The organism is Variovorax sp. CCNWLW235 (genome assembly GCF_037204085.1).
In the GTDB taxonomy this organism is placed as follows: Bacteria; Pseudomonadota; Gammaproteobacteria; order Burkholderiales; family Burkholderiaceae_C; genus Variovorax.
The window spans coordinates 333443-388376 of the sequence record NZ_JBBCBW010000001.1; the positions used below are offsets into that span (position 1 = coordinate 333443).

Below are 54934 nucleotides of genomic sequence, written 5' to 3' on the forward strand. Positions count from 1 at the left end.
TCCCCTTGCCATACGTGGCAGACCATTTGCGCAGCAGCTCGCCTTCGTCGTGCTGGACCGCCTGAATATCGACTTGCGCGCGCAGCTTGCGCACCACTGCCTTGCCAGTGGGCAGCAGGCACACGCGGCGCGCATGCAGGCCGCGCAAGTCTTGCGCGGCGATGGTGATGCGCTGCTTCTCGAGGTAGCGCAGCACGAAGTCGGCGTTGCGCCCGCCGATGTTGAGCATGGTCATGTTGGCCAGCACCGCGGCGCCGCCGAAGACCTTGGCCCGCAGGCGTTCGCGCCTTGCGCCCGCGCGCAGCAGCTCGGCAATGAGCACGTCCATGGCGTAGGCGCCATAGCGCATCGATTCGACCTGGTCCCGTGCATCGGCCTCGGCGTCGTCCGGGAGCATGAAGTGGTTCATGCCCGCAACGCCCGCTTCCACGTCGGTGACGCAGGCCGCCACGCAGGAACCCAGCACGGTGGTCAGCAGGATGCCGGCATCCGTCACGTAGTACTCCGCCGGCAGCAGCTTGACTGCCGTGCAATCGAAGTCGCGGTCGAAGTAGTGGTGCGTGGCCACCGAGCCCGGCACGGCCGGCGGCCTGGAACCCCGCTCCTGAAGCAGGCCCGGATTCATGCGCGCGCCTTGCTCAGCGTGTACACCGTCTGCCCGATCGTCTTGAACGTCTGGTTCACCAGCGACGCGTTTTCGGAGTGCCCCGCAAACAGGAGGCCGTTGGGCTTGAGCAGCGGCACGAAGCGGTCCAGCAGCTTCTTCTGCGTGGGCTTGTCGAAATAGATCATCACGTTGCGGCAGAAGATCGCGTCCACGGGCTCCTTCACCGGCCACCCCGCGTCCAGCAGGTTGAGCCGCGAGAACTTGACCATGGCGGTCACTTCGGGACGCACCCTCACCTTGCCCGCGTTGGAGCCCGTGCCCTTGTTGAAGAAACGCCGCAGGCGCTCCGGGGACAGCCGGTTCACCTGCTCCATGGTGAACACCGCGGCCGAGGCCCTGGCCAGCACCGAGGTGTCGATGTCGGTGGCAATCACGCGGGCGGTGCTCGCGCGCTCGCCGAGCGCTTCCATCAGCGTGATGGCGATCGAATAGGGTTCTTCGCCGGTGGATGCGGCCGCGCACCACACCGTGACGGGCTGCGTCGCCTTGCGTGCCAGGTCCGCCAGCACCGGAAAGTGGTGCGCCTCGCGAAAGAACGACGTCAGGTTGGTCGTCAGAGAATTGATGAACAGCTGCCACTCGTCGCCGTCGCGGCTGTCTTCCAGCATGTTCAGGTAGGTGGCGAACTGGGGCAGCCCCAGGTCCCGCAGGCGGCGCGAAAGCCGGCTGTACACCATCTGCCGCTTGTGCTCGCCCAGGGCGATGCCGGCGCGGCGATGAATGAGCGTGCGAATCCGCGAGAAGTCGCTGTCGGTAAAAAGAAATTCGGACGTCATGCTCAATGTCTCAATGGCCGTCAATGGGCACCGCGTCCTGCGACCAGGCCAGCGCGGAAAGGTGTGCGGCGTTGACCTGCGCGGCGCTCAGCAGCAGCGCTTCCGCCAGGCGCGGCGCATCGCCGGTGTCCAGCTCGCAGGCCTCGGCCAGCGAGAGGAACGGGCCGTACACGCCGCCGCGCGTCAGGATGGCCTGCTGCACCGAATCGGAAAGCTGCACCTTGCTGAGCACCTCTTGCATCGGAATGCCAAGCAACTGGTCGATGAGCGAGAACATTCCCACCACGAAGAGGTTGTCCGACTCGCCGCGCGGCAGCATGATTTCGCCCATCAGCTCGACGAACCGGCCGCGCATGATGGCCTTCTTCATCATGAAGGGCGGGCTGCCCGTCGGGTTGCTGGTTGCCAGCAGCATCGACAGCCAGCGGAACAGCGGCGAATAGCCGAGCATGGTCACCGCATGGTGCAGCGAATGGATCTCGACGCCCGCGCCCACGGCAGGCGAATTCATGTGGCGCAGCAGCCTGTAGGTGAGCGCCGCATCGCGCTTGAGGGCGGCTTCGATCTCGCGCAGGTCTTCGTTGCGCTGGATCATCTGCAGCAGCCGCATGATCAGGATCGATTCGGGCTCCAGCGCGTGGCTGCCGGTTTTCACCACGGGCGGCGGCAGACCGCAGCTCGGATCGGCAAACACGTCGATACGGCGCGCGGCGCAAGCCTCGAAGTCTTTCCACGAAGCCATGCGCGTCGCAATCGGCTGGATGGGCATGTGGTCGGGCTGCTCGCCGCGGCGGGCGGCAGCAACGAGCATCGGGTCTCCGTCGGCCACGTCGAAATGGGTCACCATGCCAAGAAGTTCGTGGTCTTCAGGCAGCGCGGTGGCGCCGCGCAGCATGAAGCTGAACCCCTGCTCGCGCAGGAACATCAGCACCGGCCGCAAGTCGTGGTTCGCAAGATCGGCAAGCTCCACGCAGAACACCGTGTATTCGGGCGGCAGCGATTGCAGCGCACCCAGCGCCAGCGATTCCGCATTCACATCGAAGAACAGTTCGCTGCGCCCCAGCTGCCACGGGGTGTCCGGTGGATTGAGATGCTCGGTCACGCAGGCCACCAGGGCCTTGAACTGCGTGATCGCGTCGGGCGCTTCTTCGGGCCTGGCGGCCGGGCGCCATCCGAGCTTGTAGCCTGCAACCCGCTTCTGTGCATCCAGCAGCAGGGTGTAGGCCACGTAGCCGTCTGCATTGCGCAAGGCCATCAAGTCTTTCGACTGTCCGGGTGCCGGTGTTTCTTCGGCGGCGGAGCGCCGGAAAAAATCAAAACGCATTGCATCGTCTCCGTATGGTTATCGTTTGTCAGGCGGCAACCGGGTCGATCCGCGCCGCATTCGCCAGGGCGGTGGTGCGCGTTGCGTGCGCGCGCTGGATGCGCGGCATGGCGTCCACGTCGATGATGAAAGCCACGCTGCCGTCGCCCAGGATCGTTGCGGCCGAAATGCCCGGCACCTTGCGGTAGTTGGTCTCCAGGTTCTTCACCACCACCTGGTGCTGGCCAAGCAGTTCGTCGACCAGGAGCGCAAAGCGCGCCTCGCCGGCCTGCACGATCACCAGGATGCCCTGCGTCGGATCGGTCTGCGCGCCCGACACGTCGAACACACTGTGCAGCTCGATGAGCGGCAGGTATTCGCCGCGCACCTTGATCACATGGCCGTCGCTGGTAATCGAATGCAGGTGCTCGGGCCGCGGCTGCAGCGACTCGATCACGTAGCTGAGCGGCAGGATGTACGCCTCGGTGCCCACCTTGACGGACATGCCGTTCAAGATGGCCAGCGTGAGCGGCAGCACGATGCGGGTGGTGGTACCCCAGCCTTCGCGCGAGCTGATCTCGACGTGCCCGCCCATCTCCTGGATGTTGCGCTTGACCACGTCCATGCCCACGCCGCGGCCCGAGATGTCGGTCACCTGCTCGGCCGTTGAGAAGCCGGGTGCGAAGATCAGCTGCCACACCTCGTCGTCGGGCATCGTCTCGGAAACGGGCAGCCCTTGCTGCATGGCCTTGGCCAGGATCTTTTCGCGGTTGAGGCCAGCGCCGTCGTCGCTCACCTCGATCACGATGTTGCCGCCGTGGTGCTGGGCCGACAGCAGCAGCTGCCCTTCGGCCTCCTTGCCCTTGGCAATGCGCTGCGACGGCGTTTCGATGCCGTGGTCCAGGCTGTTGCGCACCAGGTGCGTGAGCGGATCGATGATGCGTTCGATCAGGCCCTTGTCGAGTTCGGTTTCCTTGCCGAAGGTGTCCAGGCGCACTTCCTTGCCGAGCTTGGCGCTCACGTCGCGAATCACGCGCGGGAAGCGGCTGAACACATAGTCCATCGGCATCATGCGGATCGACATGACCGACTCCTGCAGGTCGCGGGCGTTGCGCTCCAGGTGGCCCAGGCCGCTCAGGAAACGCTCGCACTCCACCGGGTCGAGCATGGTGGCGGCCTGCGTCAGCATCGATTGCGTGATGACGAGCTCGCCGACCAGGTTGATGAGCTGGTCGACCTTCTCCACGTCCACGCGGATCGAACTCGAGTCTTTTGCGGCCGTTGCCGCGCCGGCGGCGGAAGGCTTGGCGGCTGCGCTGGTGGATGCCGCGGCGGGCCGGGCAACTGCGGGGGCAGCCGGCGCAGCAGCGGGTGCAGCCACGGCAGCGGGCTCATTTGCCGCACTCGCCGAGCCGGCGGCTTCCGGCGTGATCTCGATCTGCGATTCGTCGATGACGAAGCAGCAAACGGCAATGATGTCGTCCGGCGAGCAGGTGGTCTCGAGCACCACCGTGAGCTGGTCGTTGCTGCGCGTGCGCGACAGCAGCTTGCCGAGGTTTCCGAGCTCGTCGGCCAGCAGGTCGCATTCACTGTCGGAAAGGCGCGAGAACTTGATGCGCAGCGCGTCGTGCCCCGATGCGGCCGCAGCGGCAACCACAGGGGCAGCAGCCACCACCGGCGCGGGTGCGGGCGCCGGGGCCGGTGCGGCGGTTGCGCCGCCCTCGGTCTCGAGCGCGAGCTGCCGCAGCACACCGCAGATGTGGGCGACCATTTCAGGATCGGGTTCGTTCTCGGCCTGATAGGCAATCAGTTGTTCTTGCAAGGCGTCCTTCGTTTCCAGAAATGCATCGATCATCGAGCGGCTCAGGTTCAGCTGGCCGTGGCGCGCGCGGTCGAGCAGGGTTTCAAGCAGGTGCGTCGTATCGGTCAGCGCAACAAAGCCGAACGTGGCCGCGCCGCCCTTGATGGAGTGCGCGGCACGGAAGATGGCGTTGAGCTGCTCGCTGTCGGGCGCATCGGCGTCCAGCTCGAGAAGCAATTGCTCCATCTGCGCCAGAAGCTCGACGGCTTCGACAAAAAATGCCTGGGTGAACTGACTGAGATCCATCGTTGCTCCGAACCGGCTTGCTGTAGGGCCGGCATCAATTTCTATGGGTGCTCTGCGGAAGCGCCGCCGCCGGCGCTCCCCCTGGCCGTTACCTTGACGCTCTGGGCGGGGAGCAGCGGCGAAGGCGACGACAGTGACTTGGCGGGCCAGCTCGCGGCGTTGCCGCTGCCGCTGTTCTCGCGCTCTATCTGGTGCTGGGTGCGGTGGTTGAGCAGGATGATGCTGATGCGCCGGTTGATCGGGTTGCGCGGATTGCTCCTGTCCAGGTGCATGCTGTCGGCCAGCCCGACCACGCGCAGCACCTTGTTCTCGGCCATGCCGCCCACCACCAGTTCGCGCCGCGAGGCGTTGGCCCGGTCGGCCGACAGCTCCCAGTTGCCGTAGGAGCGGTCTCCGTTGGTGTAGACGATGGCGTCGGTATGCCCCGACAAGGTGATCTTGTTCGGCAGCTCATTGAGCGTGGGGCCGATCTCCCGCAGGATGGCGCGCATGTGCGGCACCAGCTGCGCGCTGGCCAGGTCGAACATCGGTCGGTTCTCGCTGTCGACGATCTGCAGGCGCAGCCCCTCGGTGGTGATGTCGATCAATATCTGCGAGCGGAACTGCTTGAACACCGGGCTGTTCTCGATGAGCTTGTCCAGCCGGTCCTTCATGCTGGCCAGGCGCTCGGCATCGGCGTCTTCCTCGGCGTCGGCCCGCTGGACCTCGCCGTCAGCGCGCGTGCTCGGGTCCATGCCGCCGCCCGGAATCACGCTTTCGCTGGTGCTGCTTTTCTCGCCGCCGCTGATGGCCACCTTCAGCGGCATGCGAAAGTGCTCGGCAATGCCCTCACGCTGCTTGGGCGAGGCATTCGACAGCAGCCACATCACGAGAAAGAACGCCATCATGGCCGTCATGAAGTCGGCATAGGCGATCTTCCAGCCGCCGCCGTGCCCGCCGCCTCCGTGGGCGGGAACGCGCTTGACGACGACCCTGTGTTTTTCCGTGCTCATGGCAATGTTCCACGCTGTGTATCAGCGGGCCTTGACCTCGCGCACGTGGCTGTCCAGCTCGGTAAAGCTGGGCCGCTCGGTCGAGAACAGCACCTTGCGGCCGAATTCCACCGCCAGCTGCGGTGCATACCCGTTCAGGCTTGCGAGCAGCGTGACCTTGGTGCACTGGTACATCTTCATGCTCTCGGCCACCTTCTGCTCGATGAGCGAAGCCAGCGGCGAGACAAAGCCGTAGGCCATCAGCACGCCCAGGAAGGTGCCGACCATCGCGTGCGCAATCAGCGCGCCCATCTCCGAAGGCGGCAGGTCGGCCGAGGCCAGCGCATGCACCACGCCCATCACGGCCGCAACGATGCCCAGCGCGGGCAGCGCGTCGCCCACGCGCGAAAGGCTGTGCATGGGCACTTCGGCTTCGTGCTTGATGGTCTCTATCTCGTGGTCCATCAGCGCTTCGATCTCGAATGCGTCGGTGTTGCCGCTGATGACCAGCCGCAGGTAGTCGCACAAAAACTCCATCACGGCCTCGTCGGCCAGGATGTTGGGATAGCGGGCGAAGATCTCGCTCTTGGCCGGGTCCTCCACGTCGGACTCCAGCTTCATCATTCCTTCCTTGCGCGCCTTGGCCAAGAGCTCGTAGAGCAGCGCCAGCAGGTCCAGGTAGAGCTGCCGGTTGTGCTTGGACGAGCGCAGCAGGAGCGGCAGCTCCTTGAGCGTCGACTTGATCGTCTTGCCGTTGTTGCCCGCAATGAAGGCGCCCAGCGCGGAGCCGCCGATCATCAGCAGCTCGACCGGCTGGAACAGCACCCCGAAGTGCCCGCCCATGAGCGCATAGCCGCCGAACACGGCGCCTATGACCACCAGATAACCAACCAAAAGGAGCACGCGCTTCCCCTACTGCCCTTGAGGCGTCGATTCAAAAGCCTTGCCCGCGGGGGCAAGGTCCGCTTTTTTCAATGAAGTCCACCGCCATCGAGCGCCGCTTCCACGGCCAGACCAATGCTTTCCATGCCCGGCACAGCGATTTCGCCGCCCGCCGCGCGCTTCGAACCGCGCGCCTTGCCTGCCCGCGACGGGGGCCGGCACAGCACGCAGACATATCCGCTCTTGTGGTCGTGCGCATGCGCCACGAACTGCCCCGCGCACCGGCAGCAGGTGCTCAGTTGCAGCATGTCGCTGTCGAAGAAGCGAACCATCGTGTATGCACGCGTGAAATCCAGAATTGGCTCGCTTTCCTGCGCTTCAATTTGCTGCAAATACAATTTGTAGCTTTTAATCAATACCCAAACCTTTTCTTCATCGGAATGGGTTTTCATGAATTGATACATGTTGTAAAACATTGACGAATGGATATTCGCCAACCAAGTCATATACCAATCCGTTGAAAAAGGGAGCAGCCCCTTGGGCGGAGAGACGCCCTTGATTTCCTTGTAGAGGCGGATCAGCCGCTCGCGGCTCAGGCCCACTTCCGACTCGAGGAACTGCAGGCGGGCGCCGAGGTGGATCAGCTGGATCGCCAGCTGAACTTCGCGCACTTCGCCAAGGACGCTCTTGGTGCTCATACGGCTGCGGTTTCTTTTTGGCTCTGCAGGCTTCGTGCAGACATCAGTATCGACATGTGCGCTTGTTGCAGCATCGTGTCCTTACCTTCGCCAACCACTGCCGACATCGAGGCATGCTCGTCAAGGCGAAAACTGCACAGCAGGAAGTTCGACGCCGCCAGTTTGAGGATCTGCGCCAGCGACATGCTGGCCAGCATGTCGGCCAGTTCGCGGCTCACGCCCAGGCGAAACATCGCCGCCACACGGTCCTGCTTGACCAGCTTCTGCGCAAGCAACATGTAGGCGAGATTGATGTCACCGATCTCGCGGGAGATCTCGCCGTTGGCCACGTTCATCACAATATCCGTTTCCAAAATTGCACTCCGTTCAGTCATGTCTTGAGTGAATTATTCCAACTATTTAACACTTTGTAACTTTCGATCACGGAGAAACTGTAAAGCGAGCTACAAGTACATGTAAGCTTTTGTTGCAACCACGTTACATGGTTTCCACCGATGAAATTAGTTCTCATTTATTCTTGAAAGTTAATTACAAAGCATTAACTTTTCCGGGCCCTGCAGCACCCTGGTCGGCTTCGATCCGGTGGATCCACGCCATGACCTCTGCCACCGCCAGATAGAGCTGCGGCGGGATCTGCCGATCGAGGTCCACCTGCATCAGCAGCTTGATCAGGTCCGCCGAGGCGTGCACGTACACGCCGTTCTCCCGCGCCTGCCGCAGGATCGATTCCGCCGTTACCCCGTAACCCTTGGCCACCACCACCGGCGCCTTTGCCTGGTCGGCATAGGAGAGAGCCACCGCGCTCGGGCGCGTATCGGTCGAGGCAGTCATTCCGCATGCTCCACCGGGCTCATCGCCGTGATCTGCAGGTCTTGCAAACGCAATCCGGCGGCTTCGAGGCGCGGCCCCAGTTCGCCGCTGTCGCTGCGCAAACGCGCAAGCGTGGCGCCCTCGCTCGCGGCAAGGCGCGCCTGAACCAGTTCACCCGTCAGGCTCAGCCGAAGATCGACGGCGCCCAGCTTGGGCAGCGAGAGCGAAACGGTGGTCGACCAGCTGCGCGGGCGCTCCTTGCGTTCGTCGTTGCGTTGGTCTCCAGGCGCATCGGCGGGCTGGTCGGCCTCTTCGTGGATCGACCATTCCATCGGAACATTCGGCCACGCCTGGCCGCTCCAGCGGAAAACCGAGGTGGCCAGCAGATCGAGTTGCTGATGCACCAGCGCCACGGTTTGCGGATGAATCATTTCAGCCGGCGCGGCCACCGAAGCAGCCGTGCGCGCCGAAGAGGTGGCGGCACTGTTCTCGCCGAGGCTGCGGCTGGCCATGCGCTCGTCGGCAGCCGCGCCCGCATCACTCGCGCTACCCGCAAAAACCGGAACCGCGGCCGAAGCAACTGGAACACCCTGGCTCGTGTAGACCGATGCCGGCGGCGTTTGCGCCGGTGCACCTTGGGCAACAGCAACGGGCTGCCCCTGGGCGGGCGCGCCCGGCAAAGGCTGGCTCGCCGCGGGAACGGATGCGCCCGCGGCCGCAACCGGTTGGCCAGCGGCGGGAACCGCCAAAAGCTGATCCGCGGCAACCGGCCGGCCCGGAACTGCCTGGGCGGGCTGGGGCTGCGCATGCGCCTGGGACGAAGGCTGCGCGGTGCCGCCATTGGTGGGCGTGGCTGCCTGCGTCAACCGCATTTGCGGCTCCTGCGCCAGTTGCTGCACGGTGCGAAGTCCGTTGGCAAATTCAACCAGATGCGATTCGTAGAACAGGCCGCTTGCTGCCACGGTCTGCGCCAGCGCGCCGGCGAGCACGGGCGCCGCGGGCGTCTGCGCCGAGGGCCACAGGGGCGTCGCGCCGCGCACCGGCTCGGGGTCGGCTTGAAGATCGGCCAGCACGGCGCTGATGGCACGGGCCGCCGCCGACCACTGGGTAGCCACCGAAGGCGGCGCATCGGCCGCGCGCGGTGCGCCGGCCGGCACCTTGGCCGGCAACACGGACTCGAGCAGCGAATGGGACGGCAGCCGGACATCGTTCTTGACCTGCTGGACCTCGGCCACCGCCCCGGCAGGCAGGCTGGTGCCGACCTCCGTCTGCAGCGCAGCGAGCTCCGGCCGCAGTGCGGCGAGCTTCGTTGCGAGCGGCGCATCGGCGAGTCCGATCGATCTGTTCATTGCGTTTGCCGTGCTCTCTTGCAGGTCAGTACGGCGTGCCGTATGCCTTGCCGAGTTCGCTGCGCATCTGCAACTGGGCCATCTTGGACACCAGGTCCTCGAGCTGAGGCTTGACCATGTCGCACACCTCTTCCTGGTCGGAATGGATGCAATCGATCAGGTTGCGCACCTGCTCCAGCTGCACCGCGTCCAGCGACACCTTGCCGATGGCCTTGAGGCGGTCGACCAGCGCCGCGCAGCGGGCTTCGAGCTCTGCAAGCCGTTCCCATTCCTTGGCGCGGGCGAGCGCCGCCATGAGCGACATGGTCGAGGCCAGTTCGCTGTAGCAATGGAGGACTTCGTGGCGGACCGGCATGGCCTGCGATTCCGGTGTTTCAGTTGTCGGCACTTGCACCGCCGACTTCGCGCCATGCAGACGCAATGTTTTCGAGAATTGCTTCGGCCTCGTCGAGCGCCTTCACGTCCTGGCGCAGGTTTGCGTACAAGAGCCGGCGAATCACGAAGTCGTAGAGCGCCGACAGGTTGGCCACCAGTTCGGCGCCCGCGGCGCCTGCGGCCTTGGCGTCCAGGCTGGCCTTCAGCCCGTTGTCGACGATGCTGATGGCCTTGGAAATTGCGTTGCCCCTGGCAATCGCATCGCCGCTCGCCATGTGGTGGCGAGCCATGCCGATGGTCGTGATGACGCCGTCGAACAGCATCACGATAAGCTGGTGCGGAGACGCGCTCATTGCGCGCGTTTCCATGCCGAGGCGTGCATACGCGCCGGCGCCTGTACGATGGTTATGGGGTGTGTACATCGGTTGCCTCTCAGGAACGCTTCTTTACTTGGTGCTGTTGCTCATTGCTGCGAACTGCTGCGTGAGATAGCTCATGGTGTTGTTCATCGTGGCGACCAGCACGTCCAGCTGGGTGAACTGCGCGCGATAGCGGGCAACGGTCGCGTCCACGCGCTTCTGCACGGCGTTGTATTGGTCGGTCAGGTCGTCGAGCGTGGAGCCGATGCCGTCGGTGGCGGCCTTGAGGGCGCCGCCCGTCGACGTCAGGTCGGTGACCAGGGCGCTTATCTGCTTGGCAAAGCCGGACGAGCTCGACGTTTCGCTGGTGAAGAGCGCCGCCACGGCGGGCAGGTTGTCGCTCAGCGCCTTGCCGAGCTTGGCATCGTCGATTGCGAGCGTGCCGTCCTTCTGCAGCGAGATTCCGATCTCGGACAGCACCTTCATGTCGTTCGGGCCGCCGGGCTGCGGAGTGGTGAGCGTCTGGCGCACGCGCGACAGCATGGTGCGCAGCGTCTGGTCGCCGGTGAGTGCCGCGGCCGTCTTGGTCTCGGCGTCGTAGGCGGTGAGCTTGTTCGACGTGGTCTGCAGGCTGTTGTAGGCGTTCACGAAAGCGGTGATCGCGGTCGACACGGTCGAGGTGTCCGCTGTCGTCCTGAGGTCGGTCTTGCCGATCGTCGACAAGGTCAGCGTGACGCCCTGGATGGCTTCGGACACGGTGTTGCCCGAGCTGGTGATGTCGATGCCGTTGACGTTGAGCTTGGCGTCCTGCGCGACCGCCGTCTGGCGCATGGACTGCGCGCCAGCGGGGTTGTAGCCCACCAGGTTCTGCAGCGCCGCGTCGCCCGCGACCGAAATCTGCATGCTGGAGGCCTCGCCGCTGCGCTTGGAGGCCAGCACCAGGCGGAACGGCGTGCCGCTGCCGTCGTTCACGATGCTCGCAGTGACGCCGACGTCGGCCTTGTTGATGGCGTTGCGGATGCCTTCGAGCGTGTTGTTGCTTGCATCGATCGTGATCTCCGCGGCCGGGCGGGTCACGTCCGCGTCGAAGCCGGCGCCGGTGTACTGCCCCGTGGCGGGATCGAGCGTGCCGCCATCGATGGTGCCGAACTGCAAAGTGATCTTGCCGCTGCCGATCGCGGTGGTGGCGGCGGCCTGGCCGACGGACACCAGCGATTGCGGCTGGGCGAGCTGCGTCACGTCGATGGAATAGCTGCCTGCCGCCGCAGTTTCGCCGGCGGCCGCCGAGAGAACCTTCGGATCGGACACGGCCGCCTTCACCGTCTGGAAGAAGCTCGGGCTGTTCAGCTTGTCGCTCGCCGTCTTGAGCGCGTTCAGCGCGCCCTGCACCTGCGAGAAGGCAGACAGCTTGGTGGTGTAGCTCGTTGCCTTGCTCTGGATGAGTTTCAGCGGCTGACTCTCCGCCGTCTCGAGGTTGGTCAGGAGGGCGCCGAGTTCGAGATTGGATCCGACGCCGATGCTGCTGATGGCCATGGGTTTATTCCTTTGATGGGTGGGTCGATCAGGCGTTCTGGCTCATCAGCACGCCGGGCACCTTGCCCAGCAGCTTCGCGATGCGCAGCACCTCTTCGGAGGGAATCTGGCGAATCAGTTCGCCGCTCGCGCGGTCCACCACTTTCACCACGAGCCGGTCGGTGTCGTCGTCGACCTCGAAACGCACGCCGATGGACTGGTCGGCCATCGACGCATTGATCTCGCGAACCGCGTCATCCAACGCCTCGGGTGCCGCGGGGGTGCTGTCCTGCGCCTTGCCGGCCGATCCGCCGGCCAAGGCGGCCATGCCCTCCACGCCGCCGGCGCGGCTGCTGGGCACTGGTGCGGCTCGCAGGCTCTCGGCCGCAGGCCCGACGGGGATGGACATGACTTCAACTCCTGTTGTTCGCTTTTCTCTGCGGCCTCCGGCCTGGAGGCCGCAGAGAAAAGCGCAGGCGCGAAGCCCGCAGGCTCCGCGTCTGCGCCATGCGCACCGGCCTTTCGGCCGATGCGCGGGGCGCTACCTAGCTTCTTCAGATCAACGCAGCAGCGACAGGACGCCTTGCGTGGTCTGGTTGGCCTGCGACAGCACCGAGGTACCGGCTTGCTGCAGGATCTGCGCGCGGGTCATGTTCGACACTTCCACGGCGTAGTCGGCATCTTCGATACGCGAGCGGGCGGCCGACAGGTTGTTGGTCGTGTTGCTCAGGTTCGTGATGGTCGATTCGAAACGGTTCTGCACCGCACCGAGGCTGCTGCGCAGCTCATCCACGCTGGCCAGGGCCGCGTCGATCGCCTTGAGCGGATCCGGGTTGTACTGCTCGCCCAGCGTGACGGTGCCGTCGGCAGCCACGTTGGCCTTGTAGTACACGTCGGCGTCGTTGGCTTCGCCCTTGACGACGTAGCCACCATCGCTGCCGTCTTCCAGCGTGACCTTGTGCAGGCTGGGCGACGAGCCGACCTTGTCGGCAGCGAGGCCGGACAGGTTGGCGGTAACGGCAGGCACTGCGACCGGCGGAACTTCGTAGCTGGTGATCGCGTCGGAGATGCCGGTGGCCGGCGGAGCTGCCGTGGCGAAGTCGCCGCTGTCGTACGACACTTGGCCGGTCGCAGCATCGAAGGTTGCGGCGATGACGTTCGTACCGCTGTCCTTGGACACGAAGAAGTCGCCGTTCTGGTCGACGTACATCTCGATCGAAGCGGCAGCGTCGGAGTTCACAGCCGTGACGTTGTCAACGTTGACAGTTGCGCCGGTACCGGTGGAGATCTCTTGGCCGGCGGCAGCCAGGGTGGCGGTCGGCGCAGCGCCCAACGGGGTCGAACCGTCGAATGACAGGGTGCCGGAGGCGCTGTCGTAGGTGGCAGCGTAGAAGGTCGTGCCAGCGTCGTCGGACACATACAGCGTGTCGGCGTCGGCATCGTCCACGTACACGGTGTACGAGCTCGCAGCGGCGGTGTCCACGGCCACCAGGTCGACCGACGTCGTTGCACCGGTCGAAGCGGGCTTCACGGTCGTCGTGGCTGCAGTTGCCACGGTCGACAGGTCCAGACCCTTCTTGCTGATGTCCAGGTTGCCCAGGCCGAGCGTCTTGGAGGTGATTTCCTTCAGGTCGATGTCGATGGTTTCGCCGTCGTTGGCGCCGACCTGGATCGACAGCTTGCCGTCCTTGGCCAGCACGTTCACGCCGTTGAATTGCGTCTGGGCCGACACACGGTCGATTTCGTCCATGCGCTGCTTGATTTCAGCCTGGATCGACGAGAGGTCGCTGGCCGAGTTCGTGCCGTTGGCAGCCTGCACCGACAGTTCGCGAACGCGTTGCAGGTTGTTGTTGATTTCGTTCAGCGAGCCTTCGGTCGTCTGAGCGAGCGAGATGCCGTCGTTGGCGTTGCGGGCTGCTTGCGTGAGGCCCTTGACGTTCGCGGTGAAACGGTTGGCGATGGCCTGGCCGGCAGCGTCGTCCTTGGCGCTGTTGATGCGCATGCCCGAAGACAGGCGCTCGATCGCCGAGTTCAACGAACCCTGGGACTTGTTGAGGTTGTTCTGGGCAACCAGCGAGAGGTAGTTGGTGTTGATGACTTGCGCCATTCTCGACTCCTAGTAAAAAGAAGAAAGGTTTAATGCAATGGACCGTAACGCTGGACCTGCCACTTGCGAGACCCAATCCACCGTTGCTTGTTTATCGACAGGGGGCATCAAACCTTTAGGGCGAGAACGAAAAATATTGCGCGCGCAGCCTTGACCGGGTCCGTCAAGCCTGCATGCTCATGATTTCCTGGTAGGCGCTGACCAGGCGGTTGCGCACCTGCAGGCCGGTCTGGAAAGCCACGTTGGCCTTCTGCAAATCAACCATCACGTCGTTCAGCGCAACGCCCGGCTTGCCCATTTCAAAGTCTTCGGCCTGGCCGTAGGCCTTGGTCTGCGCGGTGCTGATGTTGTCCAGCGAGCGACGGAGCTCGGCGGCAAAACCACCCGGCTCGGCCGCTTCGGCGGCGGGCTGGGCAATGCCCGTCTGGAGCGAGGTGACCCGCATCTGCTGCAAAACGGACTCGATGGCGGCAATCGACATGGAATGCTTTCTATGTGTGTGAATTTGGGGGTGGACAAGGAAGCACCGGGGCGCCTCCGCGTGTTTTCAGCGTATCAGGGGAAGCCCTTGGGACATGCCCCCAACTGACGGCAAAACCCCCAGTTGTTCGACCAATCGAATATGGCGCGCCTGCTGAGAATCAACGCCGATCCCCAAGCCCGCTGACGACACCACAGCCCACCGGCATGACTCCAGAACATCGAAGCCTCCAGCCCCTCACCATGACCCCGCGCCGCCCGGCGCTCCTGGCCGTGACCCGGGGTACTCGCATGAGCCGCCGGGCCGCTCCCAAGGCGAATACCGCAGCCCGCAGGGCGGAGGTCTTCCAATGAGTTCGGCGGCGCCCGCGGGCGCAATGCCGTCGCCCGGTTCCGCAATTGCGGACCGCCTGCGCGCACAACCGAAACTGCCCCTGATCGTCGGCGCCGCCGCGATCGTCGCCGCGGCCGCCGCGTTCCTGCTCTGGAGCCGCGGGCCCGACTACGGCGTGCTCTACACCAATGTGTCCGACCGCGACGGCGGCGCCATCATTGCGTCGCTGCAGCAGATGAACGTGCCGTACAAGTTCGCCGAGGGCGGCGGCGCGATCCTGATTGCCAGCGACAAGGTGCCCGAAGTCCGCCTGAAGCTTGCATCCCAGGGCCTGCCCAAGGGCGGCGGCGTCGGCTTCGAACTGCTGGACAACCAGAAGTTCGGCACCAGCCACTTCGCCGAGCAGGTCAACTACCAGCGCGGCCTGGAAGGCGAGCTTGCTCGCTCCATCGAATCGATCGGCTCGGTCGAATCGGCGCGCATCCACCTGGCACTGCCCAAGCCCTCGCTCTTCGTGCGCGACCAGAAGAAGCCTTCGGCCTCGGTGGTGCTCACGTTGCACCGCGGCCGCAGCATCGACGAAGGCCAGGTCAGCGCCATCGTGCACATGGTGTCGAGCAGCGTGCCCGAACTGAACGCCAAGAGCGTGACCGTGGTCGACCAGCACGGCAACCTGCTCTCGGCCGCCAACGCCGGCGCGCGCGGGCTGGACGTGAGCCAGCTGAAGTACGCGCAGGAAATCGAGCAGGGCTACATCCGCCGCATCGAAGCCATCCTGCAGCCGATTCTTGGCGCCACCAACGTGCGCGCACAGGTCGCCGCCGACATCGACTTCTCCGTGGTCGAGCGCACTGAAGAAAGCTACAAGCCGAACCAGGACCCCCGCAACGCGGCGATCCGCAGCCAGCAGTCGAGCGAATCGACACAGCAAGGCGCCACGCCGCCGGGCGGCATTCCGGGCGCGCTGTCGAACCAGCCGCCGCAAACGCCGAACGCGCCCATCACCACGCCGCCGGCGCCCAATGCCGCACCCGGTGCCACGGCCGCAACGAGTGCTGCAACCACTGCCGGCTCGGCGCCGGGCAGCGCACGCAAGGACGTGACGACCAACTACGAGCTCGACCGCTCGATCCGCCACGTGCAACAGGGCGCGGGCGGCGTCAAGCGGCTGTCGGTGGCGGTGGTGGTCAACCATCGCAGCGCGCCGGACGCGAGCGGCAAGCTCGTGCAGCGCGCGCTCACGCCGGCCGAGATCGAGCAGATCCGCAACCTGGCCAAGGAAGCGATGGGCTTCAGCCAGGAGCGCGGCGACTCGCTCAACGTGGTCAACAGCGCCTTCACCCGCGACGGCGAAGACGGCCAGGCCGGACCCGAGCTGCCCTTCTGGCGCGACCCGGCCAACCTGGGGCTTGCCAAGACGATCGGACAGTACGTGCTGCTCGCCTTCCTGGCCCTGTTCGCCTGGTTCGCCGTGCTGCGGCCGCTGCTGCGCAAGCACCTCGCGCCGCCGGCGCCCCCGGCCGCCGCCGCGCCAACCGGCTCCGGCGCCGCCTCGGAGACGGACGGCATGAGCGACGAGGACGAAGCGAACGCGTCGCGTCTCAGCGCAAAGGCACGCGAGATCGAGCGCCAGAAGGCCGACCTTGCCTACGCACACGAAACCGCTGACCAGGACCCGCGCCTGGTGGCCACGTTGATCAAGCATTGGATGAACACATGAGCGATGCCGGCACACGAAAAAGCGCGATCCTGCTGATGTCCCTGGGCGAGGACCGCGCGGCGGCCACGCTGGCCCACCTGCCCGCCACCGAAGTGCAGGCCCTGGGCGCGGCAATGGCCAAGCTGAGCCAGGTCTCCAAGGATGAACTGGCGGCCGTGCTGGCCGAGTTCCGCATGGAGACCGAGCAGCTGTCCGCACTGCACCTGGGCTCGGGCAGCTACATTCGCGCCGTGCTCCGCAAGGCGCTCGGCGACGACCGCGCAAGCAACCTGCTCGAGGACATTCTCCAGCCCGAGCAGCCGCACGGCGGCATCGAGCGGCTGAACGACCTGGAAGCCGGCGAAGTGGTGGAGCTCATCCGCGACGAACACCCGCAGATCCTTGCCACGCTGCTGATCCACCTGGACCGCAAGAAGGCCTCGGAGGTGCTCGAGAAATTGCCGGAGCGCCTGCGCCACGACGTGATTCTTCGCGTGGCCACCTTCGGCGGCGTGCAGCCCGCGGCGCTGGCCGAGCTGACCGACGTGCTGACCGAAATGCTCTCGGGCGAAGGCCTGAAGCGCAGCCGCCTGGGCGGCGTGCGCACGGCGGCGGAAATCGTCAACCTGATGAACAGCGCGCAGGAAGAAGGCGCAATTGCCCACGTGCGGGAGCACGACGAAACGCTGGCCCAGCGCATCCTCGACGAGATGTTCGTGTTCGAGAACCTGCTCGACCTGGAAGACCGCTTCATCCAGCGCCTGCTCAAGGACATCGAGTCCGATTCGCTCATCGTCGCGCTCAAGGGCTCGGCGCCCGAGCTGCGCGAGAAGTTCCTCAAGAACATGTCGCAGCGTGCCGCGGAAACGCTGCGCGAAGACATCGAGCTGCGCGGCCCGGTGCGGGTGTCGCAGGTCGAGACCGAACAGAAGGCCATCCTGCAGGTGGTGCGCCGCCTGGCCGATGCCGGCGAAGTCGTCATTTCCACGCCCGGAACCGATGACTTCGTCTGAAACCATGTTGCAAGTCCCATTCCGCATCACCGCGGGGAGTCGATGAGATGACGTTGGCCAATCAATCGTTTGCGTACCGCGCGCGGCAGAGCACGCCGCCAGCGGCTGCGAGGCCCCGCCTCTCGGCCTGGCAGCGCTGGGAAATGAGCTCGCTCGACGAAAACACGGCCGCAGCGGGCACGCCCGTCGAACCGGCTGCGGCTCCTCGCGTGGACCCCGCGGCATTGGCTCGCGAAGCCGAGCTCAAGCGCCTGCGGCTGGAGGCGCGCGCCACCGGTGAGGCCGAAGGCCGGCGCGAAGGCTGGGCCCAAGGCCATGCCGAAGGGCACGCCGCCGGCCTGGCCGCGGGCTTGGCTGGTGCCAGCGCGCACGCCGAGCAACTGCGCGCGCTCGCTGCGTCGCTGCCCGCTGCGTTGCGCAGCGCTGAACGCGAACTGGCGGATGCCGTGATGGCGCTCGCCTTCGACGTTGCCCGCCAGGTGATTCACCGCACGCTGCGCACCGAACCCGAGTGGGTGCTTGCCCTGGTGCAAGACCTGCTGCACGCCGAACCCGCCCTGCAGGGCGAGCCGCGCCTGCTGCTGCACCCGGAAGACGTGGCGCTGGTCAAGAACAGCCTCGGCAACGAGCTGCAGGCCGCCGGCTGGCAGGTGCGTGCCGACGACACACTGGCCCGCGGCGGCTGCCGCGTGCGCTCCGCAAGCGGCGAAGTGGACGCGAGCCTGGAAAACCGCTGGAAGCGCGTGACCGATGCATTCGCGCCGAGCGGCAGCGACGCGGCCGGAGGCTGAACCGATGACCGCTACAGCACAAGCCGCAGCACCTTCCACGCCTGCCGCCAACCCGCACCTCAACTCCTGGCTGGATACGCTGGCGCAAGCACGCCACGACGTCGGGCTTTGCTCGACCATTGCCACCTCTGGCCGGCTGACGCGCGCCGTGGGCCTGGTGCTGGAGGCCGTGGGCCTGCAGCTGCCGGTCGGCAGCGACTGCCTGATCGAACTGCCGCCCGGCTACCCGCAGCGCCATGCAGAGGCCGAAGTGGTCGGCTTTGCCGGCGACCGCCTGTTTCTCATGCCGCAAAGCGAAGTGGCCGGCCTGCTGCCCGGCGCCCGCGTGTTCGCGCGGCCCGGCCCGGCGCAGGCAAGCGCCAGCGGCAGCTCGGGCGATGCGCATACCAAGCGGCTGCCGGTGGGCGAAGGCATGCTCGGCCGCGTGGTCGATGCCGCCGGCCGGCCGCTCGACGGACTCGGCCCGCTCGACGTGAGCCGCCGCGTGCCGCTGAGTTCGCCGCCGATGAACCCGCTTGCACGCGCGCCCATCGATTCGGTGCTCGACGTCGGCGTGCGCGCCATCAACGCCATGCTCACCGTGGGCCGCGGCCAGCGCATGGGCCTGTTCGCCGGCTCCGGCGTGGGCAAGAGCGTGCTGCTGGGCATGATGGCGCGCTACACCAGCGCCGAGGTCATCGTGGTCGGCCTGATCGGCGAACGCGGCCGCGAGGTGAAGGACTTCATCGAGAACACGCTTGGCGAAGAAGGCCTGGCGCGTGCGGTGGTGGTCGCTGCGCCGGCCGACAACTCTCCGCTGCTGCGCCTGCAGGGCGCAGCCTATGCCACCTGCCTGGCCGAATACTTTCGCGACCAGGGCCGCGACGTGCTGCTCATCATGGATTCGCTCACCCGCTATGCCATGGCGCAGCGCGAGATCGCGCTGGCCGTCGGCGAGCCGCCGGCCACCAAGGGCTATCCGCCCTCGGTGTTCGCCAAGCTGCCGGCGCTGGTCGAACGGGCCGGCAACGGTTCACGCGACGCCAACGGGCGGGGCGGCTCGATCACGGCCTTCTACACCGTGCTGTCAGAAGGCGACGACCAGCAAGACCCGATTGCCGATTCGGCGCGCGCCATCCTGGACGGGCACGTGGTGCTGTCGCGCACGCTGGCCGAAGCGGGCCACTACCCGGCCATCGACATCGAGGCGTCCATCAGCCGCGCAATGACCGCGCTGATCGAGCCTTCGCAGTTCGACACCGTGCGCCGCTTCAAGCAGGCGCTCTCGCGCTACCAGCGCAACCGCGACCTGATCAGCGTCGGCGCGTATGCGGCCGGCCACGATCCGCAGCTCGACCAGGCCATTGCGCTGTACCCGCGCATCGAGGCCTTCCTGCAGCAATCGATGGAAGAACGCTGCGACTACAAGACCTCGATTGCCCGCATGGGCAGCCTGTTCGAACCCGCCTGAGCCACAACCACCACGGAGCCGCCATGCCGCACAAACTTCCGCTCGACACGCTCACCGACCTCGCCCGCAACAAGACCGACGATGCCGCGCGGCAGCTCGGCCTGCTGCAGAACGCGCAAGTCAGCGCCGCGCAAAAGCTGGAGCTGCTGCTGCAATACCGCCAGGACTACAGCGACCAGCTGCACGTGCTGATGCAGAACGGCCTGCCCTCGGCGCAGTGGCACAACTACCGCAACTTTCTCGGCACGCTCGATGGCGCCATCCAGCAGCAGCAAGCCATCGTCGCGCAGGCGGCCAGCCGGCTGGACATCGGCCGCAACGAATGGCAGCACCACAAGCGCCGCCTCAACTCCTTCGACGCGCTGGCCGAGCGCATGCGGCGGCAAGAGCTCGTGGTCGGCGCACGGCGCGAGCAACGCGACAGCGACGAACGCGCGGCGCGCAAGTTCTTCGACCGTGCCTCCCAACCGACACCCTGACGTTTTCCTGAAGAACCGCCATGCCCACCTTCATCGCTCCTTCCTTCGCGCCCAATGCAGCCGGCGCCTCGGCCTCTTCGACGGCCTCCGGCCCGCGCGGCCGCAACGCCGAGGAAGCCGACGGCCGCAGCTTCAATGCGGTGCTGACCCGTTCGCGCGGCGCCGGCCAGCCGCAGCAATCGCAGCAGGCGCAGGAAGATTCCGCGTCGCCCGCGCTCGAAGGCAAGGCACGGCAAAAATCCTCTCGCGCCGGCGACCGCAAGGACGACCTGCCCGTCGAGCTGCCGCTGGCATTTTTTGCACCGACCATGACCGCGCTGGCTTCATCGCCCGCGGCGGCCTCGGCGCTCCCGGGTGGGGCAACCGTGGCGGCCACCCTGCCTGAAGGCGCCCAGAGCCTGTTGACTGCCGACGCAGCCGTGGCGGCCCTGCCCACCGACGCTGCCATGGATGCGCTGCCCGACGATGCGACCGAGGCCGAAGGGGCCGAGGGCGGAAACCCGGCAACGGCCGCACTGCCGCGCGATGCCCAAGCCGTGGCATCGGAAATCGCGCAGCCGAAGAACAAGGGCCGTGCCGAAGCGGCCATCGGCCAGCCCGTTGCCGAATTGCCGGCAGTTACAGCGCTGCCAGCAGCAGGTATCGCAGCAGCCGCGGGCACCGTGCCGGACGCCGCTACGGCTCCGTCCGGCGATGCGACCGCCGCAACCGTCACCGCCATTGCTTCTGAAGCGGCGAAGGCGGCTGCCGCTTCCCCGGCCGCCGACGAAGCGCTATCGGCACCCACAGCCGCAATGCTCGCAGCCGACAAGCCCGACCTCGGCGCCGCAACGTCCAATGCAGCCGATCCGTTCACCCTGCCGCAAGGGATGACTTTCACCACCGCCGCGGTCGACCGCGCGAACCTGCCCGCCAATGCCAGCCAGGTGCCTGTACTGAACGTGGCACCGCCCGTGGGCTCCGACGAATGGGGCCCCGCCCTCGGCCACCAGATGCTGCGCATGAACGCGGCCGGCGCGCAGGTTGCCGAGCTGAACCTGAACCCGGCCGGTCTCGGCCCGCTGAAGGTCACGCTCTCGATGGGAGACAACCAGGCGCAGGCCATGTTCGTATCGGCCCATGAAAGCGTGCGCAAGGCCGTGGAGGCGGCGCTGCCGCAATTGCGCGCGAGCCTTGCGGAACAAGGCATCAGCCTGGGCCAGGCCTCGGTGGGTGCGGAGGCACATCGTTTTGCCGGCCAGGGCGGCGCCTTCGACCAGCAAGCCCAGCAGCAGCAGGGTTCGAACCGGCAGACGCAGTACCCGGCCCCCGGTCGCGCGGACGCCGCTGCCCTCGCCGGGCCGCTGCACGGCAGCCTGCCGCCCGCCGCGCCGCGCACATCCAGTGCCGGCGTAGACACCTTCGCATGAGACGAACGCGGGATCTGAGGCCTTTTCCCGCGCTTGATCAGCCCTTCGTTTGCCGGGCACCTGGCAAAGAATAGTCCCAACCAGACATTGTTTTCGCAGTTTCAAATATGGCTACCAGTCCTTCTGCCGCACTCGCTCCGCCCGCTGCCGCGCCTCGCTCCTCGAAGCTGAAGATCGTGATTCCGGTCGCCGTGCTGGCCTGCGGTCTTGCCGGCGGCGGCGGCTATTACCTGATGAGCCAGCGCGCTCCCGCCGCGGCCGCCGAATCGGCCGCACCGGTGCTCCTGCCCGACAAGCCGATCTTCGTGACGATCGAGCCCCTGACCGTCAACGTGCAGTCCGAAGGCCGCGCGCGCTTCCTGCACGTGGGCATGGCCCTGAAGGTACGCAACGAGCAGGCCAAGGCGCACGTCATCGAGTACATGCCCGAGGTGCGCAGCCGGCTGCTGCTGCTGCTGTCGAACCGCCCGCCCGAGTCGCTGGTGACCACCGAGGACAGGGCCCGGCTGGCCGAGGAAATCCGCCTCGAGCTGAGCCGCCCGCTGGCTGCAGGCTTTCCCCCGCAGGAGATCGGCAGCGTTTCCTTCAACACCTTCATGGTGCAGTAAATCTTTTTCCGGACCGGCGATTCATGGCCTATGAACAGGTGCTCTCCCAAGACGAAGTCGACGCGCTGCTGCAGGGCGTTACCGGAGGCAGCCCCGAGCAGAACGACGGCGCTGCCCCCAGGTCGGACGGCCTGCCGGTGTACGACCTCGGCGCGCCCGATCGCGTGGTGCGCGGCCGCATGCACACGCTGGAGGTCATCAACGACCGCTTTGCGCGCCACCTGCGCAGCTCGCTGCTGAACTTCATGCGCCGCAGCCCCGACATTTCGGTCGGGCCGGTACACATCCAGCAGTACGGCGAGTTCGTGCGGCACCTGCCGGTGCCCGCCAACATCAACATGCTGCACATGAAGCCGCTGCGCGGTACGGCTCTTTTCGTGTTCGACCCGAAGCTGGTGTTCCTGGTGGTCGACAACCTCTTTGGCAGCGACGGGCGCTATCACGTACGCGTGGAGGGCCGCGACTTCACGCGCACCGAGCAGCGCATCATCAAGCGCCTGCTGAACCTCACGCTGCAGTGCTATGCAGACGCCTGGCAGCCGGTGTTTCCGCTGAGCTTCGACTACGTGCGCGCAGAAATGCACGGCAAGCTGGCCAACATCGTCGCGCCGAACGAGGTGGTGATCAACACCACGCTGCAGATCGAGTTCGGCCCGGTGGGCGGCTTCCTGCACGTGTGCATTCCCTATTCGATGATCGAGCCGATCCGCGACCTGCTCTCCAACCCGGTGCAGGACGAGATCGAGGTCGACAAGCGCTGGGTGCGGCAGATGTCGCAGCAGATGCAGAGCGCCGACGTGGAGCTCAGCGCCGAATTCATTACCTTGCCCTCGACCATCGGCGAGGTCCTCAAGCTGCAGGCGGGCGACGTGCTGCCCATTGAACTTCCCGAGTCGATCACCGCACGCGTGGACGGCATTCCGGTAATGGAGTGCGGCTACGGCGTATCGAACGAACGCTATGCCCTGCGCGTGCTGCAGATGATCTCCCACCAAGACAGCGATCTGAAGAACGAACATGACTGACAACACCCCATCCTCCAGCGATGCGGACGACTGGGCCAGCGCGCTGGCCGAGCAGACCGCGGCTTCCGCTCCCGCTCCCGCACCCGCCCCGGCACCTGCGCCGGCCCCCGCCTTTGCGCCCGCGCCTGCCGCCGCTCCCGCAGGCAGCCGCGTCTTCCAGCCGCTGCAGCCGGCACCGTCCGCTTCGGGTTCGCCGGTGGATGTGGAACGCATCCTCGACGTGCCGGTGCAGCTGACGGCCGAACTCGGACGCACCCGCATCACCATCAAGAGCCTGCTGCAGCTGTCGCAGGGTTCGGTGGTGGAGCTGGACGGCCTGGCCGGCCAGCCGCTGGACGTGCTGATCAACGGCTACCTGATTGCGCAGGGTGAAGTGGTCGTGGTGAACGAGAAGTACGGCATTCGCCTGACCGACATCGTCACGCCCTCCGAACGCATGCAGAAGCTCGGCCGGTCATGAACCTTCTTGCAAGGCCTGCCAGGCGGTTGCGGCGCGTTGCCGCATCGATTGCGGCCGCGGCATGCAGCCTGGCCGCGCACGCCGCCCATGCCGCGCTACCGACGGTGCCCTCGCCCGTCGAAACGGCGGCCCCGGCAGTCGGTGCGTCCAGCCTGCTGCAGGCCGGCTTCGGCATGTTCGCGGTGCTGGGCCTCATCTTCCTGTGCGCCTGGGCGGCGCGCCGCTTCGGACTGCAGCGCCTGGGCGGCGGCCAGTTCGTGAAGGTGGTTTCGAGTGCCATGGTCGGCCAGCGCGAACGCGTGGTGGTGGTCGAGGTTGGCGCCACCTGGCTGGTGCTGGGCGTTACATCGAGCCAGGTGAACACGCTGCATTCGATGCCGGCACAGGCGGTGCCCGCAAGCCCGGGCGCAACGGCCTCCATGCCGGATCCACGCCTTGCCGGCGCAGCAGGCCTCTTCGCTCAAAAACTGCGCGACTCCCTCGGACTCAGGCAGCGGCCGAACCCATGATTCGCATTGCTTCCCAGCGACGCTTTCGCAGCGTCGTGCTGACCCTGCTCGCCCTCGCCCTCGCGCTGCCGATGACGGCATGGACGCAGGGCCTGCCCGGCCTGACCAACTCGCCCGGCCCCGGCGGCAGCCAGACTTGGTCGCTCAGCGTGCAGACGCTGGTGCTGCTCACGTCGATTACGTTCCTGCCGGCACTGCTGCTGAGCATGACGAGCTTCACCCGCATCCTCATCGTGCTGGGCCTCCTGCGCACCGCCATCGGCACGGCGTCGTCGCCGCCCAACCAGATCCTGGTAGGCCTGTCGCTCTTCCTGACGTTCTTCGTGATGTCGCCGGTGTTCGACAAGGTCTACGACGAAGCCTACAAGCCGTTCTCCGAAAACAAGATCACGGCCGAGAAGGCGCTGGAAAAAGGCATTGCGCCCTTCAAGTCCTTCATGCTCAAGCAGACCCGCGAAAACGACCTGGCCCTGTTCGCCAGGCTCGCGAAGATTCCCGACATGCAGGGGCCGGAAGAAGTGCCGCTTCGCATCCTGCTTCCCGCCTTTGTGATCAGTGAACTGAAAACGGCGTTCCAGATCGGCTTCACCATCTTCATACCGTTTCTCATCATCGACCTGGTGGTAGCCAGCGTGCTGATGTCCATGGGCATGATGATGGTGCCGCCCGCCTCCATTGCCTTGCCCTTCAAGCTGATGCTGTTCGTCATGGCCGACGGTTGGCAATTGCTGATCGGCGCACTGGCCCAAAGCTTTTATCTTTAGAGGTCCGGAATGACACCCGAATCCGTCATGTCCCTGGGCAGCCAGGCGATCCACGTCTCGCTGCTGCTCGGCGCGCCGATGCTGCTGGTGGCGCTGATCGTCGGCCTGGTCATCAGCATCTTCCAGGCGGCCACGCAGATCAACGAAGCCACGCTGTCGTTCATTCCCAAGCTGCTGGCCGTGTTCGCGGTGCTGGTGATTGCCGGCCCGTGGATGCTGGCCCAGATGCTCGACTACATCCGCACGCTGTTCTCGAGCATTCCGCATCTCGTGGCCTGAGGGCACGCGCGCGATGCCCGCCATCTTCTCCGTCACGTCGGCGGAGCTCACCGCCTGGATGACGGCCTTCCTGTGGCCGTTCATCCGCATGCTGGCACTGGTCAGCACCGCGCCGGTGTTCGGTGAGCCCGGTGTCTCGCGCCAACTCAAGGTGGCCATTGCGGCCTTGCTGACCATTGCCATTGCGCCGACGCTCGGGCCCATGCCACCAGTGCCGGTGGTTTCCGCCGGCGGCATCTGGATCATCGTGCAGCAGGTGCTCATCGGCGCCGCCATCGGCTTCACGATGCGCATGGTGTTTGCCGCCGTGCTGGCCGCGGGCGAATACATCGGTCTGCAGATGGGCCTTTCCTTCGCATCGTTTTTCGACCCGATGGCCGGCGGCGCCACGATGGTGGTCGCGCGGCTGATGCACATGCTGGCCATCCTGCTCTTCCTGGCGGTGGACGGCCATCTGCTGATGGTGGCCGGCCTGGCAGAAAGCTTCAGCACACTGCCGATTGCCGATGCGCCATTGGCTGCACAAGGCTGGATGTTCCTGGTGCTGGGCGGCGGGCAGATCTTCATCAACGGCTTCATGCTTTCGCTGCCGCTGGTGACCGCGCTGCTCACGCTGAACCTTGCAATGGGCATCCTGAACCGGGCCTCGCCGCAGTTCAGCATTTTTGCAGTCGGCTTTCCGCTCACGCTGCTGGCGGGCATCGGCATGATGCAGCTGCTCTGGCCGCAGTTCGGCGCCTTTATGGAGCCGCGCTTTGCCGCCGCGCTTTCTTCGGTGCTCCAGCTCACGCAAACCTTGCGGCCCTGAGGGGCGGCCCGGGCCGCCCCGCTCTTCATCACAGGTAGTTGAACAGCGCGATGCTGTGCAACCGTGCAAAGGTCTGCTGAGTTGCCTTGAGCGACGTTTCGCGCTGCAGGTATTCCGAAATGGCGCTGGCCGGGTCCAGGTCCTCGATTTCCGAAAGATAGCTCTTGTCGATCAGAAAGCGCGAGGCGCCGCCTGTGTTGAGCGCCTCGATCTCGTTCATGCGCGAACCGATCGACGAGGTGACCGTGAGCACGTTGTCGTGCGCGTTGGTGATCTTCACGTTGAAGGTGCTGAGCGCGTTCGACAAATCGGCTTTGGCCGCATCGCCGCCGCCGGTCAGCGGCTTCTTCAACGCAGTGATCATGTCGCCGATGGCGGCGAAGACGTCGGTGCCCGCATTGCGCGCCGTGGCCACCTGGAAGGTATCGCCGTCGGCGGGGGTGCCGCTCATCTTGAGCTGCAGGCCGCCGAACGAGATGGGTGTGCCGGACACGTAGGGCCCGGTTGCAGCCACCACGGGAGGCGTGTCCTGGGTGGTGACGGTGTAGTTGCCGCCAGCAAAGCTGATCGTGAAGTCCTTGCCGTAGTTGGCGGCGGTCGCATCGGTCAGGCCCACGGGTCCGAACACGCCCGAGCCGGTGTTGGCCGCACCGGCGGAGCTCACGTAGCCCGCACCGCCCTGCACCGACTGGAACACGCTGCGGCCGTCGTCGGTGGTCGCCATCTGGCGCGACACGTCGATCTGCATGAGGCGCTGGCCCTGGTCGCCCATGTACTGGATGCCGCCTGCGGCATCGGCCACGAAAGGCGGGCTGGCGCTCTTGAAGCCGGCAAACAGGAACTGGCCGTTGCCGTCGTCGGCGTTGGCCACGTTCACCAGTTGGTCCAGGTTGCTCTGCAGCGTGGTGGCGAGCGAGGCGCGGTCGGCGTCCGAGAGGGTGCCGTTGCCCGCCTGCACGGCCAGCGTCTTCATGTTCTGCATGATCGAGGTGGCCGACTTCAACGCGGTTTCCTCTTGCGAGAGCGAGAGCATCGCGCGGCTGCGGCTGCTGGCGTACTGGGCCGACTCGGCCATTGCCTGGCTGACGCCCAGCGCGCGCGCGGCCGCCACCGGATCGTCGGCCGGCGTCAGGAACTTGGTGCCCGCGGCAAGCTGCTGCTGAACGCGAAACAGCTGCTGTTGCTGCGAACCCAGGGCGCTCATGCTCTGGGCGTAGAAGGATTGGGTGCTGATGCGCATCACGACTCCTGAAATCTGTTTTTGTAAAAGCGAGGGCCGGATCAGCTACGGATGCCGAGAATCGCATCGAACATGGTCGACGCGGTCTGGATCACCTTGGCATTGGCCTGGTACATCTGCTGGTACATCAGCAGGTTGGCGGTTTCCTCGTCCTGGTTCACGCCCGAGATCGAATCGCGGCTCGCGCGGATCTGGCCCGTCACGCTGTCTTGCGTCTGCGTTGCCACGCGAATCTCCATCGAGCGGTTGCCCACCTCGCTCACCAGCTTGGCAAAGGCGCCGTTGAAGGTGGAGGTGCCGCCGTCCATGGCGTTCTTGCGCTGCAGCGCGCCGAGCTTGAGTGCATTGCTGCCGTCCGACACGCCGGCCACGTTCTTGCCGATGGTGAAGGTGTCGCCCTGCGCGGGTGCGCCGGTGAGCTTGACCTCGATGCCGTCGAAGCTGATGGCGGCACCGGCTGTGTAAGGCACGACCGTGCCTGCGGCGTAGGTGGTGGAAGTGCCGTCGGCCAGCGTCACCGTGACGGGCGAAGTCGCCGGAAAGCCCGACAGCGTGTTGCCGCCTGCGTCATAAGCGAGCGTGACGGTGGCGGCGAGCGGCGTGGCCAGGTAGCTCTGGTCGACGACGGCGGGGCTCAGGGCGCCCGTGCCCTTGTTGCCGACCGTCTTGCCGGTGACTAGCGGCGATGCGGCGGCCACCTTGGCCGTGTCGCGCACCAGCACGTCCATGTCGCGCGCGCCGGTGCGCGTGGGCTGCACCAGGAAGGAGTCGCCCGCCTGCGCGGTGCCGCTGGCCACGGAGAGGCTCACGCCGTCGAAGCTGGCCGGGAACGCGGTGTAGTCGCCCATCACCTGCTTGTCGGACAGGCGCGTGACGGTGTAGGTCAGCGTGCCGGCCACGTCTTTCACCTGCACCGAATAGTCGCTGGTCGAGAGCTGCGAGGTGTCGGTCACGCTGGCGCCGAGCACCATGTTGCCGGCGTTCTTTGCATGGGAGAACACGCCCGGCACAGCCTGCGAGAAAAAGTCGGTGCCAAGCACGCCGTTCAGGTCCACGCCGAGCTTATGCTGGTCGTTGAACTCGCTCGAAAGGGCCATTGCAAGGCGGCCAACGGCGTTCTGCGTGCTGGTGAGCGTTTCAGAACGGAAGGCCATGAGCCCGCCCAGCGATCCGCCGGTGAGCACGTTGTCGTTGAGCTCGGAAACCGTGCCGGTCAGGCCGACCAATGCCATTGCCTTGCGCGTGGGATCGGCCGCGGACTGCACGGCCTGCATCTTCGCGGCGCGGTCGCCCAGCACCAGCGTCTGGCCGTTGCCGATGAAGACGTTGTACTGGCCGCTGTCCTGCTCCATCACCTTGACGTCGACGATCTTGCCGAGATCGCTCACCAGCTGGTCGCGCTGGTCCATCAGGTCGTTGGGCGGCTGGCCGCCGGCCATGGCGCTGAGCTGGCTGATCTGCTGGTTCAGGCTTGCGATCTGCGAGGCGTAGGTGTTGATGTTTGCGGCACTGCCTTCGATCTGGTCGTTGACCGAGGTGTTCAGGTCCGTGAGGTACTGGTCGGTGGAGCGGAACTTGTTGGCCAGCGTTTGCGCCGCGCTGATGAGCTGCTGCCGCGCGGCGGGGTCGGCCGGCGTGTTGGCTACGCCCTGCACGCTGGCGAAAAAGCTCTGCATCAGCGGCGTGATGCCTGCCGTCTTGTCGGCCAGCAGGGAGTCGATGCGACTGATCTGCGAACCGTAGCTCGCAAGCGCCGCGCCCGCGGCCTCCGCTCCGTTGAGCTGGGCCGTCAGGTAGCGATCGTAGCTGCGCTGCACCGTGGTCACGCGTGCGCCATTGCCCACAAAGCCTGCGCCGGTGACCGTGCCGCCGAGCGAAGAGACCAGCGCCGTCTGGCGGCTGTAGCCCGTGGTGTACACGTTGGCCGTGTTGTGGGCCGTGGTCATGAGGGCGGTTCGCGCCACGCTCAGGCCCGAGAGGCCCGTATAGAACATCGACATGAGGCTTTACCTGTAAAACGTTTCTTTTGTTTGGACGGAAGGCGCCCGTTCGGGCACCTGTTGCTTGTTTATCGGCAGGACGCGCGAAAGTTGAAGGCCTTTCGCGCTTCGTGTTCAGGCCTGCGCGAGCGCCTGGTGCCCGGTGCCAAGGGCGCGGACTTCGCGGCGCGAGACGCTCGGCGCCATCGATGCGGCGCGGCCTTCGCTCGCAGAGGGCTCGAGCCTGAACACGCTCACCGCCTCCACCAGGCTGGCGGCCTGCTCCTGCATCGATTGCGCTGCGGCCGCCGCTTCTTCGACCAGGGCCGCGTTCTGCTGCGTCACCTGGTCCATTTGGGAGATCGCCTGGTTCACCTGCTCGATGCCGGTGCTCTGCTCCTGGCTCGCCGCGGTGATCTCGCCGATGATGTCTGCGACCCGTTTGACGCCGCTCACGATCTCTTCCATCGTCTTGCCGGCTTCGCCCACGAGGGCGCTGCCCACGTCGACCTTGCCGACGGAGTCGTCGATCAGGCCCTTGATTTCCTTGGCGGCTGCGGCCGAGCGCTGTGCCAGGCTTCTGACTTCGGATGCGACGACGGCAAAGCCGCGGCCTTGTTCACCGGCACGGGCGGCTTCGACCGCGGCGTTGAGCGCCAGGATGTTGGTCTGGAACGCAATGCCGTCGATCACGCCGATGATGTCGACGATCTTTTTCGACGAGGCATTGATCGACGCCATGGTGTCGACCACCTGGCCGACGACGTTGCCGCCCTTGATGGCCACTTCGGAGGCCGAGAGGGCCAGCTGGTTGGCCTGGCGGGCGTTGTCGGCGTTCTGCTTGACGGTGCTGGTGAGTTCTTCCATCGAAGCCGCGGTCTCTTCGAGCGAGCTCGCCTGCTCTTCGGTGCGCGAAGACAAATCTTGATTACCTGCGGCAATCTGGCCCGAGGCGGTGGCGATGGCGTCGGTGCCCGTGCGCACGCCGCTGACCACGTTGGCCAGGCCGGCGCGCATCGATTCGACGGCGCGTGTGATGACGCCTATCTCGTCGCGGCGGTCAGAGCTCAGCTGATGCGACAGGTCGCCCTGGCCGATGGTCTGCACGTGCTCGCCCAATACGCTCAGGGGCCGCACGGTCCGCCGGAGAAAGATGATGAGCGCCGCGCCCAGCACCACTGCAGCCAGCGCGATGAAGCCGCCGAGCAGGGTCATCTCGCGGTAGAGCTCGGCCATGACTTCCGAAGCGGGAACTTCCGCCACCACCAGCCAGCCGGTGGCTTCGCTCTTGCTTACGGATGCGTAGTGCTTTTCTTGCTGCGCCGGCAAAAGCACTGCGGGCGCGTTGTCCAGCCACGTGGCGTCGTCGCTCTTCAGCCGGCCGATCCAATCCGCCGACTCGGCCTCCTTGAGCACCTCGGACAGTTTTTTTCCGGCCGCGGTCGGGTGGAAAACGATGGTCGCCGCAGCGGCGTCGGCGCCCGGGTTGACGATGTAAAGCCCGCCCGTGTCGAAGATGCGGGTCTTGCCCACGGCTTCGCCGAACGATGCCTGCTGCTGCGAGATGTCCAGGCCGATGTAGAGCACCGCGACCACGTTGCCCGCGGCATCACGCACCGGGTCGTAGACCGTGATGTAGGGCCGCCCGAACAGCGTGACGCGTCCGACGAACCGCTTGCCCGAGCGCAGCAACGGGTACGCGGCGCTCTTGCGGTCGAGCAGCGTGCCGATCGCGCGGTCGCCGTTCTCCTTCTTGACCGACGTGGTCACGCGTCGGAAGTCTTCGCCCTGGGCCACGAACACGGTGGCATTGGCGCCGGGAAAGTCGCGTGCGAACGCATCCACCTCGGCGGTGCTGCCTCCGTTGATTGCCACGCCGAAGCTGCTCACGACACCCTGCGCCGCATCTTCGACCGCGAAAGTGCCCGCAAACTGGCGCCGGAAAACGCCGTATGCGTTCTCCGCGGTCATCTGCATGGTGCGGTCGAAGATGTCCAGCGACCGGGCAATGGCTTCGGCCTTGGCATTGGCGTACTGCGAGGCGCTGTGCTGCTGCTGCGCAGAGCCGATGACGTAGAACACGCCCAGGAGAAACACCGTGACCGCAAAGATGGCAATGGTGACCCTGACGGTCAGCGTGCGCGCCAACGAGACAAAGGGGCGCTGTGGCTGGGACGAATCCGTGGCTGCTGCGTTCATCAGGGGCCTCCTGTCGAGGTGTGGTTAAAACTCGGTCCAGTCGCCCGCGGTGCCGCGGGCCAGGGCCAGGGGAGGTGTGGAGGCAATGGCCTCCTTCTTGCGCGAGTTCGCGAAAGGCCGGGCAGGCGCCTCGGGCATGTGCGAAGGTTCGACGCGGGTGGCATGGTCACCATGCGCGCCGGCCTCGAGCCTGAACACGCTCACAGCTTCCACGAGGTTCGCGGCCTGCTCCTGCATCGACTGCGCGGCGGCTGCCGCTTCTTCCACCAGCGCCGCGTTCTGCTGCGTCACCTGGTCCATCTGCGCAATGGCCTGGTTCACCTGCTCGATGCCGGTGCTCTGCTCCTGGCTGGCGGCGGTGATCTCGCCGATGATGTCGGTCACGCGCTTCACGCTGCCCACGATCTCGGCCATGGTCTTGCCGGCTTCGCCCACCAGCGCGCTGCCCACATCGACCTTGCCGACGGAGTCGTCGATCAGGCCCTTGATTTCCTTGGCGGCGGCGCCTGAGCGCTGCGCCAGGCTGCGCACTTCGGCGGCCACCACGGCAAAGCCGCGGCCCTGCTCGCCGGCGCGTGCCGCTTCGACTGCGGCGTTCAGCGCCAGGATGTTGGTCTGGAAGGCAATGCCGTCGATCACGCCGATGATGTCGACGATCTTTTTCGACGAGGCATTGATCGACGCCATGGTGTCGACCACTTGGCCCACGACGTTGCCGCCCTTGACGGCCACTTCGGAGGCCGAGAGCGCGAGTTGATTGGCCTGGCGCGCGTTGTCGGCGTTCTGCTTGACGGTGCTCGTCAGTTCTTCCATCGAAGCCGCTGTTTCTTCGAGTGAGCTGGCCTGCTCTTCGGTGCGCGACGACAGATCCTGGTTGCCTGCGGCGATCTGGCCCGAAGCAGTAGCAATGGCGTCGCTCGATGTCTTGATCCGGACGACGACGTCGGTCAGCTGGTCTTGCATCCGCTTGATGGAGAACAGCAGGCTGCCGCTGCGCGCCGTGCGGGCCTGCACGCCTTCCGTCAGGTCGCCGCTTGCGATGCGGCCGACCACATCGGCCGCGTAGCCCGGCTCGCCGCCCAGTTGGCCCGCCAGGAGCCGCGCCACCACCACGCCAAGGCCCAGGCTGATAACGACACCGGCCAATGCCAGCAGCAGCATCAGGAGCCGCGAGGTCTTGAAAGTGCCGGCGGCGTCTTCCATGCTGGTGCGAGCCTGCTGGTCGCTGTAGGCGACCATGCTTTGCAGCACCTTTTCAAGCGCGCGGGACTCCTTCAGCAGGAGCGCGCTTTCCTCGGGCACGCTGCCTTCGAATTGCGAGCTGTCCAGCGACTGCTTGGCAATCAGGTCCGCAAAATCGCCCAGGTGCTTCTTCAGCGGCGGCATCAGCTTCTGGTACTGCTCGTGGAGTTCGCGGCCCTCTGCTGTCTGTTCGAGCAGCGGCTTCACATCGGCCACGTTGGACTCGAGTGCCACCACGGCTTCCTTCAGCTCCTTGAAGCCGACGTTGCGCTCGCCCTTGGTGCCCGCCGACAGCAGGCCCATCTGGGCACGGCTGGCGTCAAGCAGGTGGATGTTGGCCGCCTGCACCGCCTTGATGGCGCGCAGGTCGTTGTTGTAGAGGCTCTCGGTCGAGGCATTGATGCGCCCCATCTGGAAGATGCCCAGGCCGCTGACCCCCGCGCCCACCGCCGCGACGACGAGAAAGCTGAGAACCAGCTTGACCGCGACACGAAGCCCTTGGAACCATTTCATTTTTTTCCCTCCTGAGAGACGTTGAAAGTCGTTGGAACTCTTTAGAACTCTTTAGAACTCGGTCCAGTCGCCCGACGAGGCGTGGGCTGCGGCTAGCCTGGGAGGGGACTTGGCTTGCGCCGCGGGCCGGGCCGGGCCTTTCAGCGCGGGCATGGCCTTGCGGGGCGGCAGCGCCGGCTGCAGCTTGGCGTGCACTTGCGCGAGCGGGCGGGTTGCGGCGTTGCTGTCCAGCTTGAACACGCTCACCGCTTCCACCAGGCTGGCGGCCTGCTCCTGCATCGACTGCGCCGCAGCCGCCGCTTCTTCGACCAGTGCCGCGTTCTGCTGGGTCACCTGGTCCATCTGCGCAATGGCCTGGTTCACCTGCTCGATGCCGGTGCTCTGCTCCTGGCTCGCCGCCGTGATCTCGCCCATGATGTCGGTCACGCGCTTGACGCTGTCCACGATCTCGTCCATCGTGCGGCCCGCTTCGGCCACCTGGCGGCTGCCCGCTTCGACCTTGCCGACGGAGTCGTCGATCAGGCCCTTGATTTCCTTGGCGGCTGCGCCCGAGCGCTGGGCGAGGTTGCGCACTTCGGACGCCACCACGGCAAAGCCGCGGCCTTGTTCACCGGCGCGTGCGGCTTCCACCGCCGCGTTGAGCGCCAGGATGTTGGTCTGGAAGGCAATGCCGTCGATCACGCCGATGATGTCGACGATCTTCTTGGACGAGGTGTTGATGGAGCCCATGGTGTCCACCACCTGGCTGACGACGCCGCCGCCGCGCACGGCCACTTCGGAGGCCGAGAGGGCGAGTTGGTTGGCTTGGCGCGCGTTGTCGGCGTTCTGCTTGACGGTACTCGTGAGTTCTTCCATCGAGGCGGCCGTCTCTTCGAGCGAGCTGGCTTGCTCTTCGGTGCGCGAAGACAAATCTTGATTACCCGCGGCGATCTGGCCCGAGGCGGTGGCGATGGCGTCGGTGCCGGTGCGCACTTCGCCCACCACTTTGGCAAGGCTGCCGTTCATGCCCTTGAGGGCATGCATGAGCTGGCCGGTTTCGTCGCGGGTCGTCACTTCGATGCGGCTGGTCAGGTCGCCGGCGGCAACGGCTTCGGCCACTTCGACCGCGCGGCGCAGCGGATGCGTGATGCTGCGGACCAGCAGCCAGGCGAGCACCAGGCCGAGGCCCAGCGACAGCGCGCCGCAGACGATCAAGATCAGGCTGGTGCTGGCGCGCGTCTCCTTGCTGCGCTCCGCCGCGGCGTCGAGCTGCGTGCGCTCGGCGTCCACCATCTGCTGCACACCCGCAAGATAGCTGCGCGAGGTGGGCTCGAAACGTTCGTTGAAGATTCGGTTGGCGCCTTCCATGTCGCCGGCCAGCTTGGCCTTGCTGACTTCTTCGCGGGCCGCGAGGTAGGCCTTGCGAAGCTCACCCACCTTGTCGTAGACCTGTTTCTTTTCCGGCGTGTCCATCTGTTCTTCGATGAACTTCTGCAGGTCGTTGGTTTCCTTGATGGAGAGGGCCGTGGCCGGCGCGAAGTAGGCGATCAGGTTCGAATCGCTGCTCTTGGCGATGGCCGCGGCGCGCTGCACGCCCGCCGTGGTGTTGCGCAGCCAGTCGGCGCCTGCCCGCTCGGTCTTGATGTTCTTCTCGACCATCGCATTGATTTCCGCGCCAAGCTGCCGCAGCTTCAGCACGGCAAGCACGCTGCTCGTGAGAGACAGGGCGAGGATGACGCCGATCACGACGGCCAACCGCTTGCCGATGGAAATATTGCTCAGAAACATGCTCATGACTCCAGAAGATCAGGAAAAGGGCAAGGGCGCGCAACGCGCGCTTGCCGTAAGAAAGAGTTGTGTGCGCCGGCCGCATGGGGGCCGGTGCTTTGCGGGGCGCGACACCGCGGCGCTCAGGAAGCCTCCCAGCCACCGGCGGCAGCCAGCGCGGGCATGGCCCTGCGTGACGGCAGCGCCGGCTGCAGCTTGGCGTGCACTTGCGCGAGCGGGCGGGCTGCGGCGTTGCTGTCCAGCTTGAACACGCTCACTGCTTCCACCAGGCTGGCGGCCTGCTCCTGCATCGATTGCGCTGCAGCGGCCGCTTCTTCGACCAGCGCCGCGTTCTGCTGCGTCACCTGGTCCATCTGCGCGATGGCCTGGTTCACCTGCTCGATGCCGGTGCTCTGCTCCTGGCTCGCTGCAGTGATCTCGCCCATGATGTCGGTCACGCGCTTGACGCTGTCCACGATCTCGTCCATCGTGCGGCCCGCCTCGGCCACCTGGCGGCTGCCCGCTTCGACCTTGCCGACGGAGTCGTCGATCAGGCCCTTGATTTCCTTGGCGGCTGCGCCCGAGCGCTGGGCGAGGTTGCGCACTTCGGAAGCCACCACGGCAAAGCCGCGGCCCTGTTCACCGGCACGTGCCGCTTCGACTGCGGCGTTGAGCGCCAGGATGTTGGTCTGGAACGCGATGCCGTCGATCACGCCGATGATGTCGACGATCTTCTTGGAGGAAGCATTGATCGAGGCCATGGTGTCGACCACCTGGTTGACCACGCCACCACCCTTGACCGCAACTTCCGAGGCCGACAGCGCGAGCTGGTTGGCTTGCCGGGCGTTGTCAGCGTTCTGCTTGACGGTGGAGGTGAGCTCTTCCATCGAGGCGGCCGTCTCTTCGAGCGAGCTGGCTTGCTCTTCGGTGCGCGAAGACAAATCCTGGTTGCCTGCGGCGATCTGGCCCGAGGCGGTAGCAATGGCATCGGTGCCGGTGCGCACTTCGCCCACCACCTTGGCAAGGCTCTCGTTCATGTGCTTCAGCGCGTTCATCAGCTGGCCCGTCTCGTCGCGCGAGCCGGTTTCAATGGTCGAGCTGAGGTCGCCGCTTGCCACGGTTTCCGCCACCTTGACCGCGTGGCCCAAGGGCCGCGTGACGCTGCGAGCGATCAGGAAGGCGCAAAGCGCACCCAACACCAGCGTGAGCGCGGTCAAGAAGATACGGAGGTTGAAGCTGCGCGCATTCGCCTCGTCGATCGCGTGGCTCATGTCGTCGATGGCCTTGCGCTCCAGGGCCAACAGTTCGAGCACGCGCGTTTCGTAGGCCTTGGCAGCCGGCATGAACGTGTTCTTGAAGGCCGCCTCGGCTTCCGCGGGGTTGCCGCCGGTCTTGGCCTTCTGCACGGCGTCCTTGGCGGCCTGGTACTTGGCGCGCAACTCGACGATGTTCTTGAAGGTCGACTTCTCCAGGTCGGTAACGAGCAGGGCCTCGACCTTGGCCATGGTTTCTCCGCCCTTCTTCACGCTGTCGGAAATGACGTCGGCGAACGTGACGGGCAGCGATTCGTCGGTGCTCCTGGCGATCATCGCGGTGCGCGCAATGGCCGAGTAGGTCAGCACGTACCAGTCGGAGATGAGCCGCTCCTTCGCGAGCGGGCTCTGCATCATCTGGCGGGTGGCTTCGGCATTGCTGCGTGCGGTCATCAGCGCAAATGCGGCCGAGACCAGCGTCAGGACGAGAACCAGGCCAAAGCCGATGGCCAGGCGCGTTCCGATGCGCATGTTGGAGAGGAAGTTCATGGTGGGGTGATGAAGTGAAATGGACAGGCGATCGAATGCCCTGAAGGGCCTACGCTTCGACCAGCCTCATGCCGTTGTGCGCGCCGGACGCCACCCGCGGTGCGCTTGTGTAAGTGGGGGCCGTTTGGCGGAAGGCGGGCGCAGCCTGTTGCGGCGCGTCCAGCTTGAACACGCTCACCGCTTCCACCAGGCTTGCGGCCTGCTCCTGCATCGATTGCGCCGCGGCGGCTGCTTCTTCGACCAGCGCCGCGTTCTGCTGAGTCACCTGGTCCATCTGCGCGATGGCCTGGTTCACCTGCTCGATGCCGGTGCTCTGCTCCTGGCTGGCCGCCGTGATCTCGCCCATGATGTCGGTCACGCGCTTGACGCTGTCCACGATCTCGTCCATCGTGCGACCCGCCTCGGCCACCTGGCGGCTGCCTGCCTCGACCTTGCCGACGGAGTCGTCGATCAGGCCCTTGATTTCCTTGGCGGCTGCGCCCGAGCGCTGGGCGAGGTTGCGCACTTCGGACGCCACCACGGCAAAGCCGCGGCCTTGTTCACCGGCTCTCGCCGCTTCGACCGCGGCGTTCAGCGCCAGGATGTTGGTCTGGAACGCGATGCCGTCGATCACGCCGATGATGTCGACGATCTTCTTGGACGAGGTGTTGATGGAGCCCATGGTGTCCACCACCTGGCTGACGACGCCGCCGCCGCGCACGGCCACTTCGGAGGCCGAGAGGGCGAGCTGATTGGCTTGGCGGGCGTTGTCGGCGTTCTGCTTGACGGTGGAGGTGAGTTCTTCCATCGAAGCAGCCGTCTCTTCGAGCGAGCTGGCTTGTTCTTCGGTGCGGGAAGACAAATCTTGGTTGCCGGCGGCGATCTGGCCCGAGGCGGTGGCGATGGAGTCGGTGCCCGTACGCACGCCGCTGACCACGTTCGCAAGACTCGTGTTCATTCGCTTGAGGGCTTGCATGAGCTGGCCCGTCTCGTCGCGGCTCTGGACTTCGATGCGCCTCGTCAGGTCGCCTGCGGCAACCGATTGCGCAACTTCCACCGCCTCGGCCAGCGGACGCGCAACGATGCGCGCGACGCACAGCGCCAGCACAAAGCCCAGCCCGATGCTGCCCAGCAGCAGCGCCACGATCCACAGCCGCGCCCGCGCATAGAGGGCATCGCCATTGGCGCTGGCCTGCTGGCCACCCTCGACATTGAGGGCGACGAGCCGGTCGATCATCTCGGTCATCTCGCGGTTCAGGCGCGATGCATCCGCGCGGATGAGGGCAACGGCCTGCTCTTTCTGCTGCGCGCGGGAGAGCTCCATCACCTTGTCGTGCTCACGCGCATACAGGCCCAGCGTCTTCACGTATTCCGGATAGATCTTCTTTTCTTCCGGTTCGGACATGAGCTGTTCGTAGCGTGCCCGCGCCTTGCCCACTGCCTCCCAGATTCCGGCCATCGACTTCTCGTAGCGTGCCGTGTCCTCGGGGGAGGTTGACAGCAGGTGCTGCATTTCCTCGGAGCGGTAGCGAGCCATCAGCCCCCTGATCTCGAGCAGCGACTGCGTTGACGGCATCCAGTTGGTGGCGATGTCGGTCGACATCTGGTTGACCTTGGAAAGCTGCAGCACCGAGACGATGCCGAGCACCGCCGTCAACGCCAGGACAGCCACAAAAGACACGAGCAGCTTGGTCGCAATCCTGAGGTTGTAGAACGCTTGCATGAACTTCTTCTCTCTAACTCTCTTGCACGGCGAGATCAGGCGGCGATCTTCTCGACCAGGCCCATCTCGTCGCTGGACATCAGCTTGTCGATGTCCACCAGGATCAGCATCCGCTCGTCCAGCGTGCCAAGGCCGATCAGGTAGTCCGTGTCCAGCACGGCGCCCATCTCCGGCGCGGGCTTGATCTGCTCTGCGCTCAGCGTGATCACGTCCGACACGCTGTCCACCACCATGCCCACCACGCGACCGCCGATGTTCAGCACGATCACCACCGTGAACTGGTCATAGGTCGGCACGCCCAGCTGGAACTTGATGCGCATGTCGATGATCGGCACGATGATTCCGCGCAGGTTCACCACGCCCTTGATGTATTCGGGCGCATTCGCAATGCGCGTCACCGCGTCGTAGCCGCGCAGCTCCTGCACCTTCTGGATGTCGATTCCGTACTCTTCCTGGCCCAGCGTGAAGGAAAGAAATTCCAGTGGCCGGCCGGGACGGGAGGCGTTGCGGGTGTCCGCGTTTTGTTGGGTTGGGGTTGCGCTCATCGGGAAACCTGTGGCTGTTGGCTTAAAACTCTGTCCAGTCGCCGCCGGCTGCGCCGGCCATGGCCAGCTGCGGGGACGAAGGTGCTTGTTGGGTCTTCTTGGCCGGCGCCGCGCGCCGGGGCTTGGGGGACGATTCGGAGGGGCGCGCCGCCTTGGCTGCGGCGGAAGCGAGCCGTGCATCCGCCGGTGCGGCAGAGGCTTGGCCGCCTTCGAGCTTGAACACGCTCACCGCCTCCACCAGGCTTGCGGCCTGCTCCTGCATCGATTGCGCTGCAGCCGCCGCTTCTTCGACCAGTGCCGCGTTCTGCTGCGTCACCTGGTCCATCTGCGCGATGGCCTGGTTCACCTGCTCGATGCCGGTGCTCTGCTCCTGGCTCGCGGCCGTGATCTCGCCCATGATGTCGGTCACGCGCTTGACGCTGTCCACGATCTCGTCCATCGTGCGGCCCGCTTCGGCCACCTGGCGGCTGCCCGCTTCGACCTTGCCGACGGAGTCGTCGATCAGGCCCTTGATTTCCTTAGCGGCTGCGCCCGAGCGCTGGGCCAGGTTGCGCACTTCGGAAGCGACGACCGCAAAGCCGCGGCCTTGTTCACCGGCTCTCGCCGCTTCGACCGCGGCGTTGAGCGCCAGGATGTTGGTCTGGAACGCGATGCCGTCGATCACGCCGATGATGTCGACGATCTTCTTGGACGAGGTGTTGATGGAGCCCATGGTGTCCACCACCTGGCTGACGACGCCGCCGCCGCGCACGGCCACTTCGGAGGCCGAAAGAGCGAGCTGATTGGCTTGGCGGGCGTTGTCGGCGTTCTGCTTGACGGTACTCGTGAGTTCTTCCATCGAAGCAGCCGTCTCTTCGAGCGAGCTGGCTTGCTCTTCGGTGCGCGAAGACAGATCCTGATTGCCTGCGGCGATCTGGCCCGAGGCGGTGGCGATGGCGTCGGTGCCGGTGCGCACTTCGCCCACCACTTTGGCAAGGCTGTCGCGCATGCCCTGGATCGCATGCAGCAGGCTGGCCTGGTCGCCGCGCTTCAGTTCGATGCGAACCGCCAGGTCGCCGGCGGCAATGCGGTGCGCAATGGCGGTCGCTTCCGCGGGCTCGCCGCCGAGCTGCTTCAGCAGCCCGCGCGAAATGGTCCAGCCGAGGGCGAGGAGCGCCGCGGCCAGCACCAGCGCGCCGAGCGACAGGGTGATGACCCGGCCCATGATGGTGGTCTGCACCGTATCCACGTACACGCCCGAGCCGATGATCCAGCCCCAGGGCTCGAAACCCTTCACGTAGGAGACCTTGGGCACCGGCTTGTCGCTGCCCGGCTTGGCCCAGAGGTAGGGAACGAAGCCGGCGCCGCTGGCCTTGACGGTCTCGACGAACGAGACGAACAGCCGCTTGCCGGTGGCGTCCTTGTTGGAAGAGAGATCCTTGTTCTCGAGCGCCGGGCTGATGGGGTGCATCACCATGCGCGGCTGCATGTCGTTGATCCAGAAATACTCGCTGCCGCTGTAGCGCAGGCCGCGAATCGCCTGCATGGCCTGCTCCTTCGCCTGCGGCTCGGTCAGCGTGCCCTTGGCCACGAGGCCGTGGTAATGGGCCAGCAGGCCATGGGCGCTTTCCACCACCTGGCGCACGCTGGCTTGCCGCTCTTCCATGATGAGCTTGCGCTCCGAAATCAGGAAAAGGGCTGTCAGGGCCGCCACGCCCATGATGGCGCTGGCCGTGAACAGCCCGAGCTTCTGGCCGATGCGAAGGCCGCGGGAATTCAAACGGTTGAACATAGTCTCTTCCTAGGGTGGATGTCTTTTTTGCGGTGCTACCGATAGGTTTATCGGCAGCTGCGCGCAAGACTTGAGGCCATTAGTTCAAAATTCCGTCCAGTCGCCAGCCGCCGTGCCGGCCGTGGCCAGTTGCCGGGGTGCGGCAGCCTCGGCTTTTCCGCCCAGAGCCGGCCGCTGGACCTTGGGAACGGCCTTGAGAGGCCCGAACACCGTTCGCGTTGCCGCCGGCGCGGCAAACGCCAGCTCGCTGCGCTGCGGCTGCGCTCCGGGCTCGAGCCTGAACACGCTCACCGCCTCCACCAGGCTGGCGGCCTGCTCCTGCATCGATTGCGCGGCGGCCGCCGCTTCTTCGACCAGCGCCGCGTTCTGCTGGGTCACCTGGTCCATTTGGGAGATCGCCTGGTTCACCTGCTCGATGCCGGTGCTCTGCTCCTGGCTCGCCGCGGTGATCTCGCCGATGATGTCTGCGACCCGTTTGACGCCGCTCACGATCTCTTCCATCGTCTTGCCGGCTTCGCCCACGAGGGCGCTGCCCACGTCGACCTTGCCGACCGAGTCGTCGATCAGGCCCTTGATTTCCTTGGCGGCGGCGGCCGAGCGTTGCGCCAGGCTTCTGACTTCAGACGCGACGACTGCGAAGCCGCGGCCTTGTTCACCGGCACGCGCGGCTTCCACCGCGGCGTTGAGTGCCAGGATGTTGGTCTGGAACGCGATGCCGTCGATCACGCCGATGATGTCGACGATCTTCTTGGACGAGGCATTGATCGACGCCATGGTGTCGACCACCTGGCCCACGACGTTGCCGCCCTTGATGGCCACTTCGGAGGCCGAAAGTGCCAGCTGGTTGGCTTGACGAGCGTTGTCGGCGTTCTGTTTGACGGTGCTGGTGAGTTCTTCCATCGAGGCAGCGGTCTCTTCGAGCGAGCTCGCCTGCTCTTCGGTGCGCGAAGACAAATCTTGATTACCTGCGGCAATCTGGCCCGAAGCGGTGGCAATGGCATCAGTGCCCGTGCGCACGCCGCCGACCACCGTCGCCAGGCTCGTGTTCATGTTCTTCAGTGCCTGCATCAACAGGCCCGTCTCATCGGTGGACGACGATTCGATATGGCTGGTGAGGTCGCCGTCCGCCACGGTTTGCGCCACGCGCACCGCTTCGTTCAACGGCCGCGTGATGCTGCGGGTCAGGAGCCATGCCAGCACGGCGCCAAGCAGCAGCGCAACCACGGCCAGCACGATCACGTTGGCGCGGCCCGCGCGGTTGAGGCCTTCCACGGCCTCGGCCGCCTTGTCGATCCGCTCCGCCTGGTGCGTCAGCATGCTGCGGATGCTGGCGTCATACACGTCGAGCATCGGCACCAGCTTGTCGTTGGTGAGCTGGGCCGCTTCGTCCTGCTTGCCATCGGCCTTGAGCTTGAGAATGGTGTTGCGCAGGCCCACGTACTGGGTGCGCTTTTCCTTGATGTCGGCGCTGATCGCCTGCTCCTCGGGCGAATCGAGCATGGCTTCCAGCTTGGACTGCGTCTCGGAAATGCCCGCGCTGGTCTTGCTCATGTGCTTCTGCAGGTAGGCCTGCACCTCCGCATCGTTGCTCTTGACCAGCGCGAAGGTGCGCACGCTGTTGCTGCTGGTGTTCAGCAGCCAGTTGGCGGCCAGCCGCTCTTTCACGAGCGAGCGCTGCACCATCTCCTGCACCGCGTGGCCCACGCCTTGCAAACGGAACACACCGATGCCTGCAATGCACGCCATGAGCGCCAGCACCAGCGCAAAACCAATGCCAAGCCGCGTGCCGATTTTCAGGTTCTTCATTTCGGTTGCTCCGTATGCATCAATGTCAGATGACTTTTTCGATCAGGCCCATCTCGTCGCTGGACATCAGCTTGTCGATGTCCACCAGGATCAGCATCCGCTCGTCCAGCGTGCCAAGGCCGATCAGGTAGTCCGTGTCCAGCACGGCGCCCATCTCCGGCGCAGGCTTGATCTGCTCTGCGCTCAGCGTGATCACGTCCGACACGCTGTCCACCACCATGCCCACCACGCGGCCCCCGATGTTCAGCACGATCACCACCGTGAACTGGTCGTACGTCGGCGCGCCCAGCTGGAACTTGATGCGCATGTCGATGATCGGCACGATGATTCCGCGCAGGTTCACCACACCCTTGATGTATTCAGGTGCGTTGGCAATGCGCGTTACCGCGTCGTAGCCGCGCAGCTCCTGCACCTTCTGGATGTCGATTCCGTACTCTTCCTGGCCCAGCGTGAAGGTCACGACCTCCAGCCGGCTGGAAACGGCCGGCGCGGCGCCGCCTCGGAGGTTGGGTTGTGCGGGGGCGATGATCTCTGCCATATGAATTCCTTCAGCTGAACTTCTGCATGATGCGAACGAGCTTCTGCCCGTACTGGGGATCGGTTGCGTAGCCGGCCTTCTGCAGGCCGTGCGCGGCTTCGGCCGGCGTGTCGGCCGCCAGCACGTTGGCGTAGCGCGGATTGCGCGTGATGAACTTGGCGTAGTCGGTAAAGGCTTCGTCGTACGACGCATAGGCCCTGAACTTGGCGCGAATGCGCTGCGGCTCGCCGTCCACGTATTCGGTGGTGGTGGTTTCCACCACCGGGCCCTTCCAGCTGCGGTCGGCCTTGATGCCGAACAGGTTGAAGCTCTGCGTGCCGTCGTCGGCGCGGATCTCCCGCTTGCCCCAGCCCGACTCGAGTGCGGCCTGCGCAAGAATGAGCGGCGCGGGCACGCCGCTGGCGGCGCTGGCCACCTGCGCGGAGCCGCCCATGCGCTGCACGAAACTGTCGACGTTGCCTTGCAGCGATGCGACAGCGGCCGTGGCCGGTCGCTCGCTGTTGCGCTGGTAGATGCTCAGGTCGACCGATGCGGCGGGCGCCCTTGCCGGCACCGGTGAAGACGGCGCCGAGCCAACGGGAATGCCCGACTGCGGCGTGAGCGCCATCCCGGCGACGCGAGGCGCGAGCGGCATGGCCTCCATGCCGCCTTCCGCTTCACCGCCGGACGCCGAGGCGCGGCTGAGCTGCGCGAGCATGGCTTCGGCCAGGCCGACGCCGCGGCCCGAGAGGTTCTGCGCCAGCTGCTGGTCGAGCATCGAGAGGTAGACCTTCTCGTCGCGGTTCTCGAGCAGGCCGCTGGAGGGCGTGGCCTCGCGCATGCTCTTGAGCACCATGTTCATGAACAGCGCCTCGAACTGCCGCGACACCTGCTTCAGGCCTTCTTCAGGCGAGGTGCGAACGGTGTGGCGCAATGCATCGACGCTCTGTACGTCGAGTGCAAGGCGCTGGTCCAGCGCGCCGCTGCTTCTGCTTTCCGTGATTGCCATGCCGTTACTCAGATGATTTCGAGCTCGGCGCGCAGTGCGCCGGCGGTTTTCATCGCCTGCAGGATGGACACCAGGTCTTGCGGGTTGGCGCCCAGGCTGTTCAGGCCCTTGATCACGTCGGCCAGCGAGGCACCGCCGCGCACCATCTGCAATGCGCCGCCGCCCTGGTTGATCGATATCTGCGAGGTTTGGCCGACCACGGTCTGCCCGCCTGCGAAGGCGTTGGGCTGGCTCACCACGGGCTCGGTGTTGATGACCACCGAGAGGTTGCCGTGCGCCACCGCGCAGTCGTTCACGCGAACCGCCTGGTTCATGACCACGGAGCCGGTGCGCGCATTGACGACCACGCGTGCAACTGCCTGCGTGGGCGTGACTTCAAGGCTTTCGAGCTGTGCGAGAAAGCCGACGCGCTCCTGCGGCGCGGGGGCCTGCACATGGATCACGCGGGCATCGAGCGCCTGCGCGGTGCCGGGGCCGAACTGCCGGTTGATGGCATCGACCGCGCGCTGCACCGTGCCGAAATCGGACCGGTTGAGTTCGAGCGAGAACGTGCCCTCGCCGCCCACCGGCGCCTCGACGCCGCGCTCGACCAGCGCGCCGCCCGGAATGCGGCCCGAGCTGAGCTGGTTGACTTGCGCCTTGCTGCCGTTGGCCGATGCGCCGGCGCCGCCGACCACCATGTTGCCCTGCGCAATGGCATACACCTGCCCGTCGACGCCCTTGAGCGGCGTCATGAGCAGCGTGCCGCCGCGCAGGCTCTTGGCATTGCCCATGGACGACACGGTCACGTCGATGTTCTGCCCGGGGCGTGCAAACGATGGCAGCGTGGCCGTGACCATGACTGCCGCCACGTTCTTCAGCTGCATGTTCACGCCCTGCGGAATCGTGATGCCGAGCTGCTGCAGCATGTTGTTCAGGCTTTGCGTGGTGAACGGCGTCTGCATGGTCTGGTCGCCGGTGCCGTCCAGGCCCACCATCAGGCCGTAGCCGATCAGCGGGTTGTCCCGCACGCCCTGGATGCTTGCGAGCTCTTTCAGCCGCTCGGCATGGGCGGGTGAATGCAGGGCCATGGCGCACAGCGCCAGCAGGCCGATACGGCGCACGGTATTGCAGATGTTTTTCATGGTGCTAGAACGGCATGACATTGAGGAAGATGCGCTGCATCCAACCCATGTGCTGCGCTTCGTCGATGTAGCCCTTGGCCGTGTATTCGATGCGTGCGTCGGCCACCAGGGTGGAGGGCACGGTGTTGTTGCCCGAGACCGTGCGCGGATTCACCACGCCCGAGAACCGGATGTATTCGGTGCCCTGGTTGATGCCCATCTGCTTCTCGCCGCTGACCAGCAAGTTGCCGTTGCGCATCACGTCCACCACGGTGACCGTGATCACGCCGTTGAAGGTGTTGTTGGCGTTGGCGCCACCCTTGGCATCGAGCTTGTTGCCGCCGGACAGCTTGGCGTCCTGCCCGTCGAGCAGCGAGCCCAGCAGCTTGGGAATGCCGCCGGCAAAATCGGCCGCCAGGCTGCCGTTGCGGCTTGCGGATGCGGCGGAGTTTTTGCTGGCGTTGACCCGCTCGCTGATGACGATGGTCAGGATGTCGCCCACGTTGCGGGGCCTGCGGTCTTCGAACAGCGCGCTGCCGCCAGGGCCGTCCTGGAAGATCGCGCCGTTCGCGCGCCGCGGCGCAGAAGCCATGTTCTCCGCCCGCGCCGTCATCGGCTGGTGCACCAGCGGTTCCCGCGGAATCTGCGCGCAGCCCGAGGCCAGCACGGCGGCAACCGGCAGCACCAGGCGCAGGTTGAGGCGGGTCATAACTGGGCCAGGCGCTGCAGCATCTGGTCAGAGGTCTGGACCGCCTTGCTGTTGATCTCGTAGGCGCGCTGGGTGGCGATCATGTTCACGAGTTCTTCCACCACGTTGACGTTCGACGCCTCGACGTAGCCCTGGCTCAGGATGCCGGCGCCGTCGATGCCGGGGTTCACCTGGTTGGGTGCGCCCGACGCGTCGGTTTCGGCATAGAGGTTCTCGCCCTTGCTCTGCAGGCCGGCCGGGTTCAGGAACGTGGCCAGCTGCAGTTGCCCGACTTGCACCGTGTTGGTGGAGCCGGCCTGCGTGATCGACACGATGCCGTCGCGGCCGACCGTGAGGCTGGTCGCGTTGGCGGGCAGCGTGATGGCCGGCTGCACCGGAAAGCCGCTGGCCGTGACAAGCTGGCCGTCGCGATCGGTCTGGAAGGAACCGTCGCGCGTGTAAGAGGTGGTGCCGTCGGGCATCAGCACCTGGAAGAAGCCGCCGCCGTTGATGGCAACGTCCGTCGGCTTGTCGGTCTTGGTGAGATTGCCTTGCGAGTGGATGCGCTCGGTGGCGACCACATGCACGCCGGTGCCGACCTGCAGGCCTGAAGGCAGGCGGGTCTGGTCCGAAGTCTGGCCGCCGACCTGGCGCAGGTTCTGGTACATCAGGTCCTCGAACACGGCGCGGCTTCGCTTGAAGCCCGTGGTGCCGACGTTGGCGAGGTTGTTCGACACCACGTCGAGTTGGGTCTGTTGTGCATCGAGACCGGTCTTGGCGATGTAGAGCGAGCGCATCATGGTGAAAAGTTCCTTGGGAGTTGTGTAGGGCGCAGGCTTTAGCCGTAAGCCAGCAGCTTGTTGGCCGACTGCGCGTTGTCGTCCGCGGTGCGCATCGACTTCATCTGCATTTCGAAGCTGCGGGCGTTGGCGATCATGGCCACCATGGCCTCGACGCCGTTGACGTTGCTGCCCTCGACAGCGCCGGTGGTCACCGTGACGGCGGCATCGGCTTCGGCGGGCGGCAGGCCCTCGCGCATGCGAAAGAGGCCGTCGGCACCACGCACCAGATCGGCGGTGGGCGGGTTGACCAGCTTCAGCCGGCCCACTTCGGCAATGCCGATGGCCGGGTCGCCGGCGCCGCGCGCCGTGACAAGGCCGTTGGCGGCAATCGAAACTGCGGAGCCGGGCGGCACCACGAGTGCGCCGGCATCGCCGAGCACCGGGCGTGCGCCCATGGTGGTCAGCTGGCCTTCGGCGTTCACCTGCAGGTTGCCCACGCGGGTGTAGGCCTCGCCGCCGTCAGGCGTCTGCACCACGAGCCAGCCGTCGCCGTGCACCGCCACATCGAGTGCGCGGCCGGTTTCGGTCAGCGGACCATGGCTGAAGTCGGCACCCGGCGTGGTGGCAACCACGTAGGAGCGTGTCGACGCTTCCGGGCCGCCGTCGGTCACGGGCACTGCGCGAAAGCTGTTGATCTGCGCGCGGAATCCGGGCGTGGAGGCGTTCGCCATGTTGTTGGCGACGGAGGCTTGCTGCTCCATTGCCTGCTTGGCGCCGCTCATCGCGACATACAGCATGCGGTCCATAAGCTACTCAGCGGATGTTGATCAGCGTCTGGACGACCTGGTCCTGCGTCTTCACCGTCTGTGCGTTGGCCTGGTAGCTGCGCTGCGCGACGATGAGGTTGACGAGTTCGGAGGTCAGGTCGACGTTGGAGGCTTCCAATGCACCCGAAGCAAGCGAACCCTGCTTGGTGCCGGCGCCCGGCGTGCCGGTGAGCGGCTGGCCGGAGGCCAGCGTTTCGGCCCAGACGTTCTCGCCCTTGGGCTCCAGTCCGTTGGGGTTGGCGAACGAGGTCAGCACGACCTGCCCCATCAGCGTGGTCTGTTCGTTGGAGAACTTGCCGGTGATGGTGCCGTCGGGGTTGATGGAGAACGAGGTCAGCGTGCCGGAGGTGTAGCCGTCCTGCTTGAGGGCGTTGATTTCGTTGGCGTTGCCGAACTGCGTGGTGCCCGACAGGTCCACCGTGGCATTGAGCGCCACCGAGCCGTTGCCGAAGTTCATCGTCGGCAGGGTGATCGAGCCGCCCGCGGGGGTGAGCAGGTTGCCGTTGCCGTCGAAGGTCATCGTGGAGATCGGCGCGCCGCCGTTGAGCGCGGCGCCGTCGGCCGCACCGTAGACGTTCCAGGCATTGGCACCGGTCTTCACGAAGAAGACGCCGAGTTCATGCGGGCTGCCGAGCGAATCGAAGATCGGCCCGAGCGCGTTCGAATAGTTGAAGGTGTCCGAATCGGTCGGAGAGAACGGCGTCTTGGTGGGCACCGTGCCGCGCATGTCCAGGTTGAAGCGGGCTTCGATGGCAGTGGTGGCCTTGGGGTTCATGGCAGTGGTCTGAACCTGCAGCGGGCCCGGCGTGCCGCCGTCGAGGCCGCCCGTGGCCGAAACACCGTAGCCGGTGAGGCGCAGGCCGGCGGCGTTGACGATGAAGCCGTCCTTGTCGCGCGTGAACTGGCCATTGCGCGAATACATCACCTCACCGCTCGGGCTGCTGAGCCGGAAGAAGCCGTCGCCGTTGAGGATGGCGATGTCCAGCGGCCGGCTGCTGGTTTGCACCGAGCCCTGGGTGAAGTTCTGCACGATGCCCGACACCGCAACGCCGAGGCCGACGCGCGAGCCCGCATACACGTCCTGGAACGTTGCCGCGCCCGACTTGAAGCCGACGGTGTTGGAGTTGGCGATGTTGTTGCCGATGACGTCCAGGTTGGCGGCGGCTGCGGACAAGCCGCTGATACCTTGGGAAAAGCCCATGATCGAATCCTTGTTTCAGTGCGAGGAAGAAATGGAAGTGGCTCGCGGCGCCAGGGCCGCTGCCGATGAAGAACACATGCCGCGGATGCTCAGAGGAACATGCGCACATCGGCCAGGCCGATGCTGTTGCCCGACATCAGCTCGAGCGTGATGCCGTCGGCGCCTTGCTTGACTGCTGCCACCTGCGAGAAGACCAGCGAGGTGGCTTTCACGTCGGCGCCGTTGTTGTTGGCCGAAACGCTGAAGGTGTACGAACCGGGCGGTGCCACCGTGCCGTCGTCGGCCTTGCCGTCCCAGCTCACGGCGTTGACGCCTTCGGTCATTGAGCCGAGCGACATGGTGCGCACCGTGTGGCCGGCGGCGTTGACGATCTTCACCTCGACCTCGCCGGCCGTGCCGGGCAGCTGCACCGCAAACGGCACGGCCGCCGGCTCTTCGCCGGCTTTCGGTTCGGTGGTGCCGATGGTGTTGCCGGGCGACAGCACGTTGTAGCCAATGAGAGACGCTGCCTGCAGCACCTGGTTGGCACCGGTCTGGTTCACCAGGCCGTTCAGTGCCGTGTTGAGCCGCTCGATGCCGCTCACGGTGCTCATCTGCGCGAGCTGGGAGGTGAGCTCGGCGTTCTCCATCGGGTTGAGCGGGTCCTGGTTGTTGAGCTGCGTCACCAGCAGCTTCAGGAAGCGTTGTTCGCTGTCCACCTCGGAGGTATTGCCGGCGCTGGATGCGGCGGTGGCTGCGTTGAGCCCGGAAATGGAGGATGTGTCGGAAATGGCCATGGTTTCTTGTTGGGTATGTACGGGGTTACTGGCCGATGCTCAGCGTCTTGACCATGAGGGTCTTGGCGGTGTTCAGCACCTCGACGTTGGCCTGGTAGTTGCGCGACGCGGAGATCATGTTGGTCATCTCCTCGACCACGTTGACGTTGGGCATCGACACGTAGCCTTCGGCGTTCGCATGCGGGTTCTTCGGGTCGAAGACCATCTTCAGCGGCGAGGCGTCTTCGACGACGCGCGCGACCTTGACGCCGCCGATGTCCTGCTGCCCCGAGGCGGCCACTTCGAACACGACCTGCTTGGCGCGGTAGGGCTTGCCGTCGGGTCCGGCCACGCTTTCGGCGTTGGCAAGATTGCTCGCCGTCACGTTCATGCGCTGCGACTGGGCGGACATGGCGGAGCCCGCCACGCTGAAGATGTTCATGGATGCGCTGGGATGCGGCATGCGTAGCTCTCCTGTGCTTATTGCGCCGCGGCGAGCAGCGACTTGATCTTGGCGCTGACCACCGTGAGGTTGGCCTCGTAGCGCAGCGCGTTGTCGGCGAAGTTGATGCGCTCGGCATCCATCTCGACGGTGTTGCCGTCGATGCTGGGTTGGCTCGGCACGCGGTACAGCAGGTCGCGGTCGGGCATCGAAGAGGCCTGGCCTTGAATGTGGCGCGACGAGGTGGCGGCCATTTGCACCGACTGGCCCCCGCGGCCCTGCTCTACCGCCTGCGTGAGGCGGCTTGCAAAATCGAAGTCACGCGCCTTGTAGTTGGGCGTGTCGGCGTGTGCGATGTTGGCGGCCAGCACTTCCTGGCGCTGTGTCCGAAGATTGAGTGCTTCGCGGTTGAAGCGCAGTGCCGCATCCAGCTTGTCGATCATGTGTTTCCATCATTTGTGGCATCGCGTCCCTGGCGGGCATGGCGACTGATGGAAAGCGAGTCTATGCATGCACTGCTTTCGCAATGGGCCGAACAAAGGGGCATTTGGGGTGCACTTCGAATCTTCGGATCGGGTGCGTCTTCCTAGAATTGCCGGGCACCCATGATGGAAAAAACCCACTCCCACAAGCGCCTCCTGAAGATCGTGCTGCCAGCCCTGGCGGCAGGACTCGCAGCGGCGACATCCGTTGCCGCGGCGCCACTCACAGGCGACGCGCGCGCCGCCGTGGACAAATTGCTGCAGGCGCAAACCGCCGGGCTGCCTGGCAAGGTCGGCATCCGCGTAGAGGCGCCGGGCTCGGGCCCGCTGCCTCCCTGCGATGCGCTCGAGGCTTTTCTGCCTCGCGGCGCGGCGGCCTGGGGCCGCGTGTCGGTCGGCCTGCGTTGCCATTCGGACCAGAAGCCGTGGACCCGCTTCGTGCTGGCCCACGTCGCGGTTGAGGGGCGCTACTTCGTCGCGCTACGGAACGTCGAGACCGGAAAGCCCCTGGGCGCAGGCGACTTTGCCGCGCGAAACGGCGACCTCACCACGCTGCCCCGCTCCGTCGTCACCGACGCCGCGGAGCTCGACGGCGTGGTGGCGGCCAACCGCATTGCATCGGGGGCGCCGCTGCGGCGCGAACTGGTGCGCGGCGTGTCCGTGATCCAGCAGGGCCAGACGGTCAAGGTCGTTGCCGAGGGACCGGGCTACAGTGTCAGTACCGAAGCCCGGGCGATGACCAGCGCCGGGGCGGGCTCTACAGTGCGGGCCAAGACCCTGGACGGCCGCCTGGTCAGCGGCGTGGCCGACGAGGAAGGCCAGATCCGGCTGGCGCAGTAGCCGAATTCACAGTGCGATGCGCCAAGCCCTAAAGTTTTGGCCCGACCTGCCGATACACAAGGCAGCCCTTTGAGGAACCATCTTGAAAATCGATCCATCCGCCCCTTCGGCCACCCTGCTCACCCGAACCAGCAAGGGTGCATCGTCATCGCCAGCCAGCGGCACCGAGGCCGTCCAGGGTGGCAAGGACGTGGTGCAGCTCTCGTCGGGCCAGGTGCATTCGCTGCCCGACGCACCCAACGCCGACTTCGACGCAGCCCGCGTGGCCGCGATCCGCGAGGACATCCGGGCCGGACGCTATGAAATTCATCCCGAGCGGATCGCCCGCGGCCTGCTGAGCAGCGTGCGCGAACTGCTGCACGAAAACGGAAAGCTGTGAACACCGTGCTGGTTCACCTGCTGGCCGAGAAGTCGTGCGTGGAGGAATTCCTGGCTCTGCTCGACCAGGAAGCGGACGCCATGAAGAACGGCCGCTTCGCGGAGTTGCCCCATCTGACCGAACGCAAGACAGGCCTGCTCGACCGCATGGCGGCACTCGACCAGGCCCGCGAGTCGGCCCAGGTGGCGCGCGGATTCGAACCCGGCCGAGCGGGCGCCGATGCGGCCGCGGCCGCTGACGGCGAAGCGTCGCTCGCCGCCTGGACAGCCCTGGTCGAACTTGCGCAGCAAGCCAGGGCGGACAACCGCCGCAACGGATCGATGGTGTACAGCCAGCTGGATTTCACGCAGAACGCACTGCACTACCTGCAGGCCAGCGCCCAGCCCTTCTACGGGCCGGACGGCATCCGCAAATCTGCAAGCGGCACGGGAACCCGGCTGGCGGTCGGCTAGCCAGGACGCCAGGGAACGGCCGCCCCGAGCGGCTCAGCCCTTGCGTGGCTTGCCCGATTTGGGCGCTTCGAACAATTCCGAAAAGAACGACGGGCCCACCTCGCCGGGCGGGTTTGCGGGCGGGCTCGGGGGGCTCGCCTCACCCGGCGCAAGCTCCTGGAAGTCCGACGACGCGAAATGCGGCGGAACATAGACGCCGTGCTCGTCGCGCCTGACCAGGCCGCGGCGTTCCAAGTCCCGCATGGTCTTGTTGACCTGCATCCGGGAAAGCCCTGAATAAGAAGCGATGACCGACTGGGTGATGCGCTTGTCGTAGCCGCCACCGGTACCCGGGGCAAGCACCGTGAGCTCGTGCAGGATGCGGCTGATGAGCCGTTCGGACGAGGCCGAGGAAATCTGCCGGATCTGCCTGCGCAGCACCGTGGTGCGCTTCATCACGACTTCGAGCAGCCCCATGGTCACGGCCGGATGCCGCTCGCACAGGGCGCGCAACTCCAGGGTGGGTACCAGGTAAAGGGAGGTGGGCAACGCCGCGATCAACATGGCGCCGGGCTGGTAGCGCTCCTCGATGGGAGCGGCGTTCAGGAAGAGATCGTCCTGGCGTATGAAGTCGGTGGTGACATCGCCGCTGTCCTCGCTTCCTTGCACCACCACCCGCAGCAGGCCGGTGGCAACGCAGTACACACGGTCGGTCCAGTCATCCGCACCCAGCACGACCTCGTTTCGGCGGTAGGAACGAAGTTCGATGCGCTGGACAAACGCTGCCCGCTCTTCCTGGGGAACGCTGGCAATAAGAGGATGCAAATACATCTATACCGTCCGTGGGCCGCCTTGCCAATACATGCTCAAGGCAGTTTGCCCAAAATCGTTCTCAAGTGTGAAAAATTACCACTCCAATTAATATATTAACCTAAGTAACATATTGACACGCAACGCGTAACAATTGTTTTGCTACCGACCTATTTCTTCCAACTTTTCGAGACCGTCCACTGACTTGTAGCGCAGGCCACCACGAGCGCTGCGTAGGTGAGCATCGCGCCATCACGACCAGAAAAGACCAGCCCTCCCAAGAGCACCAGCACCCCTACGCCGAAGTTGACAGCCCCCTGGATCCACAAGGCCGGCGCACCCGCCGCCCGGCGGCCGAAAACCCGGCCCGCCAGCGCGCACAGGAACCCGACGACCAAGGCGGGCGCCACAAAGTTGAGCAGGTGGTTGAGAAGATCCAGCAAGGACATGGGAGGGGAAACGTGAAGGGAGGGATCGAGGCGAGGACCGCCAGATAAAGCCAAGGGCGCCCGCGGCGCCCTTTCGTGCTTTCATGTTGCAGGCTATGCGGCAAACCCCTCGGCAGCCGCGCAGCTCCTGCTGATTTTATAATCAGGAGATATGTCAGTCTGGACCCTCGGGTTGAACCACACGACCGCGCCGCTCGATCTGCGCGGTCGTTTTGCGTTCGCGCTCGATCAGCTGGCCCCCACGCTGCAGAGTTTGCGCAGTTCGTTCGCCTCCGGACGCCATCCGCAGGTCGAGGCCGCAATCATCTCGACCTGCAACCGCACCGAGATCTATTGCGCCGCCGAACACGCCGCGCTCGACCACACGGTCGGGTGGCTGGCCGAAAACGGCGGCGTGGCGCCGGCGCTGCTGCGCTCGCACTCCTACACGCTGCACGACGACGAGGCTGCGCGCCATGCCTTCCGGGTGGCCAGCGGGCTCGACTCCATGGTGCTTGGCGAAGCGCAGATTCTCGGTCAGATGAAAGACGCCGTGCGCGCGGCCGAAACCGCCGGCGCACTGGGCAGCACGCTCAACCAGCTGTTCCAGCGGTCTTTCGCGGTCGCGAAGGAAGTGCGTACCGCCACCGAGATCGGCGCGCATTCCATCAGCATGGCGGCCGCAGCGGTCCGGCTGGCCGGTCAACTTTTCGAAGACCTGCACCAGACGCGCGTGCTGTTCGTGGGTGCCGGCGAAATGATCGACCTGGCCGCCACGCACTTCGCCGCCAAGGATCCGAAGTCGATCGCCATTGCCAACCGCACGCTGGAGCGCGGCGAAAAGCTGGCCTCGCGCTTCGGTGGCGAGGCCATGCGGCTGGCCGACCTGCCGAGCCGGCTTGCGGAATTCGACATTGTGGTGAGCTGCACCGCGAGCACGCTGCCGATCATCGGCCTGGGCGCCGTGGAGCGCGCGCTCAAGGCCCGCAAGCACCGCCCGATGTTCATGGTCGACCTGGCGGTGCCGCGCGACATCGAGCCCGAAGTAAAGGCGCTCGAAGACATCTATCTCTACACCGTGGACGATCTCGCCCAAGTGGTGCAGCAGGGCCAGGCCAACCGCCAGGCCGCGGTGGCGCAGGCCGAAGTCATCATCGATGCCGGCGTGCAAAGCTTCATGCACTGGCTGCGCCAGCGCGGCACGGTGCCGCTCATCCAGCAGCTCAACGCGCAGACCGACGAGTGGCGCGCCGCCGAGATGGCGCGCGCGCGCAAGCTGCTGGCCAAGGGCGAATCGGTCGATGCGGTGCTCGAGGCCATGTCGCGCGGGCTCACGCAGAAGATGCTGCACGGCGCGCTGGCCGAACTGCACGCGGGCGATGCGGCTTCGCGCGAGCAGACGGCCCAGACGATTTCGCGGCTCTTCCTGCGCAAAGAGCGTTAGCGACGCTTGCCGCCGCCGGCCCGGCCTGGTTGCCGCGGCCATCCCGCGCCTTGCCGCCGCGAGCCGCGTTTCCCATCCTTCTTCGGCCCTTTTTCGACGTGAAACCTTTTCTGCGCCACCAACTCGAGCGCTACGCGCAGCGCCTCGGCGAACTCGACTTCCTGCTGTCGCGCGAAGACATCATGAGCGACATGGCGCAGTACCGCACCATTTCGCGCGAGCATGCC

At 65.8% G+C, this 54934-nt stretch carries 56 protein-coding genes (2 of these 56 cut by a window edge); 18 read left to right on the forward strand and 38 right to left on the reverse strand.

Features of this window, described 5'->3' with window-relative positions; translation table 11 throughout:
• The 16 genes from cheD to fliE form a co-directional block, all read right to left on the reverse strand.
• Positions 1-625, reverse strand: partial view of a chemoreceptor glutamine deamidase CheD gene (gene cheD, locus V9L21_RS01665; RefSeq protein WP_337308577.1) — the 5' portion only. Its footprint begins 14 nt before the window's first position; 625 of the gene's 639 nt are visible here — the first part of the coding sequence; its start codon is at positions 623-625; its stop codon lies off the left edge, out of view.
• A complete protein-coding gene (locus tag V9L21_RS01670; protein WP_337308578.1) occupies positions 622-1443 on the reverse strand; it encodes a CheR family methyltransferase in 822 nt (273 codons plus the stop codon). The genes cheD and V9L21_RS01670 overlap by 4 nt, the downstream gene beginning before the upstream one ends.
• A 10-nt stretch (positions 1444-1453) precedes the next feature.
• On the reverse strand, positions 1454-2767 hold the full coding sequence (locus tag V9L21_RS01675) for an EAL and HDOD domain-containing protein (RefSeq protein ID WP_337308580.1): 1314 nt from the start codon (positions 2765-2767) through the stop codon (positions 1454-1456).
• A 28-nt stretch (positions 2768-2795) separates the two neighbouring features.
• Positions 2796-4853 (reverse strand): chemotaxis protein CheA, encoded by a 2058-nt coding sequence (gene cheA, locus V9L21_RS01680; RefSeq protein ID WP_337308582.1) that lies wholly within the window; start codon positions 4851-4853, stop codon positions 2796-2798.
• Between the two features lie 41 nt (positions 4854-4894).
• Positions 4895-5845, reverse strand: coding sequence for a flagellar motor protein MotB (gene motB / locus V9L21_RS01685; RefSeq protein WP_337308584.1), 951 nt, complete (start codon positions 5843-5845; stop codon positions 4895-4897).
• A 21-nt stretch (positions 5846-5866) separates the two neighbouring features.
• Entirely contained in the window at positions 5867-6727 is an 861-nt protein-coding gene (gene motA, locus V9L21_RS01690; protein WP_258502096.1) for a flagellar motor stator protein MotA, read from the reverse strand.
• Between the two features lie 68 nt (positions 6728-6795).
• Positions 6796-7404 (reverse strand): flagellar transcriptional regulator FlhC, encoded by a 609-nt coding sequence (gene flhC / locus V9L21_RS01695; RefSeq protein WP_337308586.1) that lies wholly within the window; start codon positions 7402-7404, stop codon positions 6796-6798.
• Positions 7401-7778: a flagellar transcriptional regulator FlhD gene (gene flhD / locus V9L21_RS01700; protein WP_337308588.1), complete on the reverse strand. Its 378-nt coding sequence runs from the start codon at positions 7776-7778 to the stop codon at positions 7401-7403. The genes flhC and flhD overlap by 4 nt, the downstream gene beginning before the upstream one ends.
• A 154-nt stretch (positions 7779-7932) precedes the next feature.
• The gene (locus tag V9L21_RS01705) at positions 7933-8235 is read right to left on the reverse strand and encodes an EscU/YscU/HrcU family type III secretion system export apparatus switch protein (RefSeq protein ID WP_337308590.1); all 303 of its coding nucleotides are present in this window, start codon (positions 8233-8235) and stop codon (positions 7933-7935) included.
• On the reverse strand, positions 8232-9563 hold the full coding sequence (locus tag V9L21_RS01710) for a flagellar hook-length control protein FliK (RefSeq protein WP_337308592.1): 1332 nt from the start codon (positions 9561-9563) through the stop codon (positions 8232-8234). Before V9L21_RS01710 ends, V9L21_RS01705 begins: the two co-directional genes overlap by 4 nt.
• 25 nt (positions 9564-9588) lie before the next feature.
• Positions 9589-9918 carry a flagellar protein FliT gene (locus V9L21_RS01715; RefSeq protein WP_337308594.1) on the reverse strand — a complete coding sequence of 110 codons (330 nt, stop codon included), beginning with the start codon at positions 9916-9918 and terminating at the stop codon, positions 9589-9591.
• A gap of 19 nt (positions 9919-9937) precedes the next feature.
• Positions 9938-10360, reverse strand: coding sequence for a flagellar export chaperone FliS (fliS, locus tag V9L21_RS01720; RefSeq protein WP_337308596.1), 423 nt, complete (start codon positions 10358-10360; stop codon positions 9938-9940).
• Positions 10361-10384: 24 nt separating this feature from the next.
• Positions 10385-11830 carry a flagellar filament capping protein FliD gene (gene fliD, locus V9L21_RS01725; protein WP_337308598.1) on the reverse strand — a complete coding sequence of 482 codons (1446 nt, stop codon included), beginning with the start codon at positions 11828-11830 and terminating at the stop codon, positions 10385-10387.
• A 28-nt stretch (positions 11831-11858) separates the two neighbouring features.
• Complete coding sequence (locus tag V9L21_RS01730) at positions 11859-12218, reverse strand: flagellar protein FlaG (protein ID WP_337308600.1); 360 nt, start codon at positions 12216-12218, stop codon at positions 11859-11861.
• Between the two features lie 150 nt (positions 12219-12368).
• On the reverse strand, positions 12369-13916 hold the full coding sequence (locus tag V9L21_RS01735; protein ID WP_337308602.1) for a flagellin N-terminal helical domain-containing protein: 1548 nt from the start codon (positions 13914-13916) through the stop codon (positions 12369-12371).
• Positions 13917-14079: 163 nt separating this feature from the next.
• On the reverse strand, positions 14080-14397 hold the full coding sequence (fliE, locus tag V9L21_RS01740; protein WP_337308604.1) for a flagellar hook-basal body complex protein FliE: 318 nt from the start codon (positions 14395-14397) through the stop codon (positions 14080-14082).
• Between the two features lie 349 nt (positions 14398-14746).
• Here fliE and fliF point away from each other — a divergent pair, with 349 nt between their 5' ends.
• The 13 genes from fliF (at position 14747) to fliR (ending at position 26024) form a co-directional block, all read left to right on the forward strand.
• On the forward strand, positions 14747-16450 hold the full coding sequence (fliF, locus tag V9L21_RS01745; RefSeq protein WP_337308606.1) for a flagellar basal-body MS-ring/collar protein FliF: 1704 nt from the start codon (positions 14747-14749) through the stop codon (positions 16448-16450).
• Entirely contained in the window at positions 16447-17442 is a 996-nt protein-coding gene (gene fliG, locus V9L21_RS01750; RefSeq protein ID WP_281151330.1) for a flagellar motor switch protein FliG, read from the forward strand. Before fliF ends, fliG begins: the two co-directional genes overlap by 4 nt.
• A 47-nt stretch (positions 17443-17489) precedes the next feature.
• Positions 17490-18233, forward strand: a complete 744-nt coding sequence (gene fliH, locus V9L21_RS01755) for a flagellar assembly protein FliH (RefSeq protein WP_337308608.1) — start codon at positions 17490-17492, stop codon at positions 18231-18233.
• A gap of 4 nt (positions 18234-18237) precedes the next feature.
• Positions 18238-19683: a flagellar protein export ATPase FliI gene (fliI, locus tag V9L21_RS01760; RefSeq protein WP_337308610.1), complete on the forward strand. Its 1446-nt coding sequence runs from the start codon at positions 18238-18240 to the stop codon at positions 19681-19683.
• Positions 19684-19706: 23 nt separating this feature from the next.
• The gene (gene fliJ / locus V9L21_RS01765; RefSeq protein WP_258502113.1) at positions 19707-20162 is read left to right on the forward strand and encodes a flagellar export protein FliJ; all 456 of its coding nucleotides are present in this window, start codon (positions 19707-19709) and stop codon (positions 20160-20162) included.
• 20 nt (positions 20163-20182) lie between these two features.
• Positions 20183-21571: a flagellar hook-length control protein FliK gene (locus tag V9L21_RS01770; RefSeq protein WP_337308612.1), complete on the forward strand. Its 1389-nt coding sequence runs from the start codon at positions 20183-20185 to the stop codon at positions 21569-21571.
• Between the two features lie 107 nt (positions 21572-21678).
• Complete coding sequence (fliL, locus tag V9L21_RS01775; RefSeq protein WP_337308614.1) at positions 21679-22179, forward strand: flagellar basal body-associated protein FliL; 501 nt, start codon at positions 21679-21681, stop codon at positions 22177-22179.
• A gap of 23 nt (positions 22180-22202) precedes the next feature.
• Positions 22203-23204, forward strand: coding sequence for a flagellar motor switch protein FliM (gene fliM, locus V9L21_RS01780; protein WP_337308616.1), 1002 nt, complete (start codon positions 22203-22205; stop codon positions 23202-23204).
• Positions 23197-23664, forward strand: coding sequence for a flagellar motor switch protein FliN (gene fliN, locus V9L21_RS01785; protein ID WP_337308618.1), 468 nt, complete (start codon positions 23197-23199; stop codon positions 23662-23664). The genes fliM and fliN overlap by 8 nt, the downstream gene beginning before the upstream one ends.
• Positions 23661-24173: a flagellar biosynthetic protein FliO gene (gene fliO, locus V9L21_RS01790; RefSeq protein ID WP_337308620.1), complete on the forward strand. Its 513-nt coding sequence runs from the start codon at positions 23661-23663 to the stop codon at positions 24171-24173. The genes fliN and fliO overlap by 4 nt, the downstream gene beginning before the upstream one ends.
• 71 nt (positions 24174-24244) lie before the next feature.
• Entirely contained in the window at positions 24245-24937 is a 693-nt protein-coding gene (gene fliP / locus V9L21_RS01795) for a flagellar type III secretion system pore protein FliP (RefSeq protein ID WP_337308856.1), read from the forward strand.
• 9 nt (positions 24938-24946) lie between these two features.
• A complete protein-coding gene (gene fliQ / locus V9L21_RS01800) occupies positions 24947-25216 on the forward strand; it encodes a flagellar biosynthesis protein FliQ (protein ID WP_337308622.1) in 270 nt (89 codons plus the stop codon).
• A 13-nt stretch (positions 25217-25229) separates the two neighbouring features.
• Positions 25230-26024: a flagellar biosynthetic protein FliR gene (gene fliR / locus V9L21_RS01805; RefSeq protein WP_337308624.1), complete on the forward strand. Its 795-nt coding sequence runs from the start codon at positions 25230-25232 to the stop codon at positions 26022-26024.
• 28 nt (positions 26025-26052) lie between these two features.
• Here the strand turns inward: fliR and flgL are convergent, their stop codons facing one another.
• The 20 genes from flgL to flgB form a co-directional block, all read right to left on the reverse strand.
• Positions 26053-27264: a flagellar hook-associated protein FlgL gene (gene flgL, locus V9L21_RS01810; RefSeq protein ID WP_337308626.1), complete on the reverse strand. Its 1212-nt coding sequence runs from the start codon at positions 27262-27264 to the stop codon at positions 26053-26055.
• Between the two features lie 41 nt (positions 27265-27305).
• Positions 27306-29264 carry a flagellar hook-associated protein FlgK gene (gene flgK / locus V9L21_RS01815; protein ID WP_337308628.1) on the reverse strand — a complete coding sequence of 653 codons (1959 nt, stop codon included), beginning with the start codon at positions 29262-29264 and terminating at the stop codon, positions 27306-27308.
• A gap of 114 nt (positions 29265-29378) precedes the next feature.
• A complete protein-coding gene (locus V9L21_RS01820) occupies positions 29379-31442 on the reverse strand; it encodes a methyl-accepting chemotaxis protein (protein ID WP_337308629.1) in 2064 nt (687 codons plus the stop codon).
• Positions 31443-31466: 24 nt separating this feature from the next.
• Positions 31467-33197: a methyl-accepting chemotaxis protein gene (locus V9L21_RS01825; protein WP_337308631.1), complete on the reverse strand. Its 1731-nt coding sequence runs from the start codon at positions 33195-33197 to the stop codon at positions 31467-31469.
• A 51-nt stretch (positions 33198-33248) separates the two neighbouring features.
• Positions 33249-34964: a methyl-accepting chemotaxis protein gene (locus V9L21_RS01830; protein WP_337308858.1), complete on the reverse strand. Its 1716-nt coding sequence runs from the start codon at positions 34962-34964 to the stop codon at positions 33249-33251.
• Positions 34965-35086: 122 nt separating this feature from the next.
• Positions 35087-36745 (reverse strand): methyl-accepting chemotaxis protein, encoded by a 1659-nt coding sequence (locus V9L21_RS01835; protein WP_337308633.1) that lies wholly within the window; start codon positions 36743-36745, stop codon positions 35087-35089.
• 49 nt (positions 36746-36794) lie between these two features.
• On the reverse strand, positions 36795-38447 hold the full coding sequence (locus V9L21_RS01840) for a methyl-accepting chemotaxis protein (RefSeq protein WP_337308635.1): 1653 nt from the start codon (positions 38445-38447) through the stop codon (positions 36795-36797).
• 35 nt (positions 38448-38482) lie between these two features.
• Entirely contained in the window at positions 38483-38992 is a 510-nt protein-coding gene (locus tag V9L21_RS01845; RefSeq protein ID WP_337308637.1) for a chemotaxis protein CheW, read from the reverse strand.
• A 22-nt stretch (positions 38993-39014) separates the two neighbouring features.
• Positions 39015-40763, reverse strand: coding sequence for a methyl-accepting chemotaxis protein (locus V9L21_RS01850; RefSeq protein ID WP_337308639.1), 1749 nt, complete (start codon positions 40761-40763; stop codon positions 39015-39017).
• An 84-nt stretch (positions 40764-40847) separates the two neighbouring features.
• A complete protein-coding gene (locus tag V9L21_RS01855) occupies positions 40848-42569 on the reverse strand; it encodes a methyl-accepting chemotaxis protein (RefSeq protein ID WP_337308640.1) in 1722 nt (573 codons plus the stop codon).
• Between the two features lie 25 nt (positions 42570-42594).
• Complete coding sequence (locus tag V9L21_RS01860; protein WP_337308642.1) at positions 42595-43107, reverse strand: chemotaxis protein CheW; 513 nt, start codon at positions 43105-43107, stop codon at positions 42595-42597.
• A gap of 10 nt (positions 43108-43117) precedes the next feature.
• Positions 43118-44095, reverse strand: a complete 978-nt coding sequence (gene flgJ, locus V9L21_RS01865) for a flagellar assembly peptidoglycan hydrolase FlgJ (RefSeq protein ID WP_337308644.1) — start codon at positions 44093-44095, stop codon at positions 43118-43120.
• A gap of 8 nt (positions 44096-44103) precedes the next feature.
• The gene (locus tag V9L21_RS01870; protein WP_443304488.1) at positions 44104-45219 is read right to left on the reverse strand and encodes a flagellar basal body P-ring protein FlgI; all 1116 of its coding nucleotides are present in this window, start codon (positions 45217-45219) and stop codon (positions 44104-44106) included.
• Between the two features lie 4 nt (positions 45220-45223).
• Positions 45224-45907 carry a flagellar basal body L-ring protein FlgH gene (locus V9L21_RS01875; RefSeq protein WP_337308646.1) on the reverse strand — a complete coding sequence of 228 codons (684 nt, stop codon included), beginning with the start codon at positions 45905-45907 and terminating at the stop codon, positions 45224-45226.
• Positions 45904-46686 carry a flagellar basal-body rod protein FlgG gene (gene flgG, locus V9L21_RS01880; protein ID WP_126746958.1) on the reverse strand — a complete coding sequence of 261 codons (783 nt, stop codon included), beginning with the start codon at positions 46684-46686 and terminating at the stop codon, positions 45904-45906. Before flgG ends, V9L21_RS01875 begins: the two co-directional genes overlap by 4 nt.
• A 38-nt stretch (positions 46687-46724) precedes the next feature.
• Positions 46725-47474, reverse strand: coding sequence for a flagellar basal body rod protein FlgF (locus tag V9L21_RS01885; protein ID WP_337308647.1), 750 nt, complete (start codon positions 47472-47474; stop codon positions 46725-46727).
• 7 nt (positions 47475-47481) lie between these two features.
• Positions 47482-48696 carry a flagellar hook protein FlgE gene (gene flgE, locus V9L21_RS01890; RefSeq protein WP_258502135.1) on the reverse strand — a complete coding sequence of 405 codons (1215 nt, stop codon included), beginning with the start codon at positions 48694-48696 and terminating at the stop codon, positions 47482-47484.
• A gap of 89 nt (positions 48697-48785) precedes the next feature.
• Positions 48786-49472 (reverse strand): flagellar hook assembly protein FlgD, encoded by a 687-nt coding sequence (locus tag V9L21_RS01895; protein WP_337308649.1) that lies wholly within the window; start codon positions 49470-49472, stop codon positions 48786-48788.
• Positions 49473-49497: 25 nt separating this feature from the next.
• The gene (gene flgC, locus V9L21_RS01900; protein ID WP_337308862.1) at positions 49498-49893 is read right to left on the reverse strand and encodes a flagellar basal body rod protein FlgC; all 396 of its coding nucleotides are present in this window, start codon (positions 49891-49893) and stop codon (positions 49498-49500) included.
• A gap of 38 nt (positions 49894-49931) precedes the next feature.
• On the reverse strand, positions 49932-50336 hold the full coding sequence (flgB, locus tag V9L21_RS01905) for a flagellar basal body rod protein FlgB (RefSeq protein ID WP_157615516.1): 405 nt from the start codon (positions 50334-50336) through the stop codon (positions 49932-49934).
• 165 nt (positions 50337-50501) lie between these two features.
• Here flgB and flgA point away from each other — a divergent pair, with 165 nt between their 5' ends.
• From flgA to V9L21_RS01920, 3 genes are all read left to right on the forward strand, one after another.
• The gene (gene flgA / locus V9L21_RS01910) at positions 50502-51215 is read left to right on the forward strand and encodes a flagellar basal body P-ring formation chaperone FlgA (RefSeq protein WP_337308651.1); all 714 of its coding nucleotides are present in this window, start codon (positions 50502-50504) and stop codon (positions 51213-51215) included.
• A gap of 82 nt (positions 51216-51297) precedes the next feature.
• Complete coding sequence (flgM, locus tag V9L21_RS01915; RefSeq protein ID WP_157615518.1) at positions 51298-51594, forward strand: flagellar biosynthesis anti-sigma factor FlgM; 297 nt, start codon at positions 51298-51300, stop codon at positions 51592-51594.
• Complete coding sequence (locus tag V9L21_RS01920; protein WP_337308653.1) at positions 51591-52046, forward strand: flagella synthesis protein FlgN; 456 nt, start codon at positions 51591-51593, stop codon at positions 52044-52046. Before flgM ends, V9L21_RS01920 begins: the two co-directional genes overlap by 4 nt.
• A 33-nt stretch (positions 52047-52079) precedes the next feature.
• Here the strand turns inward: V9L21_RS01920 and V9L21_RS01925 are convergent, their stop codons facing one another.
• The gene (locus tag V9L21_RS01925; RefSeq protein WP_258502139.1) at positions 52080-52856 is read right to left on the reverse strand and encodes a Crp/Fnr family transcriptional regulator; all 777 of its coding nucleotides are present in this window, start codon (positions 52854-52856) and stop codon (positions 52080-52082) included.
• Positions 52857-53005: 149 nt separating this feature from the next.
• On the reverse strand, positions 53006-53284 hold the full coding sequence (locus tag V9L21_RS01930) for a hypothetical protein (protein ID WP_337308655.1): 279 nt from the start codon (positions 53282-53284) through the stop codon (positions 53006-53008).
• 151 nt (positions 53285-53435) lie between these two features.
• On the opposite strand from V9L21_RS01930, the gene hemA reads away from it, so the two are divergent.
• Both hemA and prfA read left to right on the forward strand, forming a co-directional pair.
• Complete coding sequence (hemA, locus tag V9L21_RS01935; RefSeq protein WP_157615526.1) at positions 53436-54707, forward strand: glutamyl-tRNA reductase; 1272 nt, start codon at positions 53436-53438, stop codon at positions 54705-54707.
• A 98-nt stretch (positions 54708-54805) separates the two neighbouring features.
• On the forward strand, positions 54806-54934 hold the start of the coding sequence (prfA, locus tag V9L21_RS01940; RefSeq protein WP_337308657.1) for a peptide chain release factor 1. The gene runs 960 nt beyond the window's last position; 129 of the gene's 1089 nt are visible here — the first part of the coding sequence; its start codon is at positions 54806-54808; its stop codon lies off the right edge, out of view.

What these genes read in the sequence shown, in the direction of transcription:
- V9L21_RS01670 (WP_337308578.1), bottom strand. Translation starts at nt 1,443, where the DNA reads ATGACGTCCGAATTTCTTTTTACCGACAGCGACTTCTCGCGGATTCGC.
- V9L21_RS01675 (WP_337308580.1), bottom strand. Translation starts at nt 2,767, where the DNA reads ATGCGTTTTGATTTTTTCCGGCGCTCCGCCGCCGAAGAAACACCGGCA.
- cheA (WP_337308582.1), bottom strand. Translation starts at nt 4,853, where the DNA reads ATGGATCTCAGTCAGTTCACCCAGGCATTTTTTGTCGAAGCCGTCGAG.
- motB (WP_337308584.1), bottom strand. Translation starts at nt 5,845, where the DNA reads ATGAGCACGGAAAAACACAGGGTCGTCGTCAAGCGCGTTCCCGCCCAC.
- flhC (WP_337308586.1), bottom strand. Translation starts at nt 7,404, where the DNA reads ATGAGCACCAAGAGCGTCCTTGGCGAAGTGCGCGAAGTTCAGCTGGCG.
- flhD (WP_337308588.1), bottom strand. Translation starts at nt 7,778, where the DNA reads ATGACTGAACGGAGTGCAATTTTGGAAACGGATATTGTGATGAACGTG.
- V9L21_RS01705 (WP_337308590.1), bottom strand. Translation starts at nt 8,235, where the DNA reads ATGACTGCCTCGACCGATACGCGCCCGAGCGCGGTGGCTCTCTCCTAT.
- V9L21_RS01710 (WP_337308592.1), bottom strand. Translation starts at nt 9,563, where the DNA reads ATGAACAGATCGATCGGACTCGCCGATGCGCCGCTCGCAACGAAGCTC.
- V9L21_RS01715 (WP_337308594.1), bottom strand. Translation starts at nt 9,918, where the DNA reads ATGCCGGTCCGCCACGAAGTCCTCCATTGCTACAGCGAACTGGCCTCG.
- fliS (WP_337308596.1), bottom strand. Translation starts at nt 10,360, where the DNA reads ATGTACACACCCCATAACCATCGTACAGGCGCCGGCGCGTATGCACGC.
- fliD (WP_337308598.1), bottom strand. Translation starts at nt 11,830, where the DNA reads ATGGCCATCAGCAGCATCGGCGTCGGATCCAATCTCGAACTCGGCGCC.
- V9L21_RS01730 (WP_337308600.1), bottom strand. Translation starts at nt 12,218, where the DNA reads ATGTCCATCCCCGTCGGGCCTGCGGCCGAGAGCCTGCGAGCCGCACCA.
- V9L21_RS01735 (WP_337308602.1), bottom strand. Translation starts at nt 13,916, where the DNA reads ATGGCGCAAGTCATCAACACCAACTACCTCTCGCTGGTTGCCCAGAAC.
- fliE (WP_337308604.1), bottom strand. Translation starts at nt 14,397, where the DNA reads ATGTCGATTGCCGCCATCGAGTCCGTTTTGCAGCAGATGCGGGTCACC.
- fliF (WP_337308606.1), top strand. Translation starts at nt 14,747, where the DNA reads ATGAGTTCGGCGGCGCCCGCGGGCGCAATGCCGTCGCCCGGTTCCGCA.
- fliG (WP_281151330.1), top strand. Translation starts at nt 16,447, where the DNA reads ATGAGCGATGCCGGCACACGAAAAAGCGCGATCCTGCTGATGTCCCTG.
- fliH (WP_337308608.1), top strand. Translation starts at nt 17,490, where the DNA reads ATGACGTTGGCCAATCAATCGTTTGCGTACCGCGCGCGGCAGAGCACG.
- fliI (WP_337308610.1), top strand. Translation starts at nt 18,238, where the DNA reads ATGACCGCTACAGCACAAGCCGCAGCACCTTCCACGCCTGCCGCCAAC.
- fliJ (WP_258502113.1), top strand. Translation starts at nt 19,707, where the DNA reads ATGCCGCACAAACTTCCGCTCGACACGCTCACCGACCTCGCCCGCAAC.
- V9L21_RS01770 (WP_337308612.1), top strand. Translation starts at nt 20,183, where the DNA reads ATGCCCACCTTCATCGCTCCTTCCTTCGCGCCCAATGCAGCCGGCGCC.
- fliL (WP_337308614.1), top strand. Translation starts at nt 21,679, where the DNA reads ATGGCTACCAGTCCTTCTGCCGCACTCGCTCCGCCCGCTGCCGCGCCT.
- fliM (WP_337308616.1), top strand. Translation starts at nt 22,203, where the DNA reads ATGGCCTATGAACAGGTGCTCTCCCAAGACGAAGTCGACGCGCTGCTG.
- fliN (WP_337308618.1), top strand. Translation starts at nt 23,197, where the DNA reads ATGACTGACAACACCCCATCCTCCAGCGATGCGGACGACTGGGCCAGC.
- fliO (WP_337308620.1), top strand. Translation starts at nt 23,661, where the DNA reads ATGAACCTTCTTGCAAGGCCTGCCAGGCGGTTGCGGCGCGTTGCCGCA.
- fliP (WP_337308856.1), top strand. Translation starts at nt 24,245, where the DNA reads ATGACGGCATGGACGCAGGGCCTGCCCGGCCTGACCAACTCGCCCGGC.
- fliQ (WP_337308622.1), top strand. Translation starts at nt 24,947, where the DNA reads ATGACACCCGAATCCGTCATGTCCCTGGGCAGCCAGGCGATCCACGTC.
- fliR (WP_337308624.1), top strand. Translation starts at nt 25,230, where the DNA reads ATGCCCGCCATCTTCTCCGTCACGTCGGCGGAGCTCACCGCCTGGATG.
- flgL (WP_337308626.1), bottom strand. Translation starts at nt 27,264, where the DNA reads ATGCGCATCAGCACCCAATCCTTCTACGCCCAGAGCATGAGCGCCCTG.
- flgK (WP_337308628.1), bottom strand. Translation starts at nt 29,264, where the DNA reads ATGTCGATGTTCTATACGGGCCTCTCGGGCCTGAGCGTGGCGCGAACC.
- V9L21_RS01820 (WP_337308629.1), bottom strand. Translation starts at nt 31,442, where the DNA reads ATGAACGCAGCAGCCACGGATTCGTCCCAGCCACAGCGCCCCTTTGTC.
- V9L21_RS01825 (WP_337308631.1), bottom strand. Translation starts at nt 33,197, where the DNA reads ATGAAATGGTTCCAAGGGCTTCGTGTCGCGGTCAAGCTGGTTCTCAGC.
- V9L21_RS01830 (WP_337308858.1), bottom strand. Translation starts at nt 34,964, where the DNA reads ATGTTTCTGAGCAATATTTCCATCGGCAAGCGGTTGGCCGTCGTGATC.
- V9L21_RS01835 (WP_337308633.1), bottom strand. Translation starts at nt 36,745, where the DNA reads ATGAACTTCCTCTCCAACATGCGCATCGGAACGCGCCTGGCCATCGGC.
- V9L21_RS01840 (WP_337308635.1), bottom strand. Translation starts at nt 38,447, where the DNA reads ATGCAAGCGTTCTACAACCTCAGGATTGCGACCAAGCTGCTCGTGTCT.
- V9L21_RS01845 (WP_337308637.1), bottom strand. Translation starts at nt 38,992, where the DNA reads ATGAGCGCAACCCCAACCCAACAAAACGCGGACACCCGCAACGCCTCC.
- V9L21_RS01850 (WP_337308639.1), bottom strand. Translation starts at nt 40,763, where the DNA reads ATGTTCAACCGTTTGAATTCCCGCGGCCTTCGCATCGGCCAGAAGCTC.
- V9L21_RS01855 (WP_337308640.1), bottom strand. Translation starts at nt 42,569, where the DNA reads ATGAAGAACCTGAAAATCGGCACGCGGCTTGGCATTGGTTTTGCGCTG.
- V9L21_RS01860 (WP_337308642.1), bottom strand. Translation starts at nt 43,107, where the DNA reads ATGGCAGAGATCATCGCCCCCGCACAACCCAACCTCCGAGGCGGCGCC.
- flgJ (WP_337308644.1), bottom strand. Translation starts at nt 44,095, where the DNA reads ATGGCAATCACGGAAAGCAGAAGCAGCGGCGCGCTGGACCAGCGCCTT.
- V9L21_RS01870 (WP_443304488.1), bottom strand. Translation starts at nt 45,219, where the DNA reads ATGAAAAACATCTGCAATACCGTGCGCCGTATCGGCCTGCTGGCGCTG.
- V9L21_RS01875 (WP_337308646.1), bottom strand. Translation starts at nt 45,907, where the DNA reads ATGACCCGCCTCAACCTGCGCCTGGTGCTGCCGGTTGCCGCCGTGCTG.
- flgG (WP_126746958.1), bottom strand. Translation starts at nt 46,686, where the DNA reads ATGATGCGCTCGCTCTACATCGCCAAGACCGGTCTCGATGCACAACAG.
- V9L21_RS01885 (WP_337308647.1), bottom strand. Translation starts at nt 47,474, where the DNA reads ATGGACCGCATGCTGTATGTCGCGATGAGCGGCGCCAAGCAGGCAATG.
- flgE (WP_258502135.1), bottom strand. Translation starts at nt 48,696, where the DNA reads ATGGGCTTTTCCCAAGGTATCAGCGGCTTGTCCGCAGCCGCCGCCAAC.
- V9L21_RS01895 (WP_337308649.1), bottom strand. Translation starts at nt 49,472, where the DNA reads ATGGCCATTTCCGACACATCCTCCATTTCCGGGCTCAACGCAGCCACC.
- flgC (WP_337308862.1), bottom strand. Translation starts at nt 49,893, where the DNA reads ATGAACATCTTCAGCGTGGCGGGCTCCGCCATGTCCGCCCAGTCGCAG.
- flgB (WP_157615516.1), bottom strand. Translation starts at nt 50,336, where the DNA reads ATGATCGACAAGCTGGATGCGGCACTGCGCTTCAACCGCGAAGCACTC.
- flgA (WP_337308651.1), top strand. Translation starts at nt 50,502, where the DNA reads ATGGAAAAAACCCACTCCCACAAGCGCCTCCTGAAGATCGTGCTGCCA.
- V9L21_RS01925 (WP_258502139.1), bottom strand. Translation starts at nt 52,856, where the DNA reads ATGTATTTGCATCCTCTTATTGCCAGCGTTCCCCAGGAAGAGCGGGCA.
- V9L21_RS01930 (WP_337308655.1), bottom strand. Translation starts at nt 53,284, where the DNA reads ATGTCCTTGCTGGATCTTCTCAACCACCTGCTCAACTTTGTGGCGCCC.
- hemA (WP_157615526.1), top strand. Translation starts at nt 53,436, where the DNA reads ATGTCAGTCTGGACCCTCGGGTTGAACCACACGACCGCGCCGCTCGAT.